This is a genomic window from Spirulina sp. LEGE 11439 (assembly GCF_059821285.1).
Genome location: NZ_JCAMRX010000051.1, coordinates 1 through 46,354, shown reverse-complemented (window position 1 = coordinate 46,354; position 46,354 = coordinate 1). Strand labels below are relative to the sequence as shown.

Annotated in this window: 37 protein-coding genes; 14 read left to right on the top strand and 23 right to left on the bottom strand. The window is 42.9% G+C overall.

Annotated elements, in window-relative coordinates:
* Positions 1-58: 58 nt before the first annotated feature.
* Positions 59-925 carry an OmpA family protein gene (locus AC6RV6_RS24360; protein WP_500243481.1) on the bottom strand — a complete coding sequence of 289 codons (867 nt, stop codon included), beginning with the start codon at positions 923-925 and terminating at the stop codon, positions 59-61.
* A gap of 201 nt (positions 926-1,126) precedes the next feature.
* Between AC6RV6_RS24360 and AC6RV6_RS24355 the strand changes: the two genes are divergently transcribed.
* On the top strand, positions 1,127-1,993 hold the full coding sequence (locus tag AC6RV6_RS24355; RefSeq protein WP_500243480.1) for a hypothetical protein: 867 nt from the start codon (positions 1,127-1,129) through the stop codon (positions 1,991-1,993).
* Between the two features lie 255 nt (positions 1,994-2,248).
* On the opposite strand, the gene AC6RV6_RS24350 is transcribed toward AC6RV6_RS24355, so the two are convergent.
* Complete coding sequence (locus AC6RV6_RS24350) at positions 2,249-4,960, bottom strand: phycobilisome rod-core linker polypeptide (protein WP_500243479.1); 2,712 nt, start codon at positions 4,958-4,960, stop codon at positions 2,249-2,251.
* A gap of 472 nt (positions 4,961-5,432) precedes the next feature.
* Between AC6RV6_RS24350 and AC6RV6_RS24345 the strand changes: the two genes are divergently transcribed.
* The 4 genes from AC6RV6_RS24345 to AC6RV6_RS24330 all read left to right on the top strand — a co-directional run bounded on the left by AC6RV6_RS24345 (position 5,433) and on the right by AC6RV6_RS24330 (position 11,907).
* Positions 5,433-5,993, top strand: a complete 561-nt coding sequence (locus AC6RV6_RS24345) for an NUDIX hydrolase (RefSeq protein ID WP_500243478.1) — start codon at positions 5,433-5,435, stop codon at positions 5,991-5,993.
* Positions 5,994-6,301: 308 nt separating this feature from the next.
* Positions 6,302-8,134, top strand: a complete 1,833-nt coding sequence (gene thrS, locus AC6RV6_RS24340) for a threonine--tRNA ligase (protein WP_500243477.1) — start codon at positions 6,302-6,304, stop codon at positions 8,132-8,134.
* A gap of 177 nt (positions 8,135-8,311) precedes the next feature.
* Positions 8,312-10,603, top strand: a complete 2,292-nt coding sequence (locus tag AC6RV6_RS24335; protein WP_500243476.1) for a CHASE2 domain-containing protein — start codon at positions 8,312-8,314, stop codon at positions 10,601-10,603.
* Positions 10,600-11,907, top strand: a complete 1,308-nt coding sequence (locus tag AC6RV6_RS24330; protein ID WP_500243475.1) for a glycoside hydrolase family 3 N-terminal domain-containing protein — start codon at positions 10,600-10,602, stop codon at positions 11,905-11,907. The genes AC6RV6_RS24335 and AC6RV6_RS24330 overlap by 4 nt, the downstream gene beginning before the upstream one ends.
* Positions 11,908-11,971: 64 nt before the next feature.
* On the opposite strand, the gene AC6RV6_RS24325 is transcribed toward AC6RV6_RS24330, so the two are convergent.
* Positions 11,972-13,423, bottom strand: coding sequence for a GTP-binding protein (locus tag AC6RV6_RS24325; protein WP_500243474.1), 1,452 nt, complete (start codon positions 13,421-13,423; stop codon positions 11,972-11,974).
* 169 nt (positions 13,424-13,592) lie between these two features.
* Between AC6RV6_RS24325 and AC6RV6_RS24320 the strand changes: the two genes are divergently transcribed.
* Both AC6RV6_RS24320 and AC6RV6_RS24315 read left to right on the top strand, forming a co-directional pair.
* Positions 13,593-14,102 (top strand): hypothetical protein, encoded by a 510-nt coding sequence (locus AC6RV6_RS24320; RefSeq protein ID WP_500243473.1) that lies wholly within the window; start codon positions 13,593-13,595, stop codon positions 14,100-14,102.
* 191 nt (positions 14,103-14,293) lie between these two features.
* Positions 14,294-15,064 (top strand): Uma2 family endonuclease, encoded by a 771-nt coding sequence (locus AC6RV6_RS24315; RefSeq protein WP_500243483.1) that lies wholly within the window; start codon positions 14,294-14,296, stop codon positions 15,062-15,064.
* A gap of 22 nt (positions 15,065-15,086) precedes the next feature.
* Here AC6RV6_RS24315 and AC6RV6_RS24310 read toward each other — a convergent pair whose 3' ends face one another.
* Both AC6RV6_RS24310 and AC6RV6_RS24305 read right to left on the bottom strand, forming a co-directional pair.
* Positions 15,087-15,644: a hypothetical protein gene (locus tag AC6RV6_RS24310; RefSeq protein WP_500243472.1), complete on the bottom strand. Its 558-nt coding sequence runs from the start codon at positions 15,642-15,644 to the stop codon at positions 15,087-15,089.
* A 61-nt stretch (positions 15,645-15,705) separates the two neighbouring features.
* Positions 15,706-17,004 carry a hybrid sensor histidine kinase/response regulator gene (locus tag AC6RV6_RS24305; protein ID WP_500243471.1) on the bottom strand — a complete coding sequence of 433 codons (1,299 nt, stop codon included), beginning with the start codon at positions 17,002-17,004 and terminating at the stop codon, positions 15,706-15,708.
* Between the two features lie 332 nt (positions 17,005-17,336).
* Between AC6RV6_RS24305 and AC6RV6_RS24300 the strand changes: the two genes are divergently transcribed.
* The gene (locus AC6RV6_RS24300; RefSeq protein WP_500243470.1) at positions 17,337-18,047 is read left to right on the top strand and encodes a DUF1449 domain-containing protein; all 711 of its coding nucleotides are present in this window, start codon (positions 17,337-17,339) and stop codon (positions 18,045-18,047) included.
* 12 nt (positions 18,048-18,059) lie between these two features.
* The gene (locus tag AC6RV6_RS24295) at positions 18,060-20,042 is read left to right on the top strand and encodes a flotillin family protein (protein WP_500243469.1); all 1,983 of its coding nucleotides are present in this window, start codon (positions 18,060-18,062) and stop codon (positions 20,040-20,042) included.
* Positions 20,043-20,164: 122 nt separating this feature from the next.
* Here the strand turns inward: AC6RV6_RS24295 and AC6RV6_RS24290 are convergent, their stop codons facing one another.
* Complete coding sequence (locus AC6RV6_RS24290) at positions 20,165-24,232, bottom strand: NACHT domain-containing protein (RefSeq protein WP_500243468.1); 4,068 nt, start codon at positions 24,230-24,232, stop codon at positions 20,165-20,167.
* A 187-nt stretch (positions 24,233-24,419) separates the two neighbouring features.
* On the opposite strand from AC6RV6_RS24290, the gene AC6RV6_RS24285 reads away from it, so the two are divergent.
* Positions 24,420-25,145 (top strand): hypothetical protein, encoded by a 726-nt coding sequence (locus AC6RV6_RS24285; RefSeq protein WP_500243467.1) that lies wholly within the window; start codon positions 24,420-24,422, stop codon positions 25,143-25,145.
* A 48-nt stretch (positions 25,146-25,193) separates the two neighbouring features.
* On the opposite strand, the gene AC6RV6_RS24280 is transcribed toward AC6RV6_RS24285, so the two are convergent.
* The 6 genes from AC6RV6_RS24280 to AC6RV6_RS24255 all read right to left on the bottom strand — a co-directional run bounded on the left by AC6RV6_RS24280 (position 25,194) and on the right by AC6RV6_RS24255 (position 34,647).
* Positions 25,194-25,562 carry a YybH family protein gene (locus AC6RV6_RS24280; RefSeq protein ID WP_500243466.1) on the bottom strand — a complete coding sequence of 123 codons (369 nt, stop codon included), beginning with the start codon at positions 25,560-25,562 and terminating at the stop codon, positions 25,194-25,196.
* Between the two features lie 183 nt (positions 25,563-25,745).
* Positions 25,746-28,703 (bottom strand): cyclic nucleotide-binding domain-containing protein, encoded by a 2,958-nt coding sequence (locus tag AC6RV6_RS24275; protein WP_500243465.1) that lies wholly within the window; start codon positions 28,701-28,703, stop codon positions 25,746-25,748.
* 250 nt (positions 28,704-28,953) lie between these two features.
* Positions 28,954-30,798, bottom strand: coding sequence for an iron uptake porin (locus AC6RV6_RS24270; RefSeq protein ID WP_500243464.1), 1,845 nt, complete (start codon positions 30,796-30,798; stop codon positions 28,954-28,956).
* Positions 30,799-31,015: 217 nt separating this feature from the next.
* Complete coding sequence (locus AC6RV6_RS24265) at positions 31,016-31,735, bottom strand: potassium channel family protein (protein ID WP_500243463.1); 720 nt, start codon at positions 31,733-31,735, stop codon at positions 31,016-31,018.
* Positions 31,736-33,073 carry a TrkH family potassium uptake protein gene (locus AC6RV6_RS24260; protein WP_500243462.1) on the bottom strand — a complete coding sequence of 446 codons (1,338 nt, stop codon included), beginning with the start codon at positions 33,071-33,073 and terminating at the stop codon, positions 31,736-31,738.
* A 101-nt stretch (positions 33,074-33,174) separates the two neighbouring features.
* Positions 33,175-34,647: a YcjF family protein gene (locus tag AC6RV6_RS24255; protein ID WP_500243461.1), complete on the bottom strand. Its 1,473-nt coding sequence runs from the start codon at positions 34,645-34,647 to the stop codon at positions 33,175-33,177.
* 300 nt (positions 34,648-34,947) lie between these two features.
* On the opposite strand from AC6RV6_RS24255, the gene AC6RV6_RS24250 reads away from it, so the two are divergent.
* The 4 genes from AC6RV6_RS24250 to AC6RV6_RS24235 are packed head-to-tail and all read left to right on the top strand — an operon-like array spanning position 34,948 to position 38,015.
* Positions 34,948-35,700: a Tic22 family protein gene (locus tag AC6RV6_RS24250; protein ID WP_500243460.1), complete on the top strand. Its 753-nt coding sequence runs from the start codon at positions 34,948-34,950 to the stop codon at positions 35,698-35,700.
* Between the two features lie 3 nt (positions 35,701-35,703).
* Positions 35,704-36,591: a peptide chain release factor N(5)-glutamine methyltransferase gene (prmC, locus tag AC6RV6_RS24245; RefSeq protein ID WP_500243459.1), complete on the top strand. Its 888-nt coding sequence runs from the start codon at positions 35,704-35,706 to the stop codon at positions 36,589-36,591.
* Positions 36,588-37,181 carry an L-threonylcarbamoyladenylate synthase gene (locus AC6RV6_RS24240; protein ID WP_500243458.1) on the top strand — a complete coding sequence of 198 codons (594 nt, stop codon included), beginning with the start codon at positions 36,588-36,590 and terminating at the stop codon, positions 37,179-37,181. Before prmC ends, AC6RV6_RS24240 begins: the two co-directional genes overlap by 4 nt.
* A gap of 3 nt (positions 37,182-37,184) precedes the next feature.
* Positions 37,185-38,015: a sensor histidine kinase gene (locus tag AC6RV6_RS24235; protein WP_500243457.1), complete on the top strand. Its 831-nt coding sequence runs from the start codon at positions 37,185-37,187 to the stop codon at positions 38,013-38,015.
* On the opposite strand, the gene AC6RV6_RS24230 is transcribed toward AC6RV6_RS24235, so the two are convergent.
* From AC6RV6_RS24230 to AC6RV6_RS24180, 11 genes are all read right to left on the bottom strand, one after another.
* Positions 37,945-38,427 (bottom strand): GNAT family N-acetyltransferase, encoded by a 483-nt coding sequence (locus AC6RV6_RS24230; RefSeq protein ID WP_500243482.1) that lies wholly within the window; start codon positions 38,425-38,427, stop codon positions 37,945-37,947. The two genes, AC6RV6_RS24235 and AC6RV6_RS24230, sit on opposite strands and share 71 nt — an antisense overlap.
* A 289-nt stretch (positions 38,428-38,716) precedes the next feature.
* Positions 38,717-38,980: a 50S ribosomal protein L27 gene (rpmA, locus tag AC6RV6_RS24225; RefSeq protein ID WP_500243456.1), complete on the bottom strand. Its 264-nt coding sequence runs from the start codon at positions 38,978-38,980 to the stop codon at positions 38,717-38,719.
* A 71-nt stretch (positions 38,981-39,051) separates the two neighbouring features.
* Positions 39,052-39,540, bottom strand: a complete 489-nt coding sequence (gene rplU / locus AC6RV6_RS24220) for a 50S ribosomal protein L21 (protein ID WP_500243455.1) — start codon at positions 39,538-39,540, stop codon at positions 39,052-39,054.
* 198 nt (positions 39,541-39,738) lie between these two features.
* The gene (locus AC6RV6_RS24215) at positions 39,739-40,341 is read right to left on the bottom strand and encodes a chemotaxis protein CheC (RefSeq protein ID WP_500243454.1); all 603 of its coding nucleotides are present in this window, start codon (positions 40,339-40,341) and stop codon (positions 39,739-39,741) included.
* Positions 40,342-40,409: 68 nt separating this feature from the next.
* A complete protein-coding gene (locus AC6RV6_RS24210; RefSeq protein ID WP_500243453.1) occupies positions 40,410-40,769 on the bottom strand; it encodes a response regulator in 360 nt (119 codons plus the stop codon).
* 34 nt (positions 40,770-40,803) lie between these two features.
* On the bottom strand, positions 40,804-41,973 hold the full coding sequence (locus tag AC6RV6_RS24205) for a sensor histidine kinase (protein ID WP_500243452.1): 1,170 nt from the start codon (positions 41,971-41,973) through the stop codon (positions 40,804-40,806).
* A gap of 21 nt (positions 41,974-41,994) precedes the next feature.
* A complete protein-coding gene (locus tag AC6RV6_RS24200; RefSeq protein ID WP_500243451.1) occupies positions 41,995-42,453 on the bottom strand; it encodes a response regulator in 459 nt (152 codons plus the stop codon).
* Between the two features lie 74 nt (positions 42,454-42,527).
* Positions 42,528-43,700: a PAS domain-containing sensor histidine kinase gene (locus AC6RV6_RS24195; protein WP_500243450.1), complete on the bottom strand. Its 1,173-nt coding sequence runs from the start codon at positions 43,698-43,700 to the stop codon at positions 42,528-42,530.
* Positions 43,693-44,688 (bottom strand): response regulator, encoded by a 996-nt coding sequence (locus AC6RV6_RS24190; RefSeq protein ID WP_500243449.1) that lies wholly within the window; start codon positions 44,686-44,688, stop codon positions 43,693-43,695. Before AC6RV6_RS24190 ends, AC6RV6_RS24195 begins: the two co-directional genes overlap by 8 nt.
* Before the next feature lie 147 nt (positions 44,689-44,835).
* Positions 44,836-45,654 (bottom strand): CheR family methyltransferase, encoded by an 819-nt coding sequence (locus AC6RV6_RS24185; RefSeq protein WP_500243448.1) that lies wholly within the window; start codon positions 45,652-45,654, stop codon positions 44,836-44,838.
* Between the two features lie 34 nt (positions 45,655-45,688).
* A partial coding sequence (locus AC6RV6_RS24180) for a CheB methylesterase domain-containing protein (protein ID WP_500243447.1) occupies positions 45,689-46,354 on the bottom strand: 666 nt, incomplete at its 5' end.

Below are 46,354 nucleotides of genomic sequence, written 5' to 3'. Positions count from 1 at the left end.
TGACTGGTGACTGGTGACTGGTGACTGGTGACTGGTGACTGATAACTGGTGACTGAAATCAATCTACCGCAATTTCGATGCGGCGATTGCGTTGGCGGTTGCTATTGGTATTATTAGCAACAAGGGGACGAGTTTGCCCGTAACCAATCGACACCCAGCGATAATTACCTCGTAAAGAACTGGCGAGATATTGTTCCACCGTGCGAGCCAGTTGAAAGGATAATTCTCGACTTTCAGACGGAGAATTACTGATATCGGTATGGGCGGCAATGCGAATGGTTGCCCCTTTATGTTTGGCTAAATCCGTCACGATCGCATCTAAAATCAAGCTCCCTTCTGGAGATAACTCGCTATTATTCGCAAAAAGTAGATCGCTGGGTAAAGTAACTTTGAGTTTATCTCCCGGTAGCGGTGTTTTCACTTGAGAGATTGCAGACGTTGTTCCCGATCCCGGCGAAGAAAGTGGGGGAAGGGATTGGATTTTTTGTTGGAGAGCCTGCAAGCGAGTGTTTAGGGGAGTTTCTGGCGTACCGGGTAATGCTAATTGTTTTTCCAGTTGTGTCGTACTCTCCTGTAAGGTTTGCCATTGTTTTTCTAAATTGGCGATCGCAGCTTGGAGTTGCTCTCTTTGTTGTAACGCCTTTGTTTCCTCATCTGGGGAAGATTCTGGAGCGATCGCGGGTAATTCTTCCGAATTCCCCAAGGGTAATTTCTCCCACACCCAAATTAAAGGCGGTTTTTTTCCCGTTTCTTGAGGATTGTTAATCGCCAAGACAATCCCCAAAACACCAGCAATACTGCTGCCAAATAGCAAGAGCAAGAGACTGCCAAGACATCCTCCCAACCCCAATCTCGATGGTGGTGGAGAGAGTTCGGGCGATTCGGCGATTGGTTCTTCGAGGAAATCTTCTGAAGGCGATTGCATCACGTTTTCGTCAAACAAAAAAGAACGGCACACAATTAATACTGGCCATCCTACCGCATGACGGCAATACGAGTTTTGTGAAGGGAGCGATCGCAAAAATTGGCTCGAAAAGACTCCCAGCAATCGATAACATAAAAATATCAAAATAGGTAAACCGCGATCGCTCGCTAACCTTTCCTATCCTCTCATTTTCAACTTTTCATGCTCAAATCGTCTTTGAACCCTGCCGAGTGGTGTAACGCTAAACCCCTTCTCTTGCTGTCGGCGCTATTTATCGCCCCGGATGCCCATGCGAGCGATCGCGTCCCTGCCGTTGTCCTGCCGGTAGACTATCTTGCCTCTTCTCAGCCTGCCCTACAAGTTGCCGATGGCGATCGAGAAGTTCTTTCTCCGGAAGTTCCCACCGATCCCCTCAACAGCAGTTATCCGGTGCCTTGGAATTGGGTCATGGCCACCTATGCAGACTTAAAAGAAAATCCTCATCCCGATCCTCGGTACTATCGCAGTCCAGCCTTAATTTCTCCTGACGGTCTTTACGCCGCTTACAGTCGCATTGCCATGCAGGTACAAGAACAATTATTTGGCAGTCGAGTCAGTAGTGTCATGTTTTTGGAAAATCTCCAAACTGGAGAATTGCAGACGATTACGGCATCTTCTCCCCTCGCAGACGATACCCTCGCAGGAGTCGGGCAAAATCAACCCGGAGCCATTTCCATGCTCATTCCCGTTTCTTGGTCGAAAGAAGGCGATCGCCTCCTCGCCAGACAATTTGAAGGTTTATTCAGCGCGTCGGATGCTTCGGATTTTGCAGTAGTTTGGAATCGCAATACAAGAATTACCAGTACGATCGCTCCCGTGCGCGTACAGTATACCAACGCTGTTTTATTGGGTTGGAGTACCCTTTATCCTCAACAGGTGCTTTTTCGGGCGGGTTCCCTCGGGGAAGAAAGCTGGCCGCTTTGGGCAGTGGATCTCGACAGTCAAACCACTCTTGCGAATGATGATAAACCCATTGTGTATGGTCGATTTCAACAACCTGCCTGGACGGGTCCACAAGCAAAATGGTGATTATTAGTCACCAGTCACCAGCGCTCAGACCCCGCGTCGGTGTTAGCGAAGCTCCTCTGAAAGAGGCAAGACGCAAGGGAATGCTGAGCAAGAGAGTCATCAGTCACCAGAAAGAGCAGAAGAAAAGAGGAAATAATTTGCAATTGGGATATTGTCAGATGAGAAAGGATTGCATTACTTGCGATCGCCAAATAAAACCCTCTCCAATAACAGGAGAGGGAAACCTTCATCAAGAGTTGAGAATTAACCCAGATTTTAAACGTTTAAAATCGCGGGTTCAAAACTGGGAACCACAATTTCCGAATCTTGCTTGGTTAACTTGTTGTACAAACGTTCGGTATTGGGGAAATTCGCCGCCGGAAGGGTGGGGAAACGACGATAAGGCACCACATCTTCATTAAAGAGTTGCAGGTACTCCATACTGTTGAGCATCGCACCGATGAAAGCGCGAATCCCTTTCGTAGCCAGAATTTGATTGTAAGATTGAATCTCCTTCTGGTTGAGGGGAGCACGTCCGAGGAAATGCTTCGTACCCAACTCAATTACTTTCGTGTTGGGATAGGGAGTGTAGAACTCCTTGACGTACAACTCAGAACAGCCTAACGCTTCGATGAATTCCTTCACCGTAATTTCTCCGTTGGCCAAACGGCTTTCGAGAGAAGTAAACTGAGTTTGTATGGTGTAAGGAGCTAAATCTCGCTCGAAGATTTGCCGATACGCTGCTGCAGTCAAATTCTTGACAGCCATCGGATTACCGCGATCGACCAGTTTGAATATCTTAGTTTGCTGGCGCTGAATCGATACCCCTTGATTGACTCGGACGGAAACATCCTTGTCACCGCGCATATCGCCCACTTGACCGAGTTCGATAAAGCGTGGGGTTTCGGGGATCGTGACGTTGGTGGCATAATCTGGCGCGATCGATCCCGGACGCATCCGCAAGCTCATGCCACCGGGGGTAACATAACGCTCGTAAGGTACCGTATTCTCCCCAAAAGATTCTCCATATTCTACGCTGTCGAGAATGGCATCAATCAAGGCGTAAAAGCCTTTCTTCGAGCAAATATCGAAATAGGTGTTAATCTCCTTGCGTCCGTAGGTGGGACGACCGAGCAGGCGGCGGTGGATATATTCAACCGCTTTCACTACATAGAAGGGAGTCCAGTAAGTTTTTAAGAACGCATCGGACTTAGCTAGAATTTTGACAAATTCCCGCACGCTAATTTGGCCGTTTTCCAAGCGAGCTTCTGCAGAGGTTAGACGCTGACTCGCATAGACATCTCGACCAAAAACTTGACGATAACAAGCCTTAATGACCGCTTGGGTGCTGCTCTCGGAGTATTTAACGCTGAGTCCGTTACTGTCTCCCGGGAGTCCGTTCAACCGGAAGACTTTTGCACCCAAAGAACCGGGAGACTTGCCCCGCGCTTTGGGATTGCTGACTTGGCTATTGGTTGCAGGTCCGCGATGAATGAGCAGGCGCTTGGTATCTTTGCCAAAGGGAGCCGGACGGCTGCTGGGATCGCGGGTTTCTTTGGGGAAAATCGCACCGAATTGGATTTCGAGAGGATCGTTCCCAGAACCGTAAACGTGTTGATCCGGTAAGGGGCGATCGTATTTGGCGAAGGTGGTAACGAATTGGGGTACTTTGCGGAAGGGTGCGCTGTAGTTAAACAGGTCTTGCTGCATTCCCCAGTTGCGGCATTCTTGCGCCTCTTGACCCAATCCCCGTAGATAAGGGACGGTTTCTTCTCCGAAGTAATCGGCGTATTCTTGGGAATCGATTAAAGCATCGATGAGCTTGGCAAATCCACCTACCGAGACAATATCAAAGTAGCTTTGTACCTCTTCCCGAGAAGAAGGACCGCGCCCGAGGAAGTGACGGAAGGCCAACTCAAGAGCGCGGCTGTTAATAAAAGGTTCAAAGAATTGTTTGCGATAGAGAGGAGATTTACCCAAGCGCCGCACGAACTCCTTCATGGAAATATCGCCGTTTTTGACTTGGGATTCCAAATAAGAGATCGATTGGTTATAAGCGCGAGTAATATCCCGTTCAAAAATTTGCCGATAAGCTGCTTTGATGACAGCATTTTTCTCGGTGGCCGACAAACCCGGTTTCATGACAAATTTCTGCCGCCGTTCTGCTGCGTTAAAGTAACTTTGAGGCAGTTGTAAGCCCTGTTGGTCTATAGAAGGGCGTTGACGTACTTTGTCGGAGGGAAGGGCGGCTTTAAATTCGCCGATCGCCACGCCAAAGTATTCATCAAGAAGGTCTAAGGCTTCAGGATCGCTAAAATATTTGCGAGCGGCGGCTTTCATTTCTTGAATAGCTACGAGGGTTGCCGCACTCGAACAGGCATTTTCAATAATTTCCCGCAGTCCTCGGACGTTGACGGTAATAATATTGGGATCTCCGGCAACAAGGGCATAGGTAACGTAACGCAGCATCCATGCTAAATCTCGCAGGGACTTTTGCATATTGCGCGGACCGTAGCGGGAGATATTAATGGGACGAAATCCGGGGGGGACTTCGACTTTAGTGCCCGTGGAAAGAAACACCGAACGCAGTCCGCCGAAAATTCCGCTGCCACCTCCGCTTTCTTCAACATAGGTCACGGTACCTAGAGTCATGCCTTCTTTTGTTCCCGTTCCTGCACCAATGGCTGTCAATTGCTCGACGGCCATTTCTTTCTCATCGGCGGGGGGTCTTTCGAGGAAAGCTAGGGGGGAGCCTCCCGTAAAAATGCGATTGGCTGCCCGAGAGACGATGAGTTCGGAATTTCGGGTCACGATCTGGGCGATCGCGATGCGCTTGTTCCCTGAATCAAAAAATCCTTTCAGTTCGCCCAATTCACCCGAGTCGAGAAAACGATCCTGTTGTTCTGCTTGGGCGATCGTTGAAGTGGGTAGAGTTTGGTACAGTTGGGGACGTGCAATAGAACTGCCACCACTTGCCGTAATAGTCATAGTTCGCTCAGCTTTCTCCTATCCAAAGGGTTGACGGGTTTAATCGCTTTCGGCACTGAGGCAATCTGTTTGGTTTTAGGAGCAACATGGCGTACCATCTTGACACGCCTACCCCCAAACCGGGGAATCTCCCTCGATACCGATCGCTTATAGCCTCTTGATTAAACGCTTTTCTTAAAATTTCGGTCAGCTTTTAGATTAGAACGTTTCGGGTTTCCTGAGTGACTTTATTAAGAAGTGTGTCGTATTTTGAGCCAGAATGTCAGGATAAGCGATCGCGATGCCTCTCGAGTTTATCTTTTGGATAGAGACTGTTTGTTTAGCTCTGTTACCGGATCGGAGTGCTAAACCCTATAACAAATTTCCCTGATTTTGTCAAGCCGCACAAATTTTTTGCAAATTATTGAGAAGTGCTGAGGAGATCGCGTTCGCGAAGTGTTTAATGTTAGCAGGATGTCAATTCGAAAATATTGTGTCTCGTTCTACAGCGCAACAACTTTCTTGGAAAACTCACGATCGCCTTGTTGAAATTGACTCCCCTTGGGTGAAATTAATCTGCGATCGCCTTGAAGATAATACCGGAAAGCACCTCGACTATTGGCGAGTTGAAAAAGCCGATTCGGCGATCGTTCTCACCTTGCAAGGCGATCGCTTTTTACTGCCAAAACCCATTTATCGCCCCGGTATCGGACGAGAAACCCTCGATTTTCCGGGGGGACGAGTTTCCAACAATCAAACCCCCGAAAATGCGATCGCCCCCATTCTCAGACGAGAATTAGGAATAGTTCCCGCAGCGATTCAAACAGTAACATCTCTTAATTCTGAAGGGTGGATTGTGAATAGTTCTTTTTCCAATCAAAAACTCTATGGTTTTGTGGCTAATTTGTATCCCCATGCTGCGATCGCATCCGAATTACTTGGCTCTACTTATCCAACTACACTCAAAGGAATTCATTCTCTCTTACAACAATTAATTTGTTTGCAATGCCGCGCCCTTTTGCTAGAATGGCAATATCAAACATTCTTAACCTGAATATTAAAAGACTCGATCTATTGCAAAAAATTTTTGAATTGTTTTTGTAAAGAATAATCTCAGATCTGCTTAAATGCTTATAAAAACATTAGTTTGGGTTTCTCGTGTGGCATTTTTGGGTCACATTCAACAGGAGAAAATTCTTTGGCGATCGAGCGTATTTTAGCTATGAAACACCGATCTCATCGGTAAATATGATGTTGAATTGCTGCGATCGCCAGTTGAATTATTGAATTATCGCTAACAGTAACACCCTTGTACCGATTCTCAGTATCATAGAGAAATGCAGAATTTGCAGTTAAGGAAACATGAATCAACCGTTACCAATCGCCGAAGAACAAGAGCAGCCTCCCATTCGCTTGCCCCGCACCAGCGAATCCGACACCCTCAAACGCATTCGTCACACAACATCCCACGTTTTAGCGATGGCGGTGCAGACTCTTTTTCCCAAAGCGCAGGTAACAATCGGTCCTTGGACGGAAACTGGATTTTACTACGACTTCGACAACCCCGAACCCTTTACTGATAAAGATATCAAAGCCATCAAAAAACAGATGGACAAGATTATCAAAAAGAAACTCCCCGTTATTCGCGAAGAAGTCAGCCGGGAAGAAGCCGAAAAACGGATCGAAGCGATCGCCGAACCCTATAAACTGGAAATCCTGCGGGATATTATTAAGGGCGATTCGATTAGCTTGTACCATCTCGGGGAAGAATGGTGGGATCTCTGTGCGGGACCTCATGTAGAAAGTACCTCAGAATTGAATCCTAAAGCGATCGCGATCGAAATGGTTGCCGGTGCCTATTGGCGTGGAGATGAAAATCGGCAACAACTCCAGCGCATCTATGGGACTGCATGGGAAACCCCCGAACAACTGAAGGAATACAAGCGCCGCAAAGAAGAAGCGTTGAAGCGAGATCATCGCAAACTGGGCAAACAACTGGGCTTATTTCTCTTCTCTGATGCCGTCGGCCCCGGTTTACCCCTCTGGACTCCCAAAGGGACAGTCGTGCGATCGCTGCTGGAAAATTTCCTCAAGGAAGAACAAGTGAAACGCGGCTATTTGGGGGTAGTTACCCCTCATATTGCCCGCACGGATCTCTTTAAAATCTCCGGACACTGGCAGAACTATAAAGAAGATATGTTCCCCATGATGGCAGAGAATGAAGAAGCTGCCGCGATCGAACGCGGATTCGTACTCAAACCCATGAACTGTCCCTTTCATATCCAAATTTATAAAGACGAGATGCGGTCCTATCGGGAACTCCCCATGCGCCTCGCAGAATTCGGCACCGTCTACCGTTACGAACAATCGGGAGAATTGGGGGGATTGACCCGCGTGCGCGGCTTTACCGTCGATGATTCTCACTTATTTGTCACTCCCGACCAACTCGAAGACGAGTTTCTCAATGTCGTGGATTTGATCTTGACGGTTTTTAATAGCTTGCAGTTGCAAAACTTTAAAGCACGATTGAGTTTCCGCGATCCCGAATCCGATAAATATATTGGTTCCGTGGAGAATTGGAACAAAGCTGAAAATGCCATTCGCCAAGCCGTAGAGCATTTGGAAATGGAGCATTTTGAAGCCCCGGGAGAGGCAGCGTTTTACGGTCCCAAACTCGATTTTATCTTCCGCGACGTTCTCGAGCGAGAATGGCAACTCGGAACCGTACAGGTTGATTATAATCTTCCCGATCGCTTTGAATTGGAATATGTAGCTGAAGATGGTTCCCGTCAGCGTCCTGTCATGATTCACCGCGCTCCTTTCGGCTCCCTTGAACGGCTTATCGGTATCTTAATTGAGGAATATGCGGGAGATTTTCCCCTCTGGTTGGCTCCCGAGCAAATTCGTTTGCTTTGCGTCAGCGATGAGTTTTTGGATTATGCAAAAGAAGTCGCCGCCAAAATGAAAGCAGTGGGACTTCGTGCAGCTGTAGACACCAGTGGGGAACGTTTGGCCAAAATGATTCGTAATGGGGAGAAACAAAAGATTCCCGTCATGGCGATCGTGGGTGCGAAAGAGGTCGAAAGCAAAACTTTAAGTATTCGCACTCGCGCCTCGGGGGACTTGGGAACAATGTCTGTAGAGGATGCGATCGATAAACTTATGACCAGCGATCGCAACAAGGAAAAATTTTAACCAGAAATTTGAAGGAGAAATTTGAAGAATTGAGAGGGAAGGATAGTCGAGCAATTTCCTTTCAACTTCCTTCTTCCTCTCTGTGGCATTATTAAGAGTTACAAGTTTTGAGTTCTTGACGGTGTTCTCTGCTTCTACAATTGCATTGACTATCTTCTTTAATCGCGCATTCCCTCCATGTTATGGACTAAGATCCAAAAACGCTTTTGGCAATGGCGAGGAGAGTGGCTCGTCGCGGGAAGCGTAGCGGGATTAACCCTTTTGGTACGTTTGACCGGACTCCTGCAACTCCTCGAATTATCTGCCTACGATCAATTTATTCGCTTGCGGCCTCCAGTTGCCACGGATTCTCGCATTGTCATTGTTGGATTTAATGAAGCCGATTTACAATCCGTTGGAGATTGGCCGTTTTCGGATGCGTTAATCGTTCAGTTATTGGGAAAAATTAAAGCGCAAGAACCCCGAGCGATCGGCTTGGATATTTATCGAGATTTTGTCAAAGAACCCGGCCACCAAGAATGGCTCGAATTTGCCCGAGAGACTCCTAATTTAATTGGCATTCAAAAAATTGTTGAAGATGCCACCCAAACCAGCTCGAGTGAGGATACCGTTGCGATCGCTCCTCCTCCTATCTTGGCCGAGTTAAATCAAGTTGCAGCCAATGATTTACCTTTGGATGTGGATGGGAAAATCCGACGCGGGTTTGTCTATTTATCCGATCCTAATGGTAAGACCGTTTTAAGTTTGGGATTTCAGTTAGCTTGGATGTATCTGGAAGGAGAAGGCATTTCTCCGGAAATCCTAGATGATGGTGGTATTGGGATTGGTCAAGCCACTTTAACGCGTTTTATCGCCAATGATGGGGGGTACGCTCGGGCAAATAATAGTGGCTTCCAACTGTTACTCAACTATCGTGCTGCAGAAAATAGTTTTCGCTTTGTCTCTATGCAGGATGTTCTTGAGGGACGCATTGAGGAGGGTTTATTTCGCGATCGCATCGTACTGATTGGCTCAACGGCACCCAGTCTCAAAGATTTTTTCCTCACCCCCTACAGTAAACCTTTTTCGGGTTTGCCCGTGCGAATGACTGGGGTAGAAATTAATGCTCAAGTGACCAGTTTTCTCATCTCGGCTGCATTGGGAGAGCGATCGCTGATCTCCACCCTACCAGAATATTCAGAATGGCTGTGGGTTCTACTTTGGTCTGTCATGGGAGCCTTTTGGATTTCTCACTGGCGTTCCGTTGACGGTTTGGCTAAACTCTCGGTGATTCGTACGATTGCTCATTTTATTATCGCCAGTAGCGTTCTTCTTTTTGGGGTCTTTGCTATCTTTTTACTCGACTGGTGGATTCCCATCATTCCACCTTTAATCGTTTTAACAGGAAGTGCGATCGTTAAAATTGGCATGACTTTGATCGCTAATTTAAGACTGTCTTATCAACGCATTGAAGATTATGCGAGAACATTAGAGATCAAAGTTGAAGAGCGAACAGAAGAACTGAAAAACAAAAACATGCAGTTGGGGGAAACAAATATACAGTTAGAAGAAACGTTAGATCAACTGCAAACGGCTCAAGATCAAATGATTTCTCAAGCAAAATTGGCATCTTTGGGCTCTTTAACTGCCGGGATTGCCCATGAAATTCGCAATCCTCTTAATTTTGTCAATAATTTTTCCGATCTGACGGTACAACTCACGCAAGATCTCGAAGAAGAATTAGAAACTCAATCATCTAAACTTGAAGAAGATGCCGCAGAATATATTGAGGAAATTATTGATGATTTTAAGGAATGTATAAAAACAATTCATTCTAATGGTAAAAGAATTGAAAAAATTGTTGATGGAATGCTCGGTCATGCAGGTTCAGGAACGGAAAATGCTTCTCTCTCAGATATCAATCAACTCTTAAAAGAAGCGATCCAACTGACTTATCATAATTTTCAAGAAAAAATCACAAATTTTGAAGCTCAACTAGATATTGAATATGATACATCGCTTAAACCGATATTAGTCTTTTCGCAAAACTTTAATACATCACTCATTAATATTTTACACAATGCCTTTGATGCAATGAAAGATCGAAAGCTCGAAGGCTCGGAAGACTATTTCCCAATTTTAACGGTTAAAACTGAAGATATAGACAATTGTATCAAAATTTCCATTCGCGATAATGGTATTGGCATTCCTCCGGAAAATCTAGATAAAATTTTTGAGCCATTCTTTACGACTAAACCGACTGGAGAAGGGACTGGACTGGGGTTATCTTTAGCACGAGAAACCATTGTTTCGCTTCATCAAGGAGAAGTTAGTGTTCGCTCTACCCCCCAAGAATATTCAGAATTTGAGATTATTTTACCGCAAAAATCTATTTATGAAACTCAAGCTGAGATGAATGGATATCTAGAATTTGATGAAGATGAATTAGAAAGTGAAAAATCAGAATTGGAGAGTATAGAAAAATCATGAAATTTAATATTTTAGCTCTATTTTCTATGAATTTTATCAGAATATTGCTGGCGATCGCACAAATCCTTATTGCTCTTATTTTAATTATTTTATCGACTCAGCTAAGAACACCAAGCCTTGCGAGTATCCGCGAAACTCTTTTAGTTATTATTTTACTGGGAAGTGCGTTAATTTGTTTGTCAGGATTCTGGCAACTCCGTGAAAAGGTTTGGAATTGGCAAAAAGGAGCAGCTTTTACGATCGCAATTCTCGGAGGTCTCTGTTTAACTATCACTCTCAGTCAAGAAGCTCAGTTTTATTGGCAAAAATATCGGGTTGTTTTAAGTGCAGAATCAGAAAATTTAGAAAAATTGGGAAACCATTTTATTGTCGGTTATAAAAACTTGGAAGATGTCAAAAGATTGGTTAAAAAACGCGCGATCGCAGGGGTTTTTATTACATCAAGAAATATCAAAGATAAAACTTATCAGGAAATCAAAACCGAACTAGAAGTCTTACAAGAAATTCGGCGATCGCAAGGACTATCGCCATTATGGATTGCTACAGATCAAGAAGGAGGTGTGGTTTCTCGTTTATCGCCACCGTTAACTTATTTACCTTCTCTTTCAGAAATTGTTGCGAAAGAAAAGAGTGTTGAAAAGAAAAAACAAGCCGTCATTGAATATGCGACAATCCAAGGACAAGAATTATCAGCATTGGGAATTAACGTCAATTTTGCTCCAGTCATAGACTTGAATAAAGGAATCAAGAATCCAAGCGATCGCTATTCACAAATTTATCGTCGCGCGATTTCCGAGGATCGTAAAATTGTGACTTTGGTAGCCCGTTGGTACTGCGATACATTAGCTGAATTTGACGTACAATGCACGATTAAGCATTTTCCGGGGTTAGGAAGAGTTGAAAATGATACCCATGTCAGTGACGCAGAATTAAACGCATCTTTAGGAGAGTTAGCTAAAGATGATTGGATTCCTTTTCGCGAAATGATGCAAAACTCTTCAGCTTGGACCATGTTAGGACATGCAAAATTAATGGCATTAGACGCAACACACCCTGTTTCTTTTTCTCCTGCTGTCATTCAAGAATTAATTCGCGAAAAATGGCAGTATCGCGGTATTCTGATTACTGACGATCTCTGTATGAAAGCTGTTTATGGCAGTTCAGATGGTATTGATGGTGCGATCGATAAGGCATTAGTATCAGGAGTCGATCTACTTTTGATTGCCTACGATCCCGATCTCTACTATGAAGCAATGGCGAGTTTGATTCGAGGTAACAGGCTTCAAGCAACCGGAAGCCGATAACAGTTATCAGTTATCAGTTATCAGTGAATAGTTAGCCGGAACATTTTTTTTGAAACATTACCGGTTAGCTATTACTATTAATTGATAATTTTGCATTTAATTCTTCTTTAATGCGGTTGAGAATGGAGGTTTCGTCTAAAGAATCGAGAATATTTTGTACGACTACTTTTGGGCCGTCAGGACCCCATGTTGCACCATTGGCAAGATAGGTTTTCGTCACCTGTCCGATCGCATAGGTGGAAACTCCTGCGACTCCAGCTTGTGCGATCGCGACGGAAACATAAGGAAGCAGAGACAATCCTCCCGTTACAGGGGCAGAAATTCCCAATAAGCCCTTAATCCCACTCAAACCCAAGGTCCCTAACAGATCGCTTGCACTAATTCCTCCCATACTCAAAGCGATTTTTTGGAGTAGGCTCAGAGCACCCTGTTGCGTCATGGGAATGCCATAAAGACGAGAGAGAGAGAGAATGAGAGCGAGATCGATAATCGCTCCTGTAAATAAATCTACTGCTGTCACGGGGTTGAGAGCGATCGCAAGAGCTTTAGTCATGACACCGCGCATGATGGCTGCATTCGCTCCATCGTTGCGAATCTCCATTTTACGCTGGACTATTCTTTCATTGACTTCATCCGCATAAAGCATTGTATTTAACGCAAGCAGGGCTTTTCCTTCCCGGTGTAAAATCTCTAAGATTTTCAGTTTTAAGGCTTCGATTTTCGGTTTTCCTCGTCGTCGCTGCACGGTCATTCTGCCTGCTTCATTTTGCATTTTTTCAGCAACCAAAGGAGAAGCTGCTACCATGACAATTTCTGCAGGAGAAAGTAATTGACGCACTCTTTTATCGCGAATGGTACGATATATTTCGTCGCGATCGGTTTCGGGATATTGGTCGATTTTATTAAAAACTAAAATCATTGGTTTCCCCGAATCTCGCAATTGAGACAGAGCTTCATATTCGACTTTGGCTATATCCCCGGCAATAACAAATAAAATTAAATCAACTTGTTTGGCAACTTTTTTCGCTAAGATTTCTCGGGTTTTGCCATCCACTTCATCAATACCGGGAGTATCGAGAAGTTGAATTTGAGAATTATTAATACCAGCAAGAGAAAGACGTTGAATAGACTTCTGACTGGCTTCGATCGCTTCTTCTTCTAATTGCCAATTGGCATGTCCTATGGTTTGAGTGACTCCATGTAGCGGTCCAACTGTAAACGCATCTTCTCCTAATAAAGCATTGAGAACCGAAGATTTTCCTCGCCCTACCATCCCAAAGGCGGCAATTTGGACGACGGAGCGATCGAGTTTATCGAGCATTTTGGTTAAACGATCGATTTCGGATTCTAAGCCGTTTTGCTCTCGTGGGGTCAGATCGATCGCATCAATGAGATGCTCTAGAGACTCTTGTGCCTGTTTGTAGTTGAGTTCTGCTTGAATTTCGCTAAATTCGAGGAGGGCACGATCGAGATCGTCCTGATGCCAATCGATCGGTTGATGTGAGGAAATATTCATGGGAGGGTAACGAGAAAATATCTCTTTTTGATTGTAGTTCTCCTAGGCAGTATTTGCAGTTTTGTAAAAATACTGATTCCCTTAACAAGGGGATGGATATCGCCGCGTTAACATAGAAAGTAAGGTTCAGAATTTTAAGTTTTGAATTTTGAATTTTGAATTTAACATTATGGCAACTCGAGAACAAGTTAAAGAATATCTTGCCTGTTGGTTTCAGTTAGGCAAAGGGATTGAGGTAGCCGGAGGAAATCAGATCGTATGCGTTAAATCGATTTTGCATGGCGATCGCTACTCTCGAGAATTTGAGGAATGCTGGGAAAATATTTTGCGATCGCAAGGGAAAGGTTTTGCGCTAGAAGGGACTCATCAAGGGATAGACGAACTTTTCTCATCGGGTTGGGAGATGCACCCCTGTTCTCGCTGTCAACTCCCGATTCCCGTGCGAGAATTGGGTAATCAACATTTGGAGTGTCCTTGTGCGGATCTGACGGGATGGCCGAATTTAGAGTTACCCACACCGCGATCGCCTGTTGACAGTCGCTCTCACTTGGGGCGGATTTGCGATCGGGTTTCAGCATTGCACGAAAATAGACAGTCTGATGCTCCCGGATTGCCCTATGCTCTTGCCGTTCAACTGGCTAAATACTATCAGCAAATTGAGGAAAAAACGGAACAATAAAAAATCGTGAGGAAAGCGTTTATTGTGAGTTTACTATCTATCCCGATAACAAGTAGAGCTTTCACTCAGAGAAAATTCTCTCAGCAATCACATTTGTCCGATACAGCCCGAAACAATTTATCAATTTTGTTGGTTATCAATTTTGACATTTGAGCTAAACTAGAACATAGTTTCTCCTCTCAATGCGTCCCATGTTAGCAACGGCGACTCCTTACGAGATTACTTGGGAATTGCTTCCCGAAGACTTTGTTCTAGATAACGAACCTGTGGATAATGTTAACCAACCTCCCCTCGCGGCAGCACTGACCGAGAGCTTAGAATTAGCGGGAAGATTACCTGATACGTCCCTCATTGCCACCAATTACGGCATCTGTGCCACAATGGACGGCAAAATCGCCATTAGAGCCCCGGATTGGGTTTATATTCCCCAAATAAGTGTTCCTCGCTCTCAAATTCTTCGCAGCTATACTCCCCACCGACAGGGAGATACACCGCTTATTGCCATTGAATTTCTCTCGGATGCGGATGGGGGAGAATATTCCAGCAAACGGACTTATCCTCCCGGAAAATGGTTCTTTTACGAGCAAATTCTGCAAATTCCTTACTATTTGATTTTTGAACCTAATACGGGCAGATTGGAGGTTCATCAATTGCTAGAGTCGGGAGGGTATAAACTGCGATCGCCCGAGGAAAACGATCGCTACTGGATCGAAGAAATCGGACTCGCGATCGGGGTTTGGCAAGGACGACGAGAAAACCGCGATAGTTACTGGTTGCGCTGGTGGGACGAGAACGGTAATTTGTTACTGTGGGGATCTGAGTTAGTCGCACGAGAACGTCAAGCGACAGAACGAGAACGCCAAGCCAAAGAACAAGAACGACAAGCCAAAGAAGCTGCCCTCAGACGCTTGGAACAATTAGAGCAACAATTACGAGACGCAGGATTCGAGCCTCCAAGTTAACAATTTATTGAGCGATCGCTGTTTACTCTTCACCAACAAGGGTTTGATAACATTCCGAAGGAGAGGGTTGAGTGGGGCGAACAATTGCCGCAATTTCTCCATCGCGATCGCAAAACAAAAGCACGATATCCCCTTGAGGATCGGAGTTTTTCACCATCTCTGCGATCGCTTTCAGATCTTCCCCAGTAATACCCATACGTCCCAATTTCTTTTTCAAAGAACCTTGAGAGATAAAACTTATCTGAAAAGGAGCATCCTCTATATCTCGCACGAAAACGACACCTTTTTGATGACTTTTTTCGTATCCTTCCCAAGCGATCGCCCCTAATAGCATTTCATTGGTGGCAAAAAAAGCATCCCCATCTAAATTATTTTGAGACGCATCAGTTTTAGACAAAGGATTGAGGCGATCGGGCAATTTATCGAAGAGTTTGCCCAAAAAAGAAGGCTTTTCTTCCGGTTCTTCGCGAGTGGGTCTTTGTGCCAACTTTGCCCAAGGAGATTGTTTAATCGGAGCAGGATTTTTGGATTTGCTCTCGCCCTGTCTGCGTTGTTGCTTGAGTTTTGCCTGTCTGCCCACGATTGAGGATCCCCAATATTAATCATCTAACTTTTAATTTTACCGGAATATCGGTCTTTTCTCAGCCCAGAGCAGGAGGGCGATCGCTGAGACGAATCGGTAAAACAATGACAAATTCTGTACCTTTCCCCAATTCGGAAGTATAACTCAACTGCCCGCCATGTTTGTCCACTACAATTTGATAGCTGATAGATAAACCCAAACCCGTGCCTTTGCCAATGGGTTTTGTCGTGATAAAAGGATTGAAAATTTTGTTTTCCAATCCCTCTGGAATCCCCATACCATTATCTCGAATTCGCACGATAACGTTTTCTTCATTCACTTCAGTGTTAATAACTATCTCAGCAGGGTTCTCGATCGCCATATCCTTAACCTTTTTTTCTTCGATCGCATCGATGGCATTGATCAATAAATTCATAAAGACTTGATTGAGTTGGCTGGCATAACATTCAATGAGGGGTAAATTGCCATAGTCTCGCAGGATTTTAATCGTAGGGCGTTCTGGAGTCCTCCGCAAACGACTGCCAAGAATCATTAAAGCACTGTTAATACCTTCGTGAATATCAGCATTTTTGAGATCGGCTTCATCCAATCGAGAAAAATGGCGCAAGGATTGCACGATACCAAGAATGCGATCGACACCCACTTGCATTGAAGTGAGAACTTTAGATAAGTCTTCTTGCAAAAAAGGTAAATTGGCTTCTTCTATGCGTTCTCGAATTTCCGAGGGCGGATCGCTCCAAGCGCGATCCTGTAAGTTCACTAAATCGAGCAATTCTTGAGTATAGGCACGAGCGTGAGGCAAGTTGCCGTGAATAAAATTAATTGGATTGTTAATTTCGTGAGCAATTCCAGCAATCAATTGTCCGAGAGCAGACATTTTCTCGCTTTGAATTAACTGAATTTGAGTTTGTTGCAATTCATCGAGAGTGCGAGTAAGTTCTGCTGTTCTTCTTTCAACCTGTTGTTCGAGATTCTTATTGAGTTTGCGTAATTGTACGTGAACGTTGACTCGTGCGATCACTTCCTGTTTTTGAAAGGGTTTGACGATATAGTCCACTGCACCCAGTTGAAAGGCTTTGGTTTTATCGTCCAAATCCGTCAAAGCTGTCATAAAAATAATCGGAATATCTCGAGTTTCGGGATTGGTTTTGATCCGGTGACAGGTTTCAAAGCCATTCATTCCGGGCATCATTACATCAAGGAGAACGATCTCGGGCTGAACTTCTTGTAATTGCGCGATCGCATCTTCGCCACTTGACGCGGTTAAGATTTTCAATCCAGAATCTTGCAGTGTTGCTGATAAAACTTTGAGATTTATAGGAGTATCGTCAACAATCAAGATGTAATTGCTATCCATCGTTGTTACAGGCTTTGGAATTGAGAGATATAACTCAGATTAATACACTGATTCAGCTAAGGAACTTTCGTAACAATAGAATAACAGTCGCACTATTGGTTTGTCCAAGAAGTCCGATCGGAAGAGTATTGAGCGGCAAATCCCTAATATCGGGTTTTGCGATCGCACTTGACAATTTAAAATTATTGTGAATTGAGAGAAAGCAGGTTAAAGCAGATTAAAGCAGGAAAGAGCCGCAAACGTTAAAAATCTTGTGGATTTGCGACATATTCGGAGCATTCGCGATTAAACTATGGGTGAGATTTTTCAATCTGAATCTTTGCTTCCCAACTATGTTTTATAGTCTGACCAACCTCCCCTATTGGATTATTTTCGGTCTCGGCGTTCTCCTCTTTTTAATTGCCATTAGTGCCGGTGGAGGAGACGACGATATTGATAGCAATGACATCTTCGATCTAGATGCCGATACAGATGTTGATGTTGATGTCGATGGGGAAATCGGATTACCTCAACTCTTGGGTTGGTTGGGGATCGGGAGAGTTCCACTCATTCTCTTGTTGGCAACGGATTTATGTCTTTGGGGATTAACGGGATGGCTGCTGAATGCGATCGCAGCCCATTTTCTCGGTTTCATTCCTGTTGCCATTATCGGCTGGGGTGGCATCATTTTTCTCACTTCTTTTTGGTTGGGTTTGCAAATTGGCGGTTTATTTGCCCGTCCCTTGGGGAAACTCTTTGCCGCTTTTGGTCAAGATGCGAGTAGCGATCGCTTAATTGGCTGTCTGGGAACAGTTTCTTCGAAAACAATTCCGTGCATTACTGAAGGCAAAATCGGTCAAGTAGATGTTTCCGATACTAACAAAAATTTAGTCACGGTCGGAGCAACTATTCCGCAATGGGCGACTGTTATTCCTCAACGCGGACAGCAAGTGATTGTCATCGATCGCCGTAAAAGTGGCTATCTCGTTTTAGCAAAAGACACTTCCGACGAAGATCGCTGGCTCGCCAATTCAGAATCAATAAAAGACACTCATTCTCATTAAATTCGAGGTATTATGAATCCTAAATTTTTGCTGAGTTTCCTGCAATCTTTACCCTCAATCTCTCTAGAAGAGTCCTTAACAGACAATTCTAATCTAGCCTTGAAACATCAGCCACAACCTCTTGTTGCGATGAAAGGATTGCCCATGCAAACTCCTAATTTTAATGCCGCAGGATTGGGAGGAGGAATTCTCATTGCGGCGGCGGGACTGGTTAGCATTATTATCTTACTCGTTGTCGGTTTGTGGGCGTATAAGCTGGTTTACAACATTACGCCAAATAATGAAGCCTTTGTCAGAACCGGGGGACTTTTTGTTAAAAAGAAAACCGTAATTATTAATGGTGGTTGTGTAGTTTTACCCGGATTTCACGAACTCACTCGCGTGCCGTTGCGAGAGATTTCTATTGATGTAGAACGGACGGGAGATTTAGCCGTTCGTACACAAGACTATTTGCGGGCAAATATGCGTGTAACTTTTTATGTTTGTATTAATGCTGACGAACAAGATGTCAGCACATCAGCAGCAAGGTTATCGAAAAAAGGCAGAATTTCTGAGGTTGATATTAAAGATGCTTTGGAAAAACGGGCAGATGATGCCATTCGCGCTGCTGCAAAACGCAAAAGTTTGGCAGAAATTGACTCAGATAAATTAGGGTTTGCTGATGAAGTTTTGAATTTGATTCAGCAAGACTTGAAAAAAGTCGGTTTGACTCTGAATAATATCGCGATTTCAGAAATTGAAGAAAGCGATACTTATGATGAAAACAACTTTTTTGACGCTCAAGGGGTGAAATTAAGAACAGAAACCATTCAACGTGCAATCCAACAAAAGAAAGAGGTTGAACTCACCACTAAGGTGACAATGGAACAACAAGAACTTGATGCTGAAAAACAATCATTATCGATTACTCAGCAGAAAGAAGAAGCTAAATTGAATCAAGAAAAAGAAATTGCCTCACTGCAATTGACGCAAGAACAAGAAATTGAGGCGTTAAAGGCACAACGAACTCGGGAAATTCAAGAGGCACAGGATAAAGAAGCGGCAAAAATTGAACGAAATAAGATTTTACAAGATCAAGCGGTTGAGGAGGAGAGTATTCAAAAGCAATTATCGATTCAACAAAGTCAAATTGAAGCCGATATTGCTTTAGAAGAACAGAATAAGAAACTGAAAATTGCTCAAGCATTGCAGCAACAAGAAGCGCAAGTTGCGGAAATTACGCGAGAACAAACCGTTAATGCGTCTCGCTTGCGGGCAAAAATTGAGGTTGCCTCGGCGGAACAAGAGTCTCGTTTGGCACAACAAGCGGCGGCGATCGCGATCGCTAACAAGGAAAAAGATCGCCTCGCCACAGAAGCGGAACGAATTCAAGCAGAGGTTGCAGTACAAACGGCGAAACAGGTGGAAGAGGCGGAACGCGATCGCAATCTGTCAGTTATTGACGCGGAAAAAGAGGCGCAACAACGACAAATTGCCGATAATAATGTGGTGGAAATTGAAGTTTTCCGCCGTCGTCGTCAAGCAGAAATCGCCCGACAAGCGGCGGAATTGGAAGCGGAATCTATTCGCACATTAGCAGAGGCAAATAAGTATAAAGCATTGTCGGAAGCAGAAGGTAAAAAGGCGTTGATTGAGTCAGAAAATGCCCTCAGTAATGCGAATCGCACGGCGGAGGTCATCAAACTCATTTTCCCCGAAATCGCCGACCAATTGCCGGAATTAGCCAAAGCTCTCGCCCCACAACCCGGAGTTTTGGGAGATGCGCGAATCTATGCGTTTCCGGGAGCAAATGGCAACGGTAAAGGAGATATGGGGGATATTAATAAGCTGTTGCTATCTACAAGCGGACTTTCTCTGATTAATTCTTTACTCGATGAAGGTAAATTGGGGAATTTAATTACTCAAGTTCAAGGGTTACTCAATTCTGATGAGTCAACGGATGAAGAATCTGCCGATACTTCCACCGCAGTTACGGTAAACCCCAAAGATGTTTAAGGTATAACTGAAAAAGGCGATCGCTTGGAAAAACACAACTTTTTCTGCGATCGCTTCTTCAGTCGCCAGTCTCCTATCGAAGTTTATAGATAATATTAATCATCTCAATGCGATCGCTCTTTTTAAGAAAAGTCTGACTCGTATTCGTCTTGCTTCCAATCCTTTTCTTCTAACGGATGTAGATTAAGATCGTCAATCTTTAAGATGGTTTCTAGTGCAGTATAAACTATTGCAAAAGGATAATCTTTGCGGTTCAGAATAAAATAAGAGAGTTCCTCTCGGAGTTGAGTGCGATCGATTTTATAATTTGGCTCGGCTAAACTTGAAAAACGCTGGCAAAGCCGGTCTAATATACGTGGAAATTCACATACATATTCGAGAATTTCTCGTTGTCTCCAAATATGAAACTCTTCAAGAATGGGTTTGCATTCTAATAGTACCATACAAAAAGTATAAAATATATCTTTGTCACTTAGAAAGCAACTATACTCAATCAATAGCCGATCCCATAATAAGTTTTGAACTTCTTGATTTTTGAATTTTTTAGACGATGCAATTAATGTACTGAGTTTTAAGGCACTAGGACGATCAATTTTTAGAAGTTTTTCTACAGTTTTCTCACATTCATCTGGTAGATTTTGCACAAAAAAGAAAGAATATACAAAGTCAAAGGTTTCATGCTTTTCCCAAAAATTGAGTAAAATATCTAGATCGAGTTCAGAGGTATGCAAGCACATTATGAAAATGGCATAAACCCAATTTGCAGGAAGTAAAGAAAATTGGTTGGCTCGATTTACTATATTTTCAACTTCTTTTGGTGTGACCAATTGTATTTCTCTATCAAATAATATTCCATTTAAACAATTTAAGTCACTGGAATATTTCTGTCCTTCCTGTTCAGCAACCTCAAGAGCGATATTTAAGATTTTATAGAGAGGAATTTTATGTTGAGAGGTAGATGTAGACCAAGTCTCAAAAAGATTAATAGGAAAGTTCGGAATTTCTAATATCCGTTTTAATGGTGTATTCAGCATATTTTTATATTCTTCTTCTGTTATTATACGTTCTTTTACCAGTAATGGCCAGTGGTTTGGATGAAAGAATAACACTATCCAAAGTTTGTCCGAGTTTAAAAAATCTCCACTATTGCTAATCCATTCAGAATCTTGTGTCACAGTTCTTATAAGTTTCTTTTTGAATTTCACCCAATCATTAATTGAAGCAAACTTAGAGATTGGAGGACCAAGAACGTACTCTGTTTTCCATGTTCTATCAATCTTTTCAAGAGTTTCTTTGATTTTATTTTCCACTTCTTGAGATTTCTGATGTATATCAGAATTTGTAGGCTCTAGAATTGCTTGTATAAAAGAATCAAGATATTCTATATAAATATTTTTGCTGTCATCAGGATCAATATTTTCATCCTTGAAAGAAAAGTTGGATTTATAAGAATTTTTATGGTTGTGAGATAAATAAAACTTGATTTCTAGCTTGAACTTATTTTGAAAAATTGATAGTTTTTGCATATTTTCTAACGAGTAATATGTAAAGCGATCTAAAAACATTTCAGGTTCTATCAACACTAACTCATACTGTTTACTTTTAGATTGGGTCAAAAATAGATTTTGTAATGCGTTTCCTCTCTTAATAGTTGATCTGTAATTGTATTTATAGTACCCAAGTATTTCTCGTAAATCATTAATGTCACACTCTAATAAATTTATACTCAAATCATACCTAAAAGCTATATAAATAGCAACTTCTTGAGTCTTCTTGTCAGATAAAAGTTTTTGAACTTTATCACAGAATCTTTTTTTCTCTTCAGGTCGATCGGGAGATAATTCAGCTAAAAGCCAAAGTTCTATAGACAATGTTTGATTATCTTCTTTCGTAATAGTTTCAAAATAATCCCACAGAAATTTATAAATTGAACGAAGCCAACCCAGTCTTAAAATTTCTATTGCTGAATCGTTATTACACCATGTCCACCGAGTCTCTCGACTAAAAATTATTTTTAAGGTGCGTTTGAGATCGTTCTTTTGCTGAAGGTCAAATTCAGGTAAAATATTGAGAATTGCACGACGGCTTCGAGTTCCTTGAATAATTGCCTCAACCCGATCTTCATTTTCGCCTTGAGTGCCAATATCTTTAATCCAACGCATTTTTTGATTCGTACTTGCTTGAGCGACGTAAAATTGAAGAACATAAGACCAATATGCTCCTCGACGAATCAACATCGGAAAAACGCGATCTGGATCTGCATTGGAATGATTGAAAAGATAAACAGCCGCAAAATACTCTCGAAATTGCTGCACGACAAAATCAACATCGGTTTGATCTTTTCCCTTCCCGACTAACAAACAAAGGCGATCTGTTGCAGCATCGATAATTTCTTGAGCTATCTCTTTAGGTGTTTTCTCACCAAATTCAGCACCAGAATAGTTTTCTATAACATCATATATATAGTATTTAAAAGTTTTTCGATCTAAAGCATCAATACGGGTTTGTTCCATTTTACAATGAAGTTCGTAACCAACTCGCTCGTGAATATGAAGTAATATCTGTTCTCTCTCTCGTACAATTGCAGATTTTTCTTTTTCCCTATCAAAAATCACTTCAACATATTTTTTATACAATTTATGTCTTTGATGCGGGATTTGGATTTTGCGTTGAACAATCGTTAAAATAACGGTAGCTTGGAGAAGCGATTTTGCTAAACGCTGTACTGCTTCCGACATCATCCCCTGTTTTATTCTTTCCTTCGCTTCATCTCGCTCATCTGCATCGCGAATTCTTCTTTTGAGCCAGCGATCGCAATACTCATCAAAATCTGTTCTTTCCAGTTCATTTAATTCCCATGTCAAAGGATTAAATTGGTCAAACTCACCAGAGTATCCTTTGGGACGACTTGATAATAATATTTGTAGATCTCCCTCTTCCGATTTAACGCGACGTACAAAAACCTCCAAATTCTTAACAATTTTACGTCTTGTTTCTGGATTGGGAACTTCATCCAAACCATCTAAAATAAGTAGGATAGGATTGCTAGATGCAAGCTCAAAAATATCCTCCATTTCAAGGCTAGATGAAGCATTGGGATTAATTAAACCTTCCGCAATATAGCGAGCTAATTCATCGGTCTTTTGTGCGTCATTTTGAATGGTTATCCATCGCGCATAACGGCGCAATTCGACACGAAACGGAAATCGCCGATGCACATAAGAATCTAGTTTTTTAGCATCAAATCCATTTGGTAGTTTAAGACGTTTCTCAAGACTCCTTGCTAAACTAGAGTCAACACTCAGAGCCGCGTGATAAAGTGCTAAAAATTGCGTCAGCGTACTTTTTCCCAATCCAGGACCGCCAAGCAGTAACATAGCGGGAGAATCGGCAAAAAGAAGAGCAAATGATGCGCGAATTTGCGTTGGATTTTCTGGTAGTAGAATTGAAGCGACTGTAGAATCTTTCTCGTCTTCACTTCCTGATAATAATTCCTTTAAAGTTTCGCCACTAACCTCATCATGATTATCTCGCAATTTTAAGGTTAAATCGATAAAAACATCAGTCAGAGGGAGATTGGGTTTGTCTCCAGCTTCTTCGGCTCGCGCACTTCCTTCGCGTTCTGTGACAAACTTTAAATAAGCCTTAAATGCACTTTTTTTGCGATCTTGAGAAAAATTTATTCCTTTGAATATTGCCTGAAGAATATCCCCCGGTAAAATAGAATCGAGATAAGCAGTGCGAACGCTTGCATTAGCATCTAACATACAGGAAAGATCCGCAGCATCCCAAATATATATTTCTGGAATTTCTTCTTTCCACTTTGCAGCAATTTGGGTAATGAGATCGCGAGTTCCTACAGTCCTTGCACCTGTAAACGGCACATTCGTAATCAAAATATAAACATGACAAGGAACTTTATGTTTATTAACAATTTTATCTAATTCTTTTTCTAAATCTTTAACAACTTCATCCCGCGAAACAGACCAACCTCGTAGATTTATATCGTGATACTTTACCTGAAAAACCCACTCTTTTGCTATGTCTTCTGTTGCATTCGCAGGTCGAGAATAGCTAGGAGAATCGGGATTTTGCGTCCATGTGGCTTCCCTTCCACCATCTTTTCCTTGGCCAAACTGAATCAAATTGCCCCGAATTCGATAAGTTTGCTCTAGGAGCGCTTGAGCCATCGATTCAAATTCTTTTGGCTCTAAGCGATCAAAGGAGTATTTCGACATATCCTGAAACAGATCTCACTCAATCGCAGTATTATACCGTACTTACCGTTACCTTAGAGCGATCGCTTCTAACTTTTTAGGAAACCAAGTACACTGGATAAAGTTCCCGTACAGGTCAAGAAAATCAGAGTGATTCAATTTGAATAAATTACAGGTTAAAATTGCGATCGCCTTTTTATTTCAACAATCTCCTACAGGAGTAAATTCAATGAAAATGATTCGTACTCGATTTGCTGGTTTGTTGAAAACCTTCTCTACAGCTTTAACAGCGAGTTTGCTGGTTTTAATTTTAACCTCTCTGGTTAAAGCCAGCGATCGCTATCCTACCGAAGCAGAAATGCAGCAATTGCATTCTGAATTATCTCGTAGAATTCAAGAACTGCGATCGGGTGAATTCAGCACTTACTTGGACGATTATCGGACAGATGAAGAGAAACAACAATATCAAACGCTAGTTAACGCTTGGTCAAAAGTCGATCCCGCGATTACTCCTTTTTTGGGAATGTGGGTGGGATACGAACAGAGTTTATTGATTTATCCCACTTCAACTCAAGGTCGGGTTTGTATTATTGAAAACAATGAAATCGGTTTTACTGGGTTGACAACAGGACAAATTGTTAATAATACCGAGATTCGCACGAGCGATCGCAAATATATCATTCGTAATGGCGCTTATTTAGGAGTTGCAGGAATATACAACGGTCAACCTTTTGTGGGTGACGAGATTCCTTTCCATACTCCACGTCCTCTTTCTGTTCCCAATCTTTTAAATTTTACCAGTGAGGAGCCAGAATTTGCAGGAGAAGCCGAACAAGCACTGCAGCAATTTGAAGAAGCCGGCTGTATGGTTTCGTTACCGACATAATTCCTATTTTGCTAACAGCATTTTCTCATAATCTCAGGGCATCTAACCTTAATTTTGAGCCTCAAAATCATCCTCTCGTAATTTTGCCGTTCCATCTGCTTGTAAAACCCAAAGTTCTTTATGAATCACACCACCAGCTTTGTTCATTTTCCATCCTGCTGTTAATACTGCGCTGGTGTCATCAATAATTTCAATTTTAGGTTCGATATAGTCCACATCAGAAAACCCATCATCAATCAAATTTTGCCAAAAATTTTGGATTTCCTTGCGGCCGGTAAATGTTCCAAATGGTCTGGCATTCATCACGGCTGATTCCTCATATTGAGCCGCACAGCCGGCTGCATTCCCTGAATTAAACGAAGATTTCCATTTTTCACTAGCTTTATTAACTGCTTGGAGGATATTTTCAGGAGTCATCTTGAATTACCTTTGTATTAAAAGAAGTTGATAATATTGAGAGATTCGCTCAATTTTGTACTGTAAGATATATTACGAACTCATACTTTTTTTACTACACATTGTGTTTTTTGTCAATGGCTTTCTGAAGTTTCTAATAAGCGATCGCAAGCTCAAAATATATAAAACTATATCGCACAATTTTTAAGTATCGGTGTTCATTAGATTTTCCAAAATTGATGCCATTTTGGAATTTTCTACTCTTCTGACCGCTAAATTTGGGATTTTATTTTGTATTTGTGTTGTCAATCTTTGCAAGCGTGCAAGCGCTTCTAATAATAATTGTTTGGTGACTTCACTATCCTTTTCGAAAGCTGTTTCAAAGTTCTCTGCTTTCACCACAAGAACGCGATTTATTTCTGCTGTGGTGACAACATTTGCAGATCGGTTTTGACGGGTTAAAATTCCCATTTCTCCGATCGCCATTCCTGAAACAATGGTATTAATTGTAACTTCTTCATCTCCTTGTAATACGGTAACATCTGCACTTCCTTCTATTAATAAAAAGAATTCTTTTGAGAGTTCTCCTTGCTTGCACAAATGAACTCCTCGGGGATAGAGATGAATTTCCGACTCCCGTGCTAATTCGAGAGATACTTCAGGTTTAACCGCTTGGAATAGTTCGATTTCTAAGAGTAAGAGCAATTTTTCTACACTTCCCAAGGTATTATCGAGACTACCTGAGGGTATTAAATTTTCCGGCGGAGATTTTGTTTCATCTCTTCTCAAAATATGTTCTGCTGTTTCTCGAACTAAAGTATCGGAAGCAAGCGAACTTAAGACTCGTTGTGCATATTTCTTCCCTTGCTGGCGATCGAGTTTGTTGATAGTATATAAGGCGATCGCTTGGATCAGAGGTTCAAATTCTTGGAGAAGTTCTTCAAGGACAGCGATCGCAGGAAGTAATCTCTCTTCATTTTCTAAATTTTGCGAGGATTTTAAAATCAAGAAGACTTCGCGATCGAGACGTTCCGACCAAGAAAAATGAGAATTATTGACAATATTTTCTCGGTTTTCCCGCCTACTAAATTGAGCGATCGATACAGCAATATTTTTTGCATCTGTCGTATCTCCCAACACCTCTAAAATAGAGAGTAATTGTTGTAAAATCATCTCTTGTTTATTGTGAATTCCTAGCGATCGCAACAGTTTAAATTCCAGTGCTTTGGGATCGAGAGCATTTTCTTGCAAGGCACGATCGCGTTGGTTTAAATTTCGTAATAATTCTAGCAATCCTTCTGCTTTTTGAATGGCAATATCTCTCGGATTTGACAATCGTTTTAGTAACTCTTCTTCCTCTTCTACGGTAATACTATATTCTTGCTTTAAGGTTTTGATTTGACGGTCGCGACGCGCGATCGCTTCGGATAAAGGAATGCCCATTTCTAATAGATCTAACAACTGTAACTCTAAGGCTTCCTGATAACTGGTTAAACGCAATTGTGTTTCTTTGGTTTTGGTTTGAGTAGGGTCGAGCAGTTCGGGATTTTCAATACCCAACTCAGTTAAGAGATTATAATGATCTTCTTCCTTAATTTCTAGTTCTAAGCGTAATTGTTCGAGTTGTTCAAAGCTATTTATAGGTTGTATATTTCCTTGCTCTAAGGCATCTCGCAAAACGCCTTTATACACCTGCAAACTTGATTCTTTACTAAAACTGGGCAAAACTTTCGCTAAAATATAAATTTCATCGGGTTTTAAATCGGCGATGGAACGACCTTCTAAAAATTTAGGCAAGCTAATTTTAAGTTTGCTTAACTGACGGCGCAAGCTATTTGCTAAACTTTCTCGCATGTACATTTGAGACGTTCGATTTAAAGTCCGATACATCCATAATGTGCTCACAGCAATAACTAAACCATTTAATGCGATCCGTAACCATCCCGGGAATAAGTCGAGTAAGAGGCGACCGCCAAACAGAAAGTAAATATTAAAAACGGCAAACGTAGAAATTGTAAAAAGTTGATGTTGAATTCGTTCTCGATTTAAAGGTTTTCCAATTTTGCGACGATAGCCTTGATAGAATTTCTCAATTTCCTTTAATAAAAAGTAACTCAAACTAACAAACATGAAAATTGTTAAAGGTGCAGCAATTAATTTGGGAACGAAAATACTCTGTTCAAAAAAATAAAACCCGGGGTCGAAAAGTGTTTGTAATTGATTTTCTTCGTGATTGGTAACGCCAGAGAAATAATATTTTAATGTCCCCGAATAAAAGTAATAGTAAAGATAGAATCCTAAGACCAAGCCTAAATAACCATAATGAATAAAACGGCGGCCGGGTTTTTGGAAAATTTCCCAGTAATTACGCTCCGCATCAATATCAATACAAGGAGATTGACAACCTACGCAAGCGTTTTTTTCTTGACCGCTTTTATCGATCTCTCTACAAGTTGATTGAGTAATTTTTTTGCGATCGCCTTGATGCGCCTCGCTCCCCAATAAAGCTCTCGGACCCGTGAAAATTATTTCTACAGGAGCCATTGGACAAAAATACTGACACCAGCTTTTTCCAGCATAGAAATACCCGATCGCGATCGCGCTAAAAATAGTAAAAATAAACAGAATTGCCAATAAAATTCGCTGGGAATTAACAAACAAAATTCGAGCGCACAACCCAGCACATAACAAGCTGAATTGCAAGTATAAATGATTACGAGCCAACCAAGAATCTTTACGAACTTTGGCGAGTTCGTAACGAATCGCTTGAGTTTTAGGATTAACTTTTTTTCGCTTGCGCTGTTTTCCTAAAGCACGAGAAATTTGCGACATAAATGCTAAAGGGCAAATTCTACGCCATGTTTCATGACCGAAAAAGAGCAGGATAGAAATTGCAGTTGGAACCACCATTACCCAAAATATTTTTGCTCCTAAAGGATAAGGTTGTTCAAGTAAACATTTTCCTTGTATGGTGACTAATTCTTGGCATTGTTCGCGATCGAAGAGTTGTGGATCGAGATGGAAAACGCTCCAAGTATTTTCGGGTTGAGTTAAATAAGGCGAAATTGGATCGTAAAATAAAGAAACAATTAAAATTAGCCAGCCGATTGTCAATAGCCAGCGAATGAGATGAACTTGTTTTTCAGAGATGCGATTGAACACGGCAAATTTAAAATAAAAAACTTGAATGGGTTACTGGGAAAATCAAAGGATGCTATAAATTAAGAAGCGATATTATTATATTTTCTTACTGTAAATTGATTGATTAGCGAGTATAGGCGGAATCAATGGGAGCTAAAATGAAAATATAAACTCGCAATATTTATTTTTCTTCGGTTAGATTTTCCGCCGTCAAAAGGAAATTGAGAGCCAAAAGAAATGAAAGAGTCAACTTATGGAAGAGTTACTCTGTCTAGAAAGAAAATGTCGTTCGTAAGGTTGCGATAAAGATATCATTATCGATTTCATTGGCATTGGGCAACCAAATGAGACCGGGGGTGATAGAAATTGCGTCTTGCAATTGATACCTGTAGAACAATTCGAGATGATAAGGCACATTCGCATTGCGGTAATTAATGCGAGGAAGATCGATATTTCCTGCATAAGGTTGTGCTCCTATAAAGAACCCGAGAAGATTGCCTTCTCCTCCTAAATCTGGAAAAGCAACTCCTAAGCCATAAGTCCAAATTTCGCTATCTCCCTGACCGATTAAAATGGCATCGGTGTAAGCCAAAAATCCGCTTAAGGACATGGTATCGTTAATGCGCCAAGAGGCTTCCAAACCATAAGAATTGGTCAGCATGGGGACGGCAGATAAACTGGTAAAAGGCTCGGTTAATGCTTGCAGAGTCGAACCGGGAAAATTAGCCAAAATCGTACCCACAAAACCATTAGAGCCGAGATTAGAACCCAAACCATTATCAAAAATAGCGCTCTGGGATTGGTGATAGCCGTGAACATAAGTGAAGCCGATATTTACATCGCCCAGATCAAATGTTGCTTGTCCAAGAGCGGAATAATCTCCATTAAATAAACCGGTTGTTGCGTTACTTGCTCCTGGCCCTGCCAAATAACCGATCGCCAGATTGGCATTTTTGATAAAACCACCCCCTGCAATGAAAGGAAGTGTCAAGGCGACCCCAGCACCGCCACCAATGCGGTAAATGGGACTTTCCGAAGCAAAACTCGATAAGGCACCTTTCCCGCCGTCAAAGTCTTGAAAATAAGGATTGAGGGTGGGTGCGATATCACTCCACACGGCTCGACCTCCGGAAATAAAAACCCGTGCGGGATCGATGGGGAATGAGTAACTGACGTGAGCATCGGGAATATTAAAAGTTTGCGTGCCTTCCCCCGTATTGCGGGTAAATCGTGCGTTGATGGGAACGAGGGCAACAGGAGGAATAGCAGGAGCGTTAACCGTTCCTCGACTATTGGCGGTAAAAGGCGTTACGTTATTAAAACGACCGCGAATTAAGAGACGATCTCGTCCGGTAAAGCTAGTGGCTAAGAAGAAACGAACGCTACCACCAAAAATCGGTTTTTGATCGTTATCAATGTTTAATGTCGAATCGGGAACCGACGCAATTCCTAAATCCCCTGCACTGATATCAATACTTAAACCAGGTATGAATTCAAGATTGTTGGTGACTTGGGAAAAATTTCCTCCCAAAACATCGGTTAAAGCAAAAACAACTTCTCCCGATAATTTTGTGGTGGTGGAAAATTGATTGGACTCGAGAAACACAATGCGTTGTTCGAGATCGTCAACCCGGAGGATCAATTGATTCAATTCTTCGGCGAATTCTGCTTGCAGTCGCTCTAAAATGGCAAACTCATCTCGCGTGACTAAATCTACGGTGGCTTCTTGCAACAGACGTTCCATTTGTTGAGTACAAGCGTTCAATCCTGCGGCAAATTCATAACGGGTAAGGTTGCGATCGCCTCGGAAGGTTAAATTGGGATAGCCTTTTAAACAATCGTAACGTTCCACGAGTAGCGTTAAGGCTTGAAATGCCCAGTCTGTGGGAGAAACATCTTGAAATTGGGAGGTATTGGGAAAATCTTGGGCAATTTCTTCTAAGGAATTCACATCAGTTGCGATCGCGTCATCGCTGCTGACCCAAGTATATGCGTCAATTTGTTCCCAAATGCTTGGCTCTCGAGTCGAGTCGATCGGGGCAGCGATCGCCGTTGTCGTCCCCAAACTGAGGCTGATAACCATCGCTGATTGAAAAATCCGCCTAGAGTGATTCATGTTTTTTCTATAATTGTAGATTTTTCATTGTGGCATTTTTATCAATACCTTGCCAGTCATTTCAGTTATCAGTAGGGACGCTGCATGCAACGTCCCTGCACCAGTTATTAGTTATCCGTTATCTGTTATTAGGTATCTGTATATTAGTTATCCGTTATCAGTTATTAGTTTAAATGAAGACGAACAGTATCAGAGGATCGATTCAAACAACTCATCACTAAATCGGCAAGCGCTTGATATCTTTATTTTTTCCTAAAACTACCATTGCCATGCCTTGATAAAGACGGCGATCGGGTAAGGGATTAATATCAAACTTTTTATCATCTTCCGCGACGGCTAGCACCGTTAAACCATAACGACTGCGAAGTTGCAGTTCTGTAATGGTTTGATTGTCAAATTCTTCGGGAATGAGAACTTCGACAATGCTGTGATCCGGATCGAGATCGAAGCGATCGAGGATAGCGGGTTTTGTCAGCAGATGTGCGAGGGCTTCTCCGGCTTCATATTCGGGGAAAACGACGCGATCGGCTCCTACTTTTTCTAAGAGTTTGCCGTGAATTTCTGTTGAGGCTTTGGCGACCACTTTAGATACGCCAGCTTCTTTCACATTGAGGGTCGTGATAATACTTTCTTGAATATAGTTACCAATCGCAATAATCACCGTATCAAATTCAAAAATTCCGGCTTCTTTGAGGGCATTCGGCTCAGTCGAATCTAAGCAAATTGCATGGGTGGCGATATTATCACTGAGGGCGCTAGAGACTAACTTTTCATCAACATCTACACCTAAAACCTCATAACCCATTGCATGTAAAGAAGAAGCCACCGATCGCCCGAAGCGTCCCAAACCAATCACAGCAAATTGCTTGGTTTCTCGCGTTAAGGTTGCCAGAAAATTCAGCGATCGCAAATTCCAGCCCAGTCCTTTATTGACCATCTAGCCCACTAATAAATTTTCTTCTGGATATTTTACTTGACGAGGACAAGATTCGCCAAATAAGGCAGCAATAAAGACCAAAATCCCGACTCTGCCAATAAACATGGTAAAAATAATCACCAGTTGTCCCCACGCCGAAAGACTTGCTGTAATTCCTGTCGAAACCCCCACGGTAGCAAAAGCCGAAATTGATTCAAAAAATAGATTGATAAATTCAAAATTTTGTCCTTCAATGACAACGAGAAAAGCAGTAGAAACGGCAATAGCCATGCCCGATCCAAAAACTACCGCGATCGCTTTTAAAATTAAAGGACTGGCAATTTTTCGTCCGTAAATAACTACTTCTTCATAGTCGCGCAATGCCGAGCGAGTACAATCAAATAAAATTCTCACGGTTGTGGTTTTAATGCCACCTCCCGTCCCGCTCGGACTTGCGCCAATTATCATCAATCCCATGATAATAAATAAGGTCGCATCTTTCATTGCTCCAAAATTTAAAGTATTAAACCCTGCCGTGCGAGTGGTAACGGATTGAAACCAAGCTGCTAAAACTTTTTCAGGTAAAGAAAGACCGATTAACGTTCCTTCTGGTGTGGATTCGATCGCGAGAAAGGCAATCCAGCCTAATGCCAGTAAAATGATTGTTGTATTGATAACAACTTTAAAGTTTAAGGAAAAAACAAATCTGGGCTTGGGATTGCGAAATTGATTTTGACTCCAAATATAAAATTCAATAATGGTCTGATAACCAATGCCTCCCAAAATAATGAGTAGAGGGATTGCAAAATTAATCATCCACGAGCCACGATAGGCTGTCAAACTATCAGAAAATAAACTAAAACCTGCATTATTCCATGCACTAATGCTATGAAAAATTGCCAGCCACAATCCTTTTTTGAAGCCATAATCATCGGCAAAAATTTTTATCAAGAGAAACACTCCTGTTAGTTCAAACAGAAGCGTCGTGGCGAGGATCGAACGAATTAAATTACGACTGCCTTGGAGAAAGGGGCGATCAAAAGATTCTTGAATGGCAAATTTTTGTCGAAGATCGAACTTGCGCCGCAAAATTAAAATCAAAAAGGTAGTACTGGTCATATATCCCAGTCCTCCGATTTGAATGAGCAGTAAAATAAAAACGGCTCCGATCGCCGAGAAATGCGTTCCCGTATCCACAACGATCAAACCGGTGACGCAAACGGCTGAAGTTGAGGTAAATAAAGCGATGAGAGGACTATTCCAAGTGCCATTACTGGTCGAAATCGGCAACGTTAAGAGAAGCGTACCGATGAGGATCGTCCCTAAAAATCCCAAGCAAATCGTGCGAGCAATTGTCATTTCAACGAACAATGAGCAATGAACAATGAACAATGAGCAATAAACAGCGATCGGTCTATTTTTGTGGAGTGAGCGGAAAATAAGAACCCATTCACTCTTTTTTAAGTGCTGAAGCGGGCGATCGCAACTTTGGTAAAACTTTGTAAAAACTCGGTTCTTTGATTCTGCGCGAAAACAGCTTTGAGCTTTTGTGCCAATTTCTCCCAATTCAAAGTTGCTTCAGTTGTGGATTCGATCTCGCAGTCTTGGAAATACTCGATTAAACTCAAGCCCGCCAAACGGGTTAAGTAAGCGGCACCAATCCCTTGTAGGGTTCCTCCGGCAACATAGGTGATCGCATTACTTTTCAGCAAATGAGCGATCGCTTGGGAAGACAGTTCCACAATGCCCAATTTCACCATTAAGCGCCCCATTTCTCCTGCTGTTTCTTTGCCCAATTGCAAAGATAATTTTTGCTGATAAATCTCCCCTAAATCGATGAGCATTTGGGCGCTAATGGCGGCTGTTGCCAATAAATCTAAGGCGGCAACGGGGTTGGCAAAAGCGGCGGCAGCAGCAATCCATTGATAGCGTTCGACGATGGGTAAGGCGCGATCGCGACGGATCTCATTCAGTCGGGTTTTAATTTGTTGCTGTAGGGTTTGTGCCTCTCGCCACGTTGTTCCCCAAACTAATTGTTCTCGTTCTGTTGCGAGGATGCGATCGAGGCGATCGTGCAAGGCTTGAATGTCTGGTTGTTGGGTTTCTTCCCATTCTTGAATCGTTCCATCAGCTTGATGTTGGCGAACTTTGATCGGAGAGGGTGCCGCTAAAATCGAAACGAGATCTTCGGCGTTGAGAATGCCCAAAATATGTTGATGTAACTGCTGCAAGATCGTTTCTTTTTCTTCGAGCAGGTAGCGATCGCTTTTATTGAACACCAGTAGGATGTGCTGATGGGTGCTTCTCAGCCCTTGTAAGACCTGCAATTGCGAATTGGTTAAATCTCCCGTCACCAACCATAACACCGCGTCCGCAGCCTTCAATGGGCTTCTCTCTGCCTCTTGCCAAGTTAGAGAGGGTGTTGAAACTTCTTGCCAAGTGACATTTTCCCAAGTTAATCCGACGAGAATTTTCTGCAAGCAAGTTTTTCCCGTGAGTTTTTCCCCGGCGATCGCGATATTAATCTCTTGTCGGGTTAATTGTTCGGGCAGGCGATCGAGTTGCCCCTCTAAATCGGCATGATTGCGATCGGAGTCTTCGGTTTTGAGGGAGTCGAGACTGTGGCGAGTTTGCGCGATCGCGGTTTCAACCTCTTCGCGACTCAAAGATGTGGGGACAATAAATTGCGGCGACCTTTTATTAAATTGATGTTTGAACCACCAGAAACCGCCCCCGATCGCGATCGTCCCCAGTAAACTCAATTCGCCGATCTCCATCGCCGTATCGCGAATATTCCACCACAACCACAGTCCAAACGATAAGGCAATACCCCCCGCTAAAATAGGTTTGCGAAGTTGTCGCGTCATGTCCCTCTCCTCATTGCCAAGCATTCCACCTCGCGCCGTCCTAACTTTAAATTTATCTTTATCCATGCTACAGGGAATTTGCGCCCCCAACCTCCCCAACTCCTCTAAACTCCAAACTCCAAAACTTCTATCTTGGGAACTCCTTTTCCTAGATTTCAGTCCCAAGAATTCACAAGTGTTTACAATTGAGGTATCTTGGATAAAAAAATTTACAAATTTTTACCTCTATCGGGGTTTGAGGTGTTGATGACTTGTTTTTAAAACAAATGCAGCGATCGCATTTGACAAATTACTCGTTTTGTGTTCAAAAAATCTCCTGCCATTTTGTAGGTGTAACAGTCCGGTACAGTTTTGAGGTCAATCACAATGAAAATGAAATCTCTGGTTCGTTGGTGTTTAGCGTTGGGTGTAGCGGGAGTTACCCTCACGAGTACGTGGTTTGCAGGAACATTAGAAGCCTTGGCTTTAACAGAAGCGCAGATTGTCGAACGGTTAAAAAGCGTTCCCGTCTTTGCCGTTGCCGATGAAAATGGCGCTCCTTTAGTGGCCAGGATTCCCAACGAGCAAAATGCCAACGATCCCGATAGCGATAGTGTTGCCGGGGTTTTTATTAATCCCAGCGATGCCGAAGCCTTTGTCACTCGTCTCAAGCAAGAGAATCCCAATTTAGGCAATAAATTGCAAATTATTCCCATTTCTTTGGGAGATATCTATCAACTCGATCGCCGCAATAACGCCCAACAAGAAGGTGTTAACTTTACCTACGTGCCAACCAATCGCCAAGTCGAATTAGCCGAGCAAATCAACTCTAATGAGTTTCAAGGTGTGCCTCTTTTTGTCGCGACTGGTGGCGCAGAAGGCGGCTATTTAACGCTGCAACAAAACCAACAACAAGTCATTCCTTTCTTCTTCGAGAAAGAAGGAATCGAACAAATGGTCGCACGTTTTAAAGAACAACAACCTTCTCTGGCCAATACCGTGCAAATTCAAGCTATTCCCCTAGAAGGTGTCATTCAAACCCTCGAACAAAACGATAGTTCAGAACTGGAAAAAATCGTTCTCGTTCCCGCCCAAAATTCCCTCGAATACATTAATTTGCTTCGCCAGCAGCAACAATAAACGGTGTTAATCTCGGGTCAAGAATTGTGGTTGTGGCAACAACGCGCCAAGCAGCAGGCGAGCGCAGCCAATTTGCCTCCCGGGGAGGTGGATTGGCTCTTGCGAGAATTGGCGGGTTTAGATTCCTTGACCCTCCATTTGGCCAGCTATAAAACGCGATCGCAAATTGAGTTAAAAGTTTCGCTGTCAGAGCTAGATCGGCTCTGGCAAAGTCGTATTAGCGATCGCGTCCCCCTGCAACATCTCGTCGGAGAGACAAACTGGCGACATTTTACGCTAAAAGTTTCCCCCGATGTTCTCATTCCCCGTCCGGAAACAGAAATCCTGATCGATCGCATTACCGAAGCCGTTCGACAAAATCCCCAACTTGCAACAGGACATTGGGTAGATTTAGGGACGGGAAGCGGCGCGATCGCCTTGGGATTAGCCGCATGTTTGCCCCAAGCGACGATTCATGCCGTAGATATCAGTGCCGAAAGCCTCGAAATTGCCCGAGAAAACGCCAAAAGACTCAACTTCGAGCCGCGAATAAAATTTTATCAAGGGTCTTGGTGGCAACCTCTCGCAACATTGGCAGGTAAAATAAGCGGTATGGTTGCCAACCCTCCTTACATTCCTGCTGCTCTTATCCCCCAACTGCAACCGGAAGTGTGCCAGCACGAACCCCACCTTGCTTTAGATGGCGGCAAAGATGGCCTTGATGCCATCCGGACTCTCATTGAAACTGCCCCTCATTATCTACATTCGGGGGGGCTGTGGGCGATCGAAATGATGGAGGGACAAGCCCCAATTGTTGCGCGTCTTCTCGAAGCGCGAGGAAAATATAACAATATCCGTATTTTTCCCGACCTTGCCCAAATCAATCGCTTTGCCCTTGCCTATCGCCAATGAAAGCCAATCAACCGGAATTAATTGAAGTCGCTCGAGCCGGCGGGGTGGTGAGTTTTCCCACCGATACCGTTCCGGCTTTAGCCGTGCGTCCCGATCGCGCGGCTGCTATTTTTACCCTCAAGGGACGCTCTTTAGAAAAACCGTTAATTTTAATGGGGGCAGCCTTTCTCGACCTACAGCCCTACATTCAAGGAACTGCCGCAGAATTCGCCATTTGGCAGCAAATCACGCAGGAATACTGGCCGGGGGCGCTAACCTTAGTTTTGCCGGCTTCTGCCTCAGTTCCCGAGGGAATGAATCCCCGCGATCGCACTACCATCGGCCTCCGAGTTCCCGCTCTTCCCCTCGCCCGAGACATTTTAAGCCAAACCGGGGCGCTGGCGACAACCAGTGCCAATCGTTCTGGCAAACCGCCTTTAGAGATAGCAAATGCGATCGCGGCAGCCTTTCCCGATGTCACCGTTCTCGATCGCATCGATTCCCCGCTTGATGTTACAGTGGGCAGTGGTCTACCCTCAACTGTGGCAAAATGGACGGGAAAGGGATGGGACATCCTCCGTCAGGGAAGTATTGTCATGAAGGATATATAAAGCATGAGTGAGGAATTGGAATCTTTAAAAGCAGAACTGGAGCAGACAAAATTGGCCTATCAAATGGCTGCCCAAGTTAGCTTGTTTAAATCGGGTTTTTTAGCGCGAACGTCTCACGAATTGCGATCGCCTTTGAATAGCCTTCTCGGATTGCATCAGTTAATTCTCGCAGATCTGTGCGAGAGTCCCGAGGAGGAACGGGAATTCGTCAAACAGGCTCATCAAGCTGCATTAAAATTAATTAAACTCCTTGATGATATTATTTATGTCTCGAAAGTGGAATACGGAGCCGCACGGATAGAAGTTTATCCGTTTCCATTAAGCGAAGTCTTTTCTGAGTTGAATCGACTTATTCACTTACATGCCGCAAATCGTAGCTACGAACTCAATATTCATTACCCCGAACCGGAACTTTATATCAATGCCGATTTAAAACGAGTCGTTCAAGTTTTGGTGAGCTTAGTGGATACGGCAATTGCTCATATGCAAGAGGGTGCGATCGCGATTACAGTTCAGAATTCTCCTCAAGAAAATATGGGTTGGGTATGGATCGATATCAAATCCCCGCAAAAAATTTGGCAAGAACCCATCGACATGCTCGACAAACAACCCCTGAAAATCGATCTCGATACGGTTGATACCTTACTACACACCCCAGTTCCTTCCCCCGGAATGAATTTACTTTTGAGTCACTGTCTTTTAGAAACGATGGGAGGAGCGTTGGAAATTTTGCAATCCCCCGCTCCTAGTGATGAACATCCGCTTACACGGATACAGTGTTCAATTCCTCTTGCTTCTGAGTCGATGTTAGCAGAGGCGCAACTAATCGATTAGCGTTGCTGTAGAGAACCATCGTGGTGGTTTGATTTTCCTCAAAGCCAATCCGCTCGTAAAAGCACTGTTGATGGGTGGTCATTAAATAAATGCGTTCGACTCGGTTCACTTGGGGGTGAGCAATTACAGTTTGCACCAATTTGCGACCCAAACCTGCACCTTGATAGTCGGGATGAATGACAACATCCCAAATGGTGGCACGATAAATTCCATCGGAGGTCGCCCGGGCAAATCCGATCAAGCGATCGCGATCCCAGACGGTAATCGTGGGGCTACTATTGGCGATCGCAATGCCCATCTCTTCAATATCGCGATCTTTCGCCCAGAATGCTGCTTGTTTAAATAGGTCTTGAAGTTGTTCGAGGTCAATAATTGATTTGCTGTCTTGAAATTGAATATGGCGACAGTCCATAGTTTTCACTCCCGATCGATCTTGTAATTGCAATTGACCTCTCCGATTGCTGTCTTTTAAAAAATACGTCTGCCTCACTTGGGACTGACGTTTGCTTTTACCCTACTGGATTCAGATTGTAGCAATTTTTACTAAAAAAACAAGGTTTCTCAAAAAATAAGTCACTATTTTTTGACATTTTGGCTCGATCGATACACTCTCCTCGCCAGTGATTCATTTATTGATACCTAAAAAAGGGCGGGAAATTCCCACCCAATTCAATAATAATTTAAAGCAAACTCAATCTGACTTAAGTTGCTTCAAGAGGATAAACGCTAACTTTTTTACGAGACTTGTCTTTGCGTTCAAATTTGACCACACCATCAACTAAAGCAAAGAGGGTGTCATCATTGCCGCGCCCGACATTTTTACCGGGGTGGACTTTGGTACCGCGCTGACGAATGATAATATTGCCAGCCGTGACGGTTTGGCCACCGTAACGCTTAACGCCCAAGCGTTTTGAGTTAGAATCCCGACCGTTGCGGGTACTGCCTGTTCCTTTCTTATGAGCCATAATTTCCTCGTTGTTGGGTTGCGATCGCTACATAAAAATAGCTTCTTTGCATTGTGCGGTTTTTTCTCAGTTTACTCTTTTTCAGAAGTTTCTTGAGTTGCCGCTTCTGCTGCTTCAACTTCTTCAACGGGTTGCACTTCTACTTCTAGAGTTTCCTCCGCTTCAACCATCGGTAAAGAATCTTGAACGAGATTAGGGGTTTCCTCTTCGATTTCGCGAGTGTCGGCTTCAGCCAAAACCGAACCGTTGAGATTAATTGAATTAATCATCAAGCGAGTTGTTTCTTGGCGATGTCCGCGTTTTTTACGCGTTTTCTTTTTAGGACGCATTTTGTAAACGATTACTTTCCGTCCTCGGAAGTGTCGCATTATTGTCCCTTCTACTGTTGCTCCTTCTACGAAAGGCTGCCCGATTTGGATATCATCATCGTGGTGAATGAAAAGAACTTTATCGATACTGTAGGATTCGTCTGGGTCAACGTGGAGGAGTTCGATATCATAAAAGCGTCCGGGTTCGACGCGCATTTGTTTTCCACCCGTTTCGACGATCGCGTAGGTCATGTGTTATCAATCCTTAAAATAGAGGCCGTACAGGTAGCTGACCGATGAGACTCAGTGCCAATTAGTTTTTAAAAAATTAGCTTTGACGAATCAGCTTTGTCAGATGTCTCAACCCGATCCGAGCTTGTTGGACACGCAATCTCTAATATTACCCTAGGAGCGAGGTCAGGGTCAAGATTTTTCACGGTTTGCTATTCATCAGCCCACTTCATCGATCGCTGCTAGCAGGGCATCAAAAGAACCGACATTAAAAAAGAGAACAATATCACCTTGAACTTGTAATTCTTCCACATCAAAACGCGCCCGCGCGAGAAGAACATTAGTATTTGATTCGTCGGCTTCAAGGGGAACGAGGTGAGAAATTTCGTCTTCGGTATAAGCGGGGACGGCATATTGCATGGGGCGATCGAGCATATTGCTAATCGATCCCATAACACCATTGATAACAATGTTTCCCACTTCTGTGAGAGTGCCAATTTTCAAACTATCCAAATCCGGACTTTCCTCGTTCTCTCCAGTGAGAACGGATACGAGAGTGGCGGCACTGTCAGTGGGAAATACTAATTGCGCCGTTCCATCTAAGGAGCCTTGGAAATCAAGCTGGACTGAAGATAAGAGATCGGGACCGAGGCGATCGCTCAATTCAGCTTGTAATTCCTGTCTGGAGAGCAAGGCGAGCGTCGGCACTTGCAGGCGAATGCGAAATTCAATCATATCGTTTAGCATTCCCGCCGCTTGGCCGATACCGATGTTAATCAGTTCGGTTAGCGCATCTAATCGGTCTGTGGTTAGCTTCATCATTGGCGATCGCGGGCATTGCTAAACGAGGCTTTGAACGAGATTTTAAACAAGATCTTACACAAGATTATTTAAATACCAAGAACTTGATTCACGGTTTCTCGAATTTTGGGGGCTTTGGGCGGTTTTTTCAACATTAAGGTTGCCCCAAGGCTCATACATTCCTCTCGAGCGCTATCCTGAATATCGGCAGAAAGCACGATGACGGGAATTTCCGAACCGCGATCGCGCAGTTCTTTCAAGACCCCAAACCCGTCTAATTCGGGCATGAGGAGATCGAGAAAAATGCAATCGGGGGGATCGTTAGCGATCGCCTCCAAACACTCTTGGCCATTCGCGGCTTCAAGGACTTCGTGATTATCTTCCTTTAATGCTTTTTTTACCATACGGCGAGCAAAAGCCGCATCGTCTGTGACTAAAATTTTTGCCATAAGTCTTAATTTACCTAATTTTTCTCAGAATTCCTTATTTAATCTCATTGTCGCAGGAATCGCTCTCAAGGGTAAAGAAAAATGTTGCACCGCGATCGACTTGACCGTGACACCAGATTCGTCCGCCGTGGCGATGAATGATACGCTGTACCGTGGATAAGCCGATCCCCGTGCCGATAAATTCTTCGGCACTGTGCAAGCGTTGAAAGGGAGTAAAGAGGCGATCGGCTTGCTGCATATCAAACCCAGCCCCATTATCGCGCACGAAATAGATGCCTCGATTGTAGGGTAACGGAAAGGGGGCGTGAGAGGAAGAAAGCATCCCGATTTCAATACAAGGTTCTTTGGTTTTGCCCGTATATTTCCAAGCATTTCCCAGTAAGTTTTCTAAGGCGATATAGAGTAAATGTTCGTCTCCACGGGCAAAAAGTTGCGGTGGAATTATGGTTTTTATCTGGCGATCGCTTTGATGACCTTGCAGTTGTTCGATTATGTTTTGAGTCATTACACTTAAATTAACCTGAACAATTTGAAGATCGCTATTTTTCACGCGAGATAGCAACATCACATCTTTGATAATATGACTCATTCGCAGGCTCGATCCTTCGATTAAATCAATCAAACGTTCTACTTTAGGATCGAGGGTTTCTTGATAAAAGTCTTGAATCAGAGAAACTGCCCCCATAATACTGGTCAGAGGATTATTGAGATCGTGAGAAACCGTATAGCTGAAGGCTTCGAGTTCTTTATTCACAGCTTCGAGTTCGATCGCTTGTTGTTCGAGTTGTCCGATACATTGTCGGAGTTCTTCTCGGGTGCGCTTGCGTTCGATCGCATACCGAATGGAACGGATTAAAAATTGGATGATATGGGGATCTTTGATTAAATAATCCTGCGCCCCTTGACGCACGGCCTCAACAGCAAGGTTTTCATCATTCATCCCGCTTAAAACAATAATCGGTACATAAGGGGCTTTATTCTGTAACGTCAATAAAGTTTCCAAACCCATACTATCAGGTAAGTTCAAATCCAACAAGACTACATCAAAGATTTGATTTTCCAAACAATCGCAGGCTTGTTCTAAATACTCAACGTGAGAAAGGCGAAAATCATTCTGTTGTAATTCCTTTAATTTTTCGCGAATTAAAAAAGCATCACCGGGATTATCTTCGACGAGAAGAATCTTAATTTCAGATTGACTCATAATCGGATACGCACATTTTTTCTAAATTGCACTGAAGGGCTGTGGCGGAAGTGCGACGATTTTTAACCAGAAGTTTTTTAACATTTCAACTGCCAATTCAAATTCATTAAAATCGAAGGGTTTAATTAAATAACAACTGGCATACAAATTGTAGCTTTGGGCAATATCTTTTTCAGATTGAGAAGAGGTTAAAATAATCACGGGAATCGCTTTGAGTTCGGGATCGTCTTTGATTTCTTTGAGAACTTCAAATCCATGTTTTTTCGGGAGATTCAAATCTAAAAGCAGGAGGTTAGGTCGAGGAGCATCTTTATATTTTCCGTTTTGTCGTAGATAATCCATCGCAGCCTCTCCATCTTCAACATGATGAAGGTTGTATTCAACCGCGCAACAACTTAAGACATTATTAATAATGAAGACATCTCCCGGATTATCTTCTCCGATTAAAATCTCAATTCCTTTATTAGTTGTAGTTTTCATGATATATTATACTTTGTTTGTTGTATTTTGCTTTTATTTCTATCTTAGCAATGAATCGGTTATCAGGGTAAAAATTATTGGGGAATTGTAAAGTAAAATGTCGAACCTTGACCGAGTTCTGATTCGACCCAAATTTCTCCGTCATGGCGTTGAACAATTTTTTCACAAATGGCTAAACCGATACCGGTTCCCGGATAGGCGGTGCGAGTATGCAGGCGTTGGAAAATGCGAAAGATCCGCTCGCCATGTTTGTCTGCAATGCCAATGCCATTATCTTTGACCCAAAACAGATAATCGTCTTTACGGTTTTGAGAACCCACTTCAATGCGAGGATTGCGATCGCTACTGCGATATTTAATGGCATTGTCTAATAAGTTTTGAAACAATTGTACGAATTGAGCGGCATCGGCAAAAATTGTCGGTAACGGATGGCATTTAATGCCGCTTCCTGTTTCGGCGATCGCGAGTTGGAGATTTTGGATGGCGGTATTGAGGGATTCATTGCAGTCAACGGCTTGAAAATCCCTCGTTTTTGTATTGACCCGAGAATAAGTGAGAAGATCGTTAATGAGGACCTGCATTCGCGTTGCCCCTTCAACAGCAAAATCGATAATGCGATCGGCATCGTCGTCGAGTTTCCCTTTGTAGCGCTGTCCGAGGAGTTGAGTAAAGCTGACGACCATGCGTAAGGGTTCGCGCAAATCGTGAGAGGCAATATACGCAAAGCTTTCTAATTCTGTATTGGATCGTTCTAATTCTTCTTGGATACGCTGGCGTTGTTTTAATTCTTGTTGGTAAATGGAAATGCGATGGGTGAGATCGGTGACATCTTGAATGGTCATTAGCGCATAGGATTCTGCGGTTGTGGGGGAGGGAACAGCAGTGACAGTGACTTGTTGAATGCGCGGCTGTCCGTTGGGGAGAAAGCAGGGAATGAGGGAGGGATGAAGCTGGGGGGAGAAGATAACGGGAAATCCATTGCTAAATACTTGCTGAAAGCGATGGCGATAGCGAGATTCTTTCAGATGGGGAAAATGTTGATATAAATTCGTGCCGAGAATTTCATGACGGTAAATTTTCGTCCAATTTTCCAAATAGCGATTCCAAAAGAGGACGGTAAAATCTTGTTGCAACAAACACAAGCCATCGGGAACGCGATCGAGGATACTATATTGTGCGGTAATGCGGTTGAGTTCGTTCATGGTTAAAGCGGCACTGAGGGCGCGATCGCAATTCAATTTAATCAACTTTGAAAAAGAGAATAATATCTCCCGAGACTTGGAGTTCTTCAATTTTAAAATGTGCTTGACCCATCAAAATCGTTGAAGCAGGGTTTTCCATAATAGCGGCAGTAAGATTTTCAATGGTATCCTCGCGATAGGTGGGAACGAAATAGTTTAAACCTTGGGTCATCGCATTGCTAATCGTTCCCATTACACCATTCAGAACAATATTACCAATTTCCACCAACATTTCCGCTTGCGCTTCCTCAAATCCTTCACTTCCCGGTTCTTCCCCTGTTAAAGCTGCTGTTAGCGCTTGGGCGCTATCGGTGAGAAAAAAGAGTTGGGACGTACCGGAAAACCCTCCTTTAAATCCTAGTTCGGCAACGCAAATGGGTTCTGTGCCGAAGCACTTGATGAGTTGCTGGTATAAGCCTTCTGGGTTGGTGTTTTCTACGATCGCATCTTGAAAATCAATGGGACAGTCGGTAATTTCTTGTAAGGTTTCTCCAGCTTGTTCGATCCCGACGCTAATTAAGTTTTTCATAGTGGCGATGCTTAAAAAGGTTTCAAAACTATCTTGGGGGATATTGGTCAATGTAACAGTTGTTTCTGCTTCAGATGGGACAATTGCAGAGGAATCATGGGAAAAAAAATCTTTGATATGTCCCGATATTGCCATCTCTAGGATTTTACAGAGTTGCGAAGCGGGAGGAAAGCGCTCGATCGGGGTTAGGGTTGCGATCGAGGGGGTTGAGGTTAAACTTTGGGCATTTTCTGCGATCGCGATCGCGGGAATATTCCGAGATTGCAGCGATCGCAATAGTTGATATTCTTCCACCCCGGGCATGAGAATATTGAGCAAGGCGCAATCAATCTGATGAACCTCGATCAGTTCCAAACAATAGCGACTATTATCGGCTTCAACCACAATATGATCTTCCGCTTCAACAATTTTACGAAGCCTCTGACGTTCCCGCATTGAGTCATCAGCAATTAAAATTAGAGCCATAATAGGGTCTGTTGCCTATTTTTAGAGTATTTTTTAGTGTATCAAATTAAGAACCTTTTTCTCCTTTTATTTCACCACCATTCGCCTCCCCTCAACTTTTCTTAACATTGGTTCACTGATAACTGATAACTGATAACTGATAACTGTTCAGCGTAATTGATAAAAAACCGTTTTTTCATATTGAATGGGTTGAAAGCGATCGTCAAGATGGACGAGAGATTCTCCTCCTCCTAAAAATAAATAGCCATCCGATCGCAGGTGATGTCTGACTTTATCGAGCATCTTTTTCTTAGTTTCAATATCGAAATAAATTAAGACATTTCGTAAAAAAATAATATCCATTCTCGGGATTTTTGCCCAGTCTTCAACTAAGTTGAGATAGTGAAACTCAACTCGCTTACGAATTTCTGTTTTAAGCTGCCAAATCTTGCCTTGATTTTGAAAATATTTTTCTCGTAATTCTGGAGAAAGTCCGCGATTCATTTCATGTTGATTATAGCAGCCTTCCTGCGCTAGAGAGAGAATTTGATGAGAGATATCGCTCCCGAGCAAAGAGATTTTCCATGTATACAGTTGTGGGAAATATTCTTGCAATAAGATAGCAATACTATAAAGTTCTTGACCGCTAGAACAAGCCGCTGACCAAATCTTTAAAGTTCGTTCATTGTCTCGTTTTTTGATGAGTTGGGGGATAATATTGTCCTGTAAGGCTGCAAAAGGATAAGTATCGCGAAAGAAGAATGTTTCGGAAATCATCATCGCTTCGATCGCAGCTTGATGAAGATGATTAAAGGCAGTGGTTCGCAATTGATTAATCAATTGCTTGGCAGAATTAATCTGATATTCTCGCGCGATCGCAGCTAAACGAGACTCGACTAAATACTGTTTATCGTCAGGAATTTGGACGGCACTATACTGACGCACCAATTGACGAACATATTCAAAATCTGAAGAATTAATAGTCACAAATAATCAATAGTCACAAATAATCAATAAAAAATCACAAAACTTGTAACAGAATTTCATCGGCAAGGCGATCGAGTGGGAGAATGCGATCGCACAGTCCCGCATGAGCCACTATTCCGGGCATTCCCCAAACTACGCTACTGGCTTCATCTTGCACAAAAATACGCCCACCCATTTCTTTAATATACTTACAGCCGTTGAGTCCGTCTTGTCCCATTCCGGTCATAACGATCCCTAAAACTCCGCTTTGATAGATTTTGGCGACGGAACGAAATAGCACGTCAACGGCAGGACGACAGGAGTTTTCTGGGGGGTTTTGCTGCAAGTGGAGGCGGGCGATCGCGCCGTCTTTTTGCACTTCCATGTGATAATCCCCCGGGGCGATCCAAACTTGTCCGGGTTGCAGTCTTTCCCCCGATCGGGCTTCTTTTACCGATAGCTGACAGTGGGTAGATAGACGTTCTGCAAGGCGTTTGCTGAAGACAGGGGGAATATGCTGAACGATCAGGATCGGAACCGGGAAATGGGCGGGAAAACGAGGAAGGAGGAGATTTAAAGCGTTGGGTCCTCCGGTGGAAACGCCGATCGCGAGAACTTCAATTTTTGAGGTCAGCGTAATGGATTTGGTTGAGGCGATCGGCGAGGGAATAATAGGTTTTGGAGAAGGGGAAAGTTGACGACAAAAGACTTTAATTTTAGG

Bases quoted from the DNA above. Each gene is read 5' to 3' on its own strand.
- AC6RV6_RS24200 (WP_500243451.1), bottom strand. From the start codon at position 42,453: ATGAAAACTACAACTAATAAAGGAATTGAGATTTTAATCGGAGAAGAT.
- AC6RV6_RS24230 (WP_500243482.1), bottom strand. From the start codon at position 38,427: ATGGACTGTCGCCATATTCAATTTCAAGACAGCAAATCAATTATTGAC.
- AC6RV6_RS24355 (WP_500243480.1), top strand. From the start codon at position 1,127: ATGCTCAAATCGTCTTTGAACCCTGCCGAGTGGTGTAACGCTAAACCC.
- thrS (WP_500243477.1), top strand. From the start codon at position 6,302: ATGAATCAACCGTTACCAATCGCCGAAGAACAAGAGCAGCCTCCCATT.
- AC6RV6_RS24295 (WP_500243469.1), top strand. From the start codon at position 18,060: ATGAATCCTAAATTTTTGCTGAGTTTCCTGCAATCTTTACCCTCAATC.
- AC6RV6_RS24305 (WP_500243471.1), bottom strand. From the start codon at position 17,004: ATGGATAGCAATTACATCTTGATTGTTGACGATACTCCTATAAATCTC.
- AC6RV6_RS24250 (WP_500243460.1), top strand. From the start codon at position 34,948: ATGAAAATGAAATCTCTGGTTCGTTGGTGTTTAGCGTTGGGTGTAGCG.
- AC6RV6_RS24235 (WP_500243457.1), top strand. From the start codon at position 37,185: ATGAGTGAGGAATTGGAATCTTTAAAAGCAGAACTGGAGCAGACAAAA.
- AC6RV6_RS24210 (WP_500243453.1), bottom strand. From the start codon at position 40,769: ATGGCAAAAATTTTAGTCACAGACGATGCGGCTTTTGCTCGCCGTATG.
- AC6RV6_RS24270 (WP_500243464.1), bottom strand. From the start codon at position 30,798: ATGAATCACTCTAGGCGGATTTTTCAATCAGCGATGGTTATCAGCCTC.
- AC6RV6_RS24215 (WP_500243454.1), bottom strand. From the start codon at position 40,341: ATGATGAAGCTAACCACAGACCGATTAGATGCGCTAACCGAACTGATT.
- rplU (WP_500243455.1), bottom strand. From the start codon at position 39,540: ATGACCTACGCGATCGTCGAAACGGGTGGAAAACAAATGCGCGTCGAA.
- AC6RV6_RS24265 (WP_500243463.1), bottom strand. From the start codon at position 31,735: ATGGTCAATAAAGGACTGGGCTGGAATTTGCGATCGCTGAATTTTCTG.
- AC6RV6_RS24280 (WP_500243466.1), bottom strand. From the start codon at position 25,562: ATGACTCCTGAAAATATCCTCCAAGCAGTTAATAAAGCTAGTGAAAAA.
- AC6RV6_RS24290 (WP_500243468.1), bottom strand. From the start codon at position 24,232: ATGGCTCAAGCGCTCCTAGAGCAAACTTATCGAATTCGGGGCAATTTG.
- AC6RV6_RS24240 (WP_500243458.1), top strand. From the start codon at position 36,588: ATGAAAGCCAATCAACCGGAATTAATTGAAGTCGCTCGAGCCGGCGGG.
- AC6RV6_RS24260 (WP_500243462.1), bottom strand. From the start codon at position 33,073: ATGACAATTGCTCGCACGATTTGCTTGGGATTTTTAGGGACGATCCTC.
- AC6RV6_RS24325 (WP_500243474.1), bottom strand. From the start codon at position 13,423: ATGAATATTTCCTCACATCAACCGATCGATTGGCATCAGGACGATCTC.
- AC6RV6_RS24335 (WP_500243476.1), top strand. From the start codon at position 8,312: ATGTTATGGACTAAGATCCAAAAACGCTTTTGGCAATGGCGAGGAGAG.
- AC6RV6_RS24360 (WP_500243481.1), bottom strand. From the start codon at position 925: ATGCAATCGCCTTCAGAAGATTTCCTCGAAGAACCAATCGCCGAATCG.
- AC6RV6_RS24255 (WP_500243461.1), bottom strand. From the start codon at position 34,647: ATGGATAAAGATAAATTTAAAGTTAGGACGGCGCGAGGTGGAATGCTT.
- AC6RV6_RS24315 (WP_500243483.1), top strand. From the start codon at position 14,294: ATGTTAGCAACGGCGACTCCTTACGAGATTACTTGGGAATTGCTTCCC.
- AC6RV6_RS24330 (WP_500243475.1), top strand. From the start codon at position 10,600: ATGAAATTTAATATTTTAGCTCTATTTTCTATGAATTTTATCAGAATA.
- AC6RV6_RS24190 (WP_500243449.1), bottom strand. From the start codon at position 44,688: ATGGCTCTAATTTTAATTGCTGATGACTCAATGCGGGAACGTCAGAGG.
- AC6RV6_RS24350 (WP_500243479.1), bottom strand. From the start codon at position 4,960: ATGACTATTACGGCAAGTGGTGGCAGTTCTATTGCACGTCCCCAACTG.
- AC6RV6_RS24320 (WP_500243473.1), top strand. From the start codon at position 13,593: ATGGCAACTCGAGAACAAGTTAAAGAATATCTTGCCTGTTGGTTTCAG.
- AC6RV6_RS24205 (WP_500243452.1), bottom strand. From the start codon at position 41,973: ATGAGTCAATCTGAAATTAAGATTCTTCTCGTCGAAGATAATCCCGGT.
- rpmA (WP_500243456.1), bottom strand. From the start codon at position 38,980: ATGGCTCATAAGAAAGGAACAGGCAGTACCCGCAACGGTCGGGATTCT.
- AC6RV6_RS24300 (WP_500243470.1), top strand. From the start codon at position 17,337: ATGTTTTATAGTCTGACCAACCTCCCCTATTGGATTATTTTCGGTCTC.